62 protein-coding genes, 1 tRNA gene and 1 riboswitch (2 of these 64 running past the window's edge) are annotated in these 57,105 nt (G+C 46.7%); of the genes, 54 read left to right on the forward strand and 9 right to left on the reverse strand.

The window, feature by feature from the left end:
- The 4 genes from PO771_RS02205 to PO771_RS02220 form a co-directional block, all read left to right on the forward strand.
- A protein-coding gene (locus PO771_RS02205; RefSeq protein WP_272561672.1) for a COX15/CtaA family protein crosses the window boundary here: on the forward strand, nt 1-40 show its final stretch. Its footprint begins 896 nt before the window's first position; 40 of the gene's 936 nt are visible here — the last part of the coding sequence; the start codon falls outside the window, past its left edge; it ends in the stop codon at nt 38-40.
- 28 nt (nt 41-68) lie between these two features.
- Complete coding sequence (gene cyoE / locus PO771_RS02210) at nt 69-1,004, forward strand: heme o synthase (RefSeq protein WP_272561673.1); 936 nt, start codon at nt 69-71, stop codon at nt 1,002-1,004.
- Between the two features lie 20 nt (nt 1,005-1,024).
- Nucleotides 1,025-1,636 (forward strand): SCO family protein, encoded by a 612-nt coding sequence (locus PO771_RS02215; RefSeq protein ID WP_272561674.1) that lies wholly within the window; start codon nt 1,025-1,027, stop codon nt 1,634-1,636.
- A gap of 113 nt (nt 1,637-1,749) precedes the next feature.
- Nucleotides 1,750-2,664, forward strand: a complete 915-nt coding sequence (locus PO771_RS02220) for a 50S ribosomal protein L11 methyltransferase (RefSeq protein WP_272561675.1) — start codon at nt 1,750-1,752, stop codon at nt 2,662-2,664.
- Between the two features lie 62 nt (nt 2,665-2,726).
- On the opposite strand, the gene PO771_RS02225 is transcribed toward PO771_RS02220, so the two are convergent.
- Entirely contained in the window at nt 2,727-3,170 is a 444-nt protein-coding gene (locus PO771_RS02225; RefSeq protein ID WP_272561676.1) for a PilZ domain-containing protein, read from the reverse strand.
- A gap of 141 nt (nt 3,171-3,311) precedes the next feature.
- Between PO771_RS02225 and PO771_RS02230 the strand changes: the two genes are divergently transcribed.
- The 4 genes from PO771_RS02230 (at nt 3,312) to PO771_RS02245 (ending at nt 6,640) form a co-directional block, all read left to right on the forward strand.
- Nucleotides 3,312-3,398 (forward strand) — tRNA-Leu (locus tag PO771_RS02230).
- A gap of 82 nt (nt 3,399-3,480) precedes the next feature.
- On the forward strand, nt 3,481-4,719 hold the full coding sequence (locus tag PO771_RS02235; protein WP_272561677.1) for a PucR family transcriptional regulator: 1,239 nt from the start codon (nt 3,481-3,483) through the stop codon (nt 4,717-4,719).
- Between the two features lie 203 nt (nt 4,720-4,922).
- Nucleotides 4,923-6,053, forward strand: a complete 1,131-nt coding sequence (gene ald, locus PO771_RS02240) for an alanine dehydrogenase (RefSeq protein ID WP_272561678.1) — start codon at nt 4,923-4,925, stop codon at nt 6,051-6,053.
- Nucleotides 6,054-6,316: 263 nt separating this feature from the next.
- A complete protein-coding gene (locus PO771_RS02245) occupies nt 6,317-6,640 on the forward strand; it encodes a hypothetical protein (protein WP_272561679.1) in 324 nt (107 codons plus the stop codon).
- A 53-nt stretch (nt 6,641-6,693) separates the two neighbouring features.
- Here the strand turns inward: PO771_RS02245 and PO771_RS02250 are convergent, their stop codons facing one another.
- Complete coding sequence (locus PO771_RS02250; protein WP_272561680.1) at nt 6,694-7,011, reverse strand: hypothetical protein; 318 nt, start codon at nt 7,009-7,011, stop codon at nt 6,694-6,696.
- Between the two features lie 100 nt (nt 7,012-7,111).
- Between PO771_RS02250 and PO771_RS02255 the strand changes: the two genes are divergently transcribed.
- The 9 genes from PO771_RS02255 (at nt 7,112) to PO771_RS02295 (ending at nt 15,762) form a co-directional block, all read left to right on the forward strand.
- Nucleotides 7,112-7,402, forward strand: a complete 291-nt coding sequence (locus PO771_RS02255) for a hypothetical protein (protein WP_272561681.1) — start codon at nt 7,112-7,114, stop codon at nt 7,400-7,402.
- A gap of 172 nt (nt 7,403-7,574) precedes the next feature.
- On the forward strand, nt 7,575-7,796 hold the full coding sequence (locus tag PO771_RS02260) for a hypothetical protein (RefSeq protein ID WP_272561682.1): 222 nt from the start codon (nt 7,575-7,577) through the stop codon (nt 7,794-7,796).
- Between the two features lie 176 nt (nt 7,797-7,972).
- Entirely contained in the window at nt 7,973-9,028 is a 1,056-nt protein-coding gene (locus PO771_RS02265; protein ID WP_272561683.1) for an HD-GYP domain-containing protein, read from the forward strand.
- Nucleotides 9,029-9,153: 125 nt separating this feature from the next.
- The gene (locus tag PO771_RS02270) at nt 9,154-9,945 is read left to right on the forward strand and encodes an ABC transporter ATP-binding protein (RefSeq protein WP_272561684.1); all 792 of its coding nucleotides are present in this window, start codon (nt 9,154-9,156) and stop codon (nt 9,943-9,945) included.
- On the forward strand, nt 9,945-11,315 hold the full coding sequence (locus PO771_RS02275; RefSeq protein WP_272561685.1) for an FAD-binding oxidoreductase: 1,371 nt from the start codon (nt 9,945-9,947) through the stop codon (nt 11,313-11,315). The genes PO771_RS02270 and PO771_RS02275 overlap by 1 nt, the downstream gene beginning before the upstream one ends.
- A 71-nt stretch (nt 11,316-11,386) precedes the next feature.
- Nucleotides 11,387-12,430, forward strand: a complete 1,044-nt coding sequence (locus PO771_RS02280; protein ID WP_272561686.1) for an ABC transporter substrate-binding protein — start codon at nt 11,387-11,389, stop codon at nt 12,428-12,430.
- Between the two features lie 121 nt (nt 12,431-12,551).
- Nucleotides 12,552-13,055, forward strand: a complete 504-nt coding sequence (locus PO771_RS02285) for an NfeD family membrane protein (protein WP_272561687.1) — start codon at nt 12,552-12,554, stop codon at nt 13,053-13,055.
- Nucleotides 13,056-13,067: 12 nt separating this feature from the next.
- Entirely contained in the window at nt 13,068-14,573 is a 1,506-nt protein-coding gene (locus PO771_RS02290) for a flotillin lipid rafts scaffold protein FloT (protein WP_272561688.1), read from the forward strand.
- Between the two features lie 124 nt (nt 14,574-14,697).
- Nucleotides 14,698-15,762, forward strand: coding sequence for a DHH family phosphoesterase (locus tag PO771_RS02295; RefSeq protein WP_272561689.1), 1,065 nt, complete (start codon nt 14,698-14,700; stop codon nt 15,760-15,762).
- 69 nt (nt 15,763-15,831) lie between these two features.
- Here PO771_RS02295 and PO771_RS02300 read toward each other — a convergent pair whose 3' ends face one another.
- Nucleotides 15,832-16,482: a 3D domain-containing protein gene (locus tag PO771_RS02300; protein ID WP_272561690.1), complete on the reverse strand. Its 651-nt coding sequence runs from the start codon at nt 16,480-16,482 to the stop codon at nt 15,832-15,834.
- 237 nt (nt 16,483-16,719) lie between these two features.
- On the opposite strand from PO771_RS02300, the gene mnmA reads away from it, so the two are divergent.
- Complete coding sequence (gene mnmA / locus PO771_RS02305) at nt 16,720-17,826, forward strand: tRNA 2-thiouridine(34) synthase MnmA (protein ID WP_272561691.1); 1,107 nt, start codon at nt 16,720-16,722, stop codon at nt 17,824-17,826.
- Between the two features lie 67 nt (nt 17,827-17,893).
- Here the strand turns inward: mnmA and acnA are convergent, their stop codons facing one another.
- Entirely contained in the window at nt 17,894-20,632 is a 2,739-nt protein-coding gene (gene acnA, locus PO771_RS02310; RefSeq protein WP_272561692.1) for an aconitate hydratase AcnA, read from the reverse strand.
- 159 nt (nt 20,633-20,791) lie between these two features.
- Between acnA and PO771_RS02315 the strand changes: the two genes are divergently transcribed.
- From PO771_RS02315 to PO771_RS02460, 30 genes are all read left to right on the forward strand, one after another.
- Entirely contained in the window at nt 20,792-20,977 is a 186-nt protein-coding gene (locus PO771_RS02315; protein WP_272561693.1) for a hypothetical protein, read from the forward strand.
- A 110-nt stretch (nt 20,978-21,087) separates the two neighbouring features.
- Nucleotides 21,088-21,585 carry a CcdC family protein gene (locus PO771_RS02320; protein ID WP_272561694.1) on the forward strand — a complete coding sequence of 166 codons (498 nt, stop codon included), beginning with the start codon at nt 21,088-21,090 and terminating at the stop codon, nt 21,583-21,585.
- A 125-nt stretch (nt 21,586-21,710) separates the two neighbouring features.
- A complete protein-coding gene (locus tag PO771_RS02325) occupies nt 21,711-22,412 on the forward strand; it encodes a FadR/GntR family transcriptional regulator (protein WP_272561695.1) in 702 nt (233 codons plus the stop codon).
- A 122-nt stretch (nt 22,413-22,534) separates the two neighbouring features.
- Nucleotides 22,535-24,190: an L-lactate permease gene (gene lldP / locus PO771_RS02330; RefSeq protein ID WP_272561696.1), complete on the forward strand. Its 1,656-nt coding sequence runs from the start codon at nt 22,535-22,537 to the stop codon at nt 24,188-24,190.
- 111 nt (nt 24,191-24,301) lie between these two features.
- On the forward strand, nt 24,302-25,036 hold the full coding sequence (locus PO771_RS02335) for a (Fe-S)-binding protein (RefSeq protein WP_272561697.1): 735 nt from the start codon (nt 24,302-24,304) through the stop codon (nt 25,034-25,036).
- Nucleotides 25,033-26,532, forward strand: coding sequence for a LutB/LldF family L-lactate oxidation iron-sulfur protein (locus PO771_RS02340; protein WP_272561698.1), 1,500 nt, complete (start codon nt 25,033-25,035; stop codon nt 26,530-26,532). Before PO771_RS02335 ends, PO771_RS02340 begins: the two co-directional genes overlap by 4 nt.
- On the forward strand, nt 26,532-27,206 hold the full coding sequence (locus PO771_RS02345) for a LutC/YkgG family protein (protein WP_272561699.1): 675 nt from the start codon (nt 26,532-26,534) through the stop codon (nt 27,204-27,206). The genes PO771_RS02340 and PO771_RS02345 overlap by 1 nt, the downstream gene beginning before the upstream one ends.
- 152 nt (nt 27,207-27,358) lie before the next feature.
- Nucleotides 27,359-27,706, forward strand: coding sequence for a carboxymuconolactone decarboxylase family protein (locus PO771_RS02350; RefSeq protein ID WP_272561700.1), 348 nt, complete (start codon nt 27,359-27,361; stop codon nt 27,704-27,706).
- 22 nt (nt 27,707-27,728) lie between these two features.
- On the forward strand, nt 27,729-29,234 hold the full coding sequence (locus PO771_RS02355; RefSeq protein ID WP_272561701.1) for a spore germination protein: 1,506 nt from the start codon (nt 27,729-27,731) through the stop codon (nt 29,232-29,234).
- Nucleotides 29,235-29,258: 24 nt separating this feature from the next.
- Nucleotides 29,259-30,470, forward strand: coding sequence for a Ger(x)C family spore germination protein (locus PO771_RS02360; protein ID WP_272561702.1), 1,212 nt, complete (start codon nt 29,259-29,261; stop codon nt 30,468-30,470).
- An 18-nt stretch (nt 30,471-30,488) separates the two neighbouring features.
- On the forward strand, nt 30,489-30,725 hold the full coding sequence (locus PO771_RS02365) for a hypothetical protein (RefSeq protein ID WP_272561703.1): 237 nt from the start codon (nt 30,489-30,491) through the stop codon (nt 30,723-30,725).
- A 16-nt stretch (nt 30,726-30,741) separates the two neighbouring features.
- Nucleotides 30,742-31,830 carry a GerAB/ArcD/ProY family transporter gene (locus tag PO771_RS02370; RefSeq protein ID WP_272561704.1) on the forward strand — a complete coding sequence of 363 codons (1,089 nt, stop codon included), beginning with the start codon at nt 30,742-30,744 and terminating at the stop codon, nt 31,828-31,830.
- 73 nt (nt 31,831-31,903) lie between these two features.
- Nucleotides 31,904-32,068: a hypothetical protein gene (locus PO771_RS02375; protein ID WP_272561705.1), complete on the forward strand. Its 165-nt coding sequence runs from the start codon at nt 31,904-31,906 to the stop codon at nt 32,066-32,068.
- A gap of 150 nt (nt 32,069-32,218) precedes the next feature.
- Complete coding sequence (pruA, locus tag PO771_RS02380) at nt 32,219-33,769, forward strand: L-glutamate gamma-semialdehyde dehydrogenase (protein ID WP_272561706.1); 1,551 nt, start codon at nt 32,219-32,221, stop codon at nt 33,767-33,769.
- A 23-nt stretch (nt 33,770-33,792) separates the two neighbouring features.
- The gene (locus PO771_RS02385) at nt 33,793-34,995 is read left to right on the forward strand and encodes an ornithine--oxo-acid transaminase (protein ID WP_272561707.1); all 1,203 of its coding nucleotides are present in this window, start codon (nt 33,793-33,795) and stop codon (nt 34,993-34,995) included.
- 28 nt (nt 34,996-35,023) lie between these two features.
- A riboswitch (cobalamin riboswitch) is annotated at nt 35,024-35,195 on the forward strand.
- Between the two features lie 112 nt (nt 35,196-35,307).
- Nucleotides 35,308-36,375, forward strand: a complete 1,068-nt coding sequence (gene cobT / locus PO771_RS02390; protein ID WP_272561708.1) for a nicotinate-nucleotide--dimethylbenzimidazole phosphoribosyltransferase — start codon at nt 35,308-35,310, stop codon at nt 36,373-36,375.
- A gap of 134 nt (nt 36,376-36,509) precedes the next feature.
- On the forward strand, nt 36,510-38,009 hold the full coding sequence (locus PO771_RS02395; protein WP_272561709.1) for an MDR family MFS transporter: 1,500 nt from the start codon (nt 36,510-36,512) through the stop codon (nt 38,007-38,009).
- A 113-nt stretch (nt 38,010-38,122) separates the two neighbouring features.
- Nucleotides 38,123-39,637 (forward strand): cobyric acid synthase, encoded by a 1,515-nt coding sequence (locus PO771_RS02400; RefSeq protein WP_272561710.1) that lies wholly within the window; start codon nt 38,123-38,125, stop codon nt 39,635-39,637.
- A 13-nt stretch (nt 39,638-39,650) separates the two neighbouring features.
- On the forward strand, nt 39,651-40,298 hold the full coding sequence (locus PO771_RS02405; RefSeq protein ID WP_272561711.1) for a precorrin-2 dehydrogenase/sirohydrochlorin ferrochelatase family protein: 648 nt from the start codon (nt 39,651-39,653) through the stop codon (nt 40,296-40,298).
- Nucleotides 40,299-40,329: 31 nt separating this feature from the next.
- A complete protein-coding gene (gene bluB / locus PO771_RS02410; protein ID WP_272561712.1) occupies nt 40,330-40,971 on the forward strand; it encodes a 5,6-dimethylbenzimidazole synthase in 642 nt (213 codons plus the stop codon).
- A complete protein-coding gene (gene cobO, locus PO771_RS02415; RefSeq protein WP_272561713.1) occupies nt 40,971-41,519 on the forward strand; it encodes a cob(I)yrinic acid a,c-diamide adenosyltransferase in 549 nt (182 codons plus the stop codon). Before bluB ends, cobO begins: the two co-directional genes overlap by 1 nt.
- Nucleotides 41,519-42,622: a threonine-phosphate decarboxylase CobD gene (cobD, locus tag PO771_RS02420; RefSeq protein WP_272561714.1), complete on the forward strand. Its 1,104-nt coding sequence runs from the start codon at nt 41,519-41,521 to the stop codon at nt 42,620-42,622. Before cobO ends, cobD begins: the two co-directional genes overlap by 1 nt.
- Nucleotides 42,619-43,167, forward strand: a complete 549-nt coding sequence (gene cobU, locus PO771_RS02425) for a bifunctional adenosylcobinamide kinase/adenosylcobinamide-phosphate guanylyltransferase (protein ID WP_272561715.1) — start codon at nt 42,619-42,621, stop codon at nt 43,165-43,167. The genes cobD and cobU overlap by 4 nt, the downstream gene beginning before the upstream one ends.
- On the forward strand, nt 43,164-43,904 hold the full coding sequence (gene cobS, locus PO771_RS02430) for an adenosylcobinamide-GDP ribazoletransferase (protein WP_272561716.1): 741 nt from the start codon (nt 43,164-43,166) through the stop codon (nt 43,902-43,904). The genes cobU and cobS overlap by 4 nt, the downstream gene beginning before the upstream one ends.
- The gene (locus PO771_RS02435) at nt 43,901-44,488 is read left to right on the forward strand and encodes a histidine phosphatase family protein (protein WP_272561717.1); all 588 of its coding nucleotides are present in this window, start codon (nt 43,901-43,903) and stop codon (nt 44,486-44,488) included. Before cobS ends, PO771_RS02435 begins: the two co-directional genes overlap by 4 nt.
- 52 nt (nt 44,489-44,540) lie before the next feature.
- Entirely contained in the window at nt 44,541-45,410 is an 870-nt protein-coding gene (locus PO771_RS02440) for a GHMP family kinase ATP-binding protein (RefSeq protein ID WP_272561718.1), read from the forward strand.
- Nucleotides 45,407-46,114 (forward strand): adenosylcobinamide amidohydrolase, encoded by a 708-nt coding sequence (locus tag PO771_RS02445; protein WP_272561719.1) that lies wholly within the window; start codon nt 45,407-45,409, stop codon nt 46,112-46,114. The genes PO771_RS02440 and PO771_RS02445 overlap by 4 nt, the downstream gene beginning before the upstream one ends.
- A gap of 1 nt (nt 46,115) precedes the next feature.
- A complete protein-coding gene (gene cbiB / locus PO771_RS02450; protein ID WP_272561720.1) occupies nt 46,116-47,078 on the forward strand; it encodes an adenosylcobinamide-phosphate synthase CbiB in 963 nt (320 codons plus the stop codon).
- A gap of 108 nt (nt 47,079-47,186) precedes the next feature.
- Complete coding sequence (locus tag PO771_RS02455) at nt 47,187-47,951, forward strand: DUF4230 domain-containing protein (protein WP_272561721.1); 765 nt, start codon at nt 47,187-47,189, stop codon at nt 47,949-47,951.
- Between the two features lie 90 nt (nt 47,952-48,041).
- Nucleotides 48,042-48,311, forward strand: coding sequence for a helix-turn-helix domain-containing protein (locus PO771_RS02460; protein WP_272561722.1), 270 nt, complete (start codon nt 48,042-48,044; stop codon nt 48,309-48,311).
- 71 nt (nt 48,312-48,382) lie between these two features.
- On the opposite strand, the gene cls is transcribed toward PO771_RS02460, so the two are convergent.
- Complete coding sequence (gene cls, locus PO771_RS02465) at nt 48,383-49,897, reverse strand: cardiolipin synthase (protein WP_272561723.1); 1,515 nt, start codon at nt 49,895-49,897, stop codon at nt 48,383-48,385.
- Nucleotides 49,898-49,968: 71 nt separating this feature from the next.
- On the opposite strand from cls, the gene PO771_RS02470 reads away from it, so the two are divergent.
- The 6 genes from PO771_RS02470 to PO771_RS02495 all read left to right on the forward strand — a co-directional run bounded on the left by PO771_RS02470 (nt 49,969) and on the right by PO771_RS02495 (nt 54,438).
- Nucleotides 49,969-50,637, forward strand: coding sequence for a YigZ family protein (locus PO771_RS02470; protein ID WP_272561724.1), 669 nt, complete (start codon nt 49,969-49,971; stop codon nt 50,635-50,637).
- 99 nt (nt 50,638-50,736) lie between these two features.
- Nucleotides 50,737-51,009 (forward strand): YciI family protein, encoded by a 273-nt coding sequence (locus PO771_RS02475; protein ID WP_272561725.1) that lies wholly within the window; start codon nt 50,737-50,739, stop codon nt 51,007-51,009.
- A 37-nt stretch (nt 51,010-51,046) separates the two neighbouring features.
- On the forward strand, nt 51,047-51,985 hold the full coding sequence (locus tag PO771_RS02480; RefSeq protein WP_272561726.1) for a 4-hydroxy-3-methylbut-2-enyl diphosphate reductase: 939 nt from the start codon (nt 51,047-51,049) through the stop codon (nt 51,983-51,985).
- A 298-nt stretch (nt 51,986-52,283) separates the two neighbouring features.
- A complete protein-coding gene (locus tag PO771_RS02485; protein ID WP_272561727.1) occupies nt 52,284-53,609 on the forward strand; it encodes an Nramp family divalent metal transporter in 1,326 nt (441 codons plus the stop codon).
- Nucleotides 53,610-53,823: 214 nt separating this feature from the next.
- Nucleotides 53,824-54,027: a hypothetical protein gene (locus PO771_RS02490; RefSeq protein WP_272561728.1), complete on the forward strand. Its 204-nt coding sequence runs from the start codon at nt 53,824-53,826 to the stop codon at nt 54,025-54,027.
- 54 nt (nt 54,028-54,081) lie between these two features.
- Nucleotides 54,082-54,438 carry a hypothetical protein gene (locus PO771_RS02495; protein ID WP_272561729.1) on the forward strand — a complete coding sequence of 119 codons (357 nt, stop codon included), beginning with the start codon at nt 54,082-54,084 and terminating at the stop codon, nt 54,436-54,438.
- A gap of 47 nt (nt 54,439-54,485) precedes the next feature.
- On the opposite strand, the gene PO771_RS02500 is transcribed toward PO771_RS02495, so the two are convergent.
- The 4 genes from PO771_RS02500 to PO771_RS02515 all read right to left on the reverse strand — a co-directional run.
- Entirely contained in the window at nt 54,486-54,863 is a 378-nt protein-coding gene (locus tag PO771_RS02500; protein ID WP_272561730.1) for a cupredoxin domain-containing protein, read from the reverse strand.
- Entirely contained in the window at nt 54,863-55,492 is a 630-nt protein-coding gene (locus PO771_RS02505) for a hypothetical protein (RefSeq protein WP_272561731.1), read from the reverse strand. Before PO771_RS02505 ends, PO771_RS02500 begins: the two co-directional genes overlap by 1 nt.
- A gap of 14 nt (nt 55,493-55,506) precedes the next feature.
- Nucleotides 55,507-56,151, reverse strand: coding sequence for a SpoIID/LytB domain-containing protein (locus PO771_RS02510; protein ID WP_272561732.1), 645 nt, complete (start codon nt 56,149-56,151; stop codon nt 55,507-55,509).
- A gap of 156 nt (nt 56,152-56,307) precedes the next feature.
- A protein-coding gene (locus PO771_RS02515) for a methyl-accepting chemotaxis protein (protein ID WP_272561733.1) crosses the window boundary here: on the reverse strand, nt 56,308-57,105 show its 3' portion. The gene runs 1,317 nt beyond the window's last position; the window shows 798 of its 2,115 coding nt (coding positions 1,318-2,115); its start codon lies beyond the right edge, outside the window — the gene reads right to left on this strand; its stop codon occupies nt 56,308-56,310.

Consider the following 57,105-nt stretch of genomic DNA (forward strand, 5'->3'; position numbering starts at 1 on the left):
CGTGTCACAGCGTCGCCATTCCACGGGAAATATCGGCTAACGAGTAATTTATTGTAAGGAGGGGGATTATGGGAACTCCTATCTCAGAAATTGAAGCAGCAGAATATGAGAATACGACGGGGGCTGTACGGGGAGAACCAATGACTTTAAAAGAAACAATTCGTGAATATATCGGGGTGACAAAAGTCGGGATTACGGTCTCGAACTTAATGACACTGTTTACTGGCTTATGGCTGGCAGCGGATGGACCGCTACCGCTCTCGATCACGATTCTAGCCGCACTTGGCTCATCTTTTATCATTATGTCGGGGACGTCATTAAATAACTATCTTGACCGTGATCTGGATCGCCATATGGAGCGTACGAAAAGTCGTGCACTCGTAGAAGGACGCTTGAAACCACAAAATGTTATGCGTCTTGGATTGATTCTTGGTGTGCTCGGTTCTTTGATGCTTCTCGCCGTTAATACGCTTTGTGCAGTGCTTGGGCTTGTTGCACTGTTCTTCTATGTTGTTGTATATACGATGTGGACGAAGCGTACGACGACATTGAACACACTTGTCGGTGCAGTATCCGGCGCTATGCCGCCAGTCATGGGCTATACAGCAATTAGTGGAACACTTGATTTGACTGCCTGGATTTTATTTTTCTTCATGTTTATCTGGCAGTGTCCGCATTTCCTGGCGCTTGCTATGCGTCGGGCGAATGATTATCGCAGTGCTGGATTCCAGATGATGCCGGCTGTATACGGATTCCGTGTTACAAAAAATCATATTCTCAGTTATACGATTGCACTGGTTCCGATTTCTCTCATGCTATATGCAGTAGGAGAGGTTGGCAAAGTATATCTGGTAGCGATGAGTGTACTTGGTCTGGGCTATCTTGCATTAAACTTCTCGGGTCTGTTTGCAAAGGATGATATTAAGTTCGGTCGTCGTTCATTTACGTACTCGATTATTTATTTAATGATGTTCTGCTTGTTTATCTTCATTGACCGCTTATAAGAATAAGGGAGAGACGTCGTATGCTTTCGTCCGGGAAGCGGGAGTGGCTGACGCGGTTTACTGTCGTGTTGTTACTTGCTGTTTGTAGTCTGATCGGCTGGAAGTTATGGGGAGGAAGTGACAAGCTGCCTGTCGCAGGCCACGCCCCGAATTTTACACTGACAGATATGTATGGCCGTACGGTACCGCTACGTGAATCGGACGGCAAGGTACGTATTGTATCGTTTCACTATACGCGCTGCCCGGACATCTGCCAGGCAACGAACTTTAAGTTGCTACGTCTAGCTGAGAAGTTGCGTGAAGAGAAATCGCTTGGAGATCGTGTGCTATTAATGACTATATCATTTGATGCAAAGTATGATACGGAAGCTGTACTCAGGCAGTATACGGAACGGACCGGTATGAAGCAGGACGGCTGGTTGTTCCTACGCGGGAGTCAGGAACAAACCAAACAGGTACTCAAAGGATTTAAGGTACTGGCACAGGAACAAGATGGCGGATTGTTCATGCATTCGAATCAACTGTTCCTACTTGATGGCAGCGAGAACATTCGGGCCGTGTATCGAATGGGGAACGAGCTGGATACGGATGGGATGCTCGCAGATATTCATACGCTCGTAAAGAGTGAATAGGTAAAGGCTGCTCGAAGAAGAGCGGCCTTTTTTTCTATTTGTAACGATTTGAGGTTGCATCATTCTTGTAGGATTTGATAAGGTTAAAGGTTAGAAAGTAAAGGGGGATAACGATGAACTGGATTGAATACCAGCTCCGGTTTCCGTTCCAGACGGATGAGGAGTCAGTGATGTACAGTCTTGGAGAGATGGGGTTTGAGAATAGCTGGATTGACAGCCCGGTTGAAATTATTCAAATTCCAGATGGATATGATTATGCGGTTAAGGAAATCGATCATACAGTGATTACATATGAGTCGGTATCATGTGCGAAAGAAGAGTTGGCTAGTTATGCTGAGAAGTCGTTGGCACGTATTCGAGAAGAGTTTGTGTCATTTGGTTTGATTGAGGTCACATGGAAAGAGCCAGAATTGCAGCATGTGGATGATTGGAAGGAACACTTTGTAATTGAAGAAGTATCAGAGGAACTTGTATTGGTGCCGATCTGGTTACAGGAAGAGGCAGAGGAATATTCGCAGCATTATAAGCTGCTGATCGAGCCAGGTGGTGCATTTGGTACGGGCAAGCATGGCACAACGAAAAGCTGTCTCCGTGTGATTGAAGAGTTAGACGTGTCAAGTAAGGCGGTAGTAGATATCGGAGCTGGCTCGGGGATTCTTGGTGTATACTGCATCATGCGTGGAGCGGGGCACGTGCTGGCCATTGATATTAACCCATCCTCTCCATCAGAAATTCAGTATCTTGCGGAGTTGAATGGAGTATCTTCTCCTGAAGTATTCGTCGGAGATGGAAACTGTCTGGAAGGGGAGGGCATGTATGATATTCTGCTCATTAACATTGGGGGAGAAGAGGCGATTCGACAGGTTGCTACGTGTCGCCGTCTGCTGAAAGCGGGTGGAGTAGCTGTCGTTTCGGGTATCGTAAAATGGGCAGAAGCGGATGTTATACAGGAATACGAAGCTCATGGTTTTGTTTTGCGTGAGCGCAGGGTGGATGAGGAGTGGCTGACGCTTCGTTTTGACGCATAGAAATAAAATCCATGCAAAACATGAAAAAGCGAGCGAATAAGGGGCTCGCTTTTTCATGTTGTTCAAGAAGAAGGTGGAAAATCCTTTATAGAAATGATCTCCTCTTGTGTAGCAAAGCGGCAGCTTGGACTAAGTGGAGAACGACGTAGTCGAACTTCAAGTTGGTGAAGGATACTAGTTATGGTAGGAAATTGTTCGTTATCAATCGTAAACTGAACCCCATATTCTTGAATTCCAGTTTCACTGCTTTTTTTCCAGACAATATAACCAGGAAATTTAACTTGCTGGTTCAGAATGGTGGTCTCGAACTCAAGAATGACCTGGGGTGTAACTGGAAGTCGAACGTTAGAGGTGAAGCGAAGTCCGCCAGCACTAATATCCTCGATTAATACATTTGCGTTTCCTGTTTCCACTGCATTTTCTTTTATACGAATAATTGTTAAATCCGAGATAAGAGGATTTTTAAGTGTAAGACGGAAAAACTGTCGTTTTTCCTGATCTTTCATAACTCTCACTTCCTTGTTGTCGATGTTCTGCTTGACCATTATGATAAAGCTATGCTATGATTTTTTTGCAAATGGTTACTACATCTTACGTAGTACATTACTATATTACCATCATTATTGAAATTTTTGTGAATTTTTTATGCGAGTGTGGCGGAATTGGCAGACGCGCTAGATTCAGGTTCTAGTGGGGGCAACCCCGTGGAGGTTCAAGTCCTCTCATTCGCACCATACATTGCATATTACAGTCAAGTCGCCATTGTGCGGCTTTTTTTCGTATACACCACAAAACCTGGAAGAAAGGAGGAGTACGATGGAAGTATTTGGAGAATTTGCTGATTTGATGGAACTGGCAGATTTAATTGCGGAACGGCTAGAGAATCCGATTACAATTGAGGATATGAATCATCATGTAGTGGCTTATAGCATGCATGGTGATGCAACGGACCCGGTTCGCATTCAGACGATCATGAAACGTAGAGTTCCAGAAAGTGTACTGATCCGCTTCTGGAAAGAAGGGGTAATTCAAGCACTTATGCACAGCGATGAGCCAGTGCGAATTCCAGCAGCCCGTGATGTCGGTCTTGATAGCCGTGTTGCGGTCTCCATCCGGCGCGGAACAGAAGTATTCGGCTATATCTGGGTACAGGAAGCGAATCGTACCCTAGAGGATGGAGATTTGCTTGTGTTAAAGCAAGCAGCCCGTTTGGCATTGCCAAGGCTTCTGTATCGGAAGAGCCGATACGAAAAAAACGAAGAAAAACGGAAGCAGCTGCTCTGGCGCTTACTATCCCGCAGTGGGGAAGCGGACAATCGAACCATTGAGAAGGCAGCTCGTGAACTGGGAGTTTCGCTTTCGGGCGTATTGGAGGTACTTGTGTTCGAGGCTAGGTGCCCGGAGGCTGTCTGGGATTCCATGCAAAAAGAATTGGCGTACTTGCTTGAGCACCTTGGAGATTTTTTTGTATTCCGCGAGCTACCGCTCTGGACGTTTGATGATCGGCACCTTATTGTACTTGCAAGCATGCATGCAGATGAAGAAAAGCAAATGCACGAAGCAAGCCGTGTGTTTGTGAATGAGCTGCGGACGCGTCTGAACCGGAGATTCGGTGAGGAATACCTGGAAGTAGGGCATGGAAACCCAGTCGTACAATTCGGAGAAGTATGGCGCAGCTATCAGCAAGCGTTAGAAGTACTGCACCTTAAAAAATGTTTTCCAATGGAACTTGCTGGGGCAGCGGGCTATGGTGAACTGGGAATATATCGTTTGCTGCCACAAATAAAACGCTGGAATGAGGAACAGGGCTACCAGAATGATAAATTGGCACGGCTTGTAGCATATGATCAGCATAATCAGAGTAACTTAGTGGAAACGTTAGATGTATTTTTATGTGCAGCTGGTAAGGTAAATACAGCTGCACAGCAGCTTCATATTCATCCAAATACACTGACTTACCGATTGAGACGTATTTGTGAGGTCGGGGGCATTGACTTGCAAAATGCAAACGACAGGGCGACCTTATTTCTTGATTTGCAAGTTCGGAAGTACTGAATAGTAGAAGGCTATCTCAAGCGTCATATTCTGGCAAAGGGGATAGCCTTTTTTTGTATAAAGTAAGAGGGTTTGTGGAAATCTACAAATAAAGAGAAGCAATTTTTAGTTTTCTGATAAAGAAAAAGAACAGAAAAATCAATACAATGAATGTACATAAAGGATAGACATTTAATTCAGTCAACTATAGAGGGGGCTAAAAGATGATTATTGGAGTTCCAAAAGAAATCAAAAATAATGAAAACCGTGTAGCTATGACGCCGGCAGGTGTAGCCGCATTTGTACATGCGGGACATCAGGTCGTAATTGAGACGCAGGCAGGTGTCGGAAGCGGATTTACAGATGAACAGTACGTACAAGAAGGTGCTACAATTGTAGCGGCAGCAAAAGAAGCGTGGGCAGCTGACATGGTTATGAAAGTAAAGGAACCGATTGCAGAAGAATATACGCATTTCCGTGAAGGATTAGTATTATTCACCTACCTTCATCTAGCCCCTGAACCAGATCTGACCAAAGCACTAGTGGACAAGAAAGTAACCGCTATCGCATATGAAACCATCCAGCTTGACAATGGTGCGCTGCCGCTTTTGACACCGATGAGTGAGGTAGCAGGCCGAATGTCTGTTCAGATTGGTGCGCAATTCCTTGAGAAATCGAAAGGCGGAAAAGGTGTCCTGCTCGCTGGTGTACCAGGTGTGGAAGCTGGGCGCGTAACGGTTGTAGGCGGTGGGATCGTTGGTACAAATGCGGCCAAAATTGCACTTGGCATGGGTGCGAAAGTAACATTGCTTGACATCAATCCAGATCGCCTGCGTGAACTGGACGAACTCTTCCAAGGGCATGTTCAAACATTGATGTCGAATCGTTACAATATTGCTAAAGCGGTGAAAGAAGCAGACCTTCTAATCGGAGCTGTTCTTGTACCAGGGGCGCGTGCACCACGCCTTGTGAGTGAAGAGATGGTGAAAGAGATGGAGCCAGGATCTGTTATCGTTGATGTAGCGATCGATCAAGGTGGTTCGATTGAAACAATTGACCGCGTGACAACGCACAGTGATCCGACTTATGTAAAACACGGTGTCGTTCATTATGCAGTGGCGAACATGCCAGGAGCAGTAGCTCGTACATCAACACTGGCGCTTACAAATGTCACAATCCCATACGGTGTTCAGATTGCGACGAAAGGCTACAAAAAAGCCGCCCAGGAAAACCGGGCACTTGCTCGCGGCATTAATGTAGTGGATGGCAAAGTGACGTATAAAGCAGTTGCTGATGCGCTTGGCTACCCACATGTAGAGGTAGATACGATTTTAAATGGTGAAGTAAACGTATAGTATCATATAAAAAAGCAGACATACAAAGAAGCGTCGGGATAATCTGACGCTTTTTTCTTTTAAGGTGTGGAATAATATGTTATGTTTTTTTATAATATGATAATGGTATTTATTAGGATTTAGCTACGAAAGTCACTAGATATATAAGTTTAAAGTCCTTTGCTGAATATAAATAGTTAGTATAAAGTATATGTGATGGAATAAAAGTTTCTAATACAAATGGGTTGGAATTTGCTAAGCAAACACGAGGAGAATACAGACATATGATGGACTACATAGATAATACAGCTGTGTTTTTATGCTCACTGCTGATCTTGGGTATTTTTTATAAAAATACAAAGCGTAACGATGTTCGTTCCTTTTACTGCTGCTTTTTTGCATTCACGACATTTGTTGTGCTCTGTAATTTACGGTTTGATTTATCTATGAATGGATATTTCTGGTGTTTTTATACTGCTCAGAGTCTGTATGTTCTGCCACTCCTCCTAAAAATACAGCAGCAAAAACATCGTGTGAAAAAAGTTCGTGTGCGTGTGCCGGCCCGTAAGCATAAAGTAGAAATGGAACGGCAGTCTATTGCACAATAATAGACAAGAAACAAGGCGTCCTGTTTGGGACGCTTTTTGTTTTATCTACAACATTATAAAACAGCGAGTACGAGGGAAGTACAGAGAAGCCAGGGCAGACACAAAACGGAAAGCATGAGCGCAGCGTAGGCAGCCTGTGTTAGGGTGGAAGGATCAAGCGTTTTTTTTCTGAGGATGTTGACAGTGTTGAAGGCAAGTGCAAGCGCAGCAAAACCGGTTCCCCATTTTAATGCGATGATTACATAATAAAATCCAGTGAACGTCAGAAAAAAAGATGTGATAGAGAAAATAAGTGCGCTAAATACAAGACCGAAGCTGAGTAGGGTGCGATTGGAGAGCGTTTTTTCCTGATAATCGATGGTATTTGTCATAACAGGACCTCCTTTTTTGAGGGCATACATATGCTATACAAAATCTAGGGAAACATGGGAGAATAAAAGAATAGAGCAGGAGACAAAGGGGGATGTACAAATGAGCGGGTTAGCTCGGTTCGGACTTATAACGTTGTTCTGTACAGCGCTGCGATTCAGTCTGGGTGAACATACGATCAGCTTTTTATGGTTTTTCGTATTGTACTTTCCATTTATTAATTGGAGCGTATACTGGACGATGCTTGCGATTCGGACAGGAATCAATTGCTTAGCCCGGTATGAGAAAGTTACCCTTCCAAAGCTGCGGGCATTCTATACGTGGTATTTGAATGTGCCGGGAGCATGTGCATTCGCTGAAGTAGTTTATCAAGGCTATTTATACAATCGTTGATTCGTGGCATACAATACACTTTTTTTGGCTTGCTTACATATACTGAGGCAAATACGTGCATAGGTAAGATGATTCATTTTAACAAAACGTTAACGCTGCTTTATTATATGTATTCACATTCGTTCGTTATGATGAAAAAATGTGGAGTTGGCAAACAAAGGGAGTGTACAGTGTGAACAGAACATGTGAGAACTGCTGGTGGGTATGCCCGGATCGGAAAGCGTGTGTATTTCCGGCAGAGTTAAAGAGACTAGGAACAGAAGTAGATGCTGGGTCTGTCTGTTGGGGATGGAGACCCGTAGAGAAAGACGAAAAACATGATTATATGGATAAGTATGGAAGGGAAATTGACCGCATCGGGATTTTTCCTACTGTAAGCCTATTCTCAATGTAGGAAGACTAGTAGGAACATCGCTCAGATTTTTAGGGCTACATTAACTTTTCAACCGGGTTGACTGGTGAATCTTCTATATACAATCCTGTACAACTAGATAAAATAAGACATCACGTAGGAAAGTTGTTGCGATATAATAGCAATAATAACCTAGTAGGGTAAAGGGGAGAAAGAGGATGCGCCAAGTCAGTCTAGAAAGCGTAGAGGCAGGACAGGTACTTGCCAAAAGCATCTATACAAGTGATGGACGAACATTGTTAAATCAAGGCGTGCTGCTAACACCTGGGATGATTAACAAGTTATATCGAATTGGTGTTACCATGGTATATATTCAAGACGAGCGCTTTGATGATATCAAAATGGAAGATGTCGTATCGGAAGAAACACGCCGCGAAGCGATCTCTAATGTTGCAAATGTGCTTCAGTGTGTTCAGACTGGTAAGGATTTTGACACGCGTGCGGTTTCAAAAACGATGGGTACGATCGTAGATGAGATCTTCCAACAAAAAAATGTACTGTTGAACCTAAATGACATTCGGACACAGGACAATCATCTGTTTATTCATTCTATGAATGTATGCATTATGTCTTGTGTGATAGGAATGCAGCTCGGCTACAATACAACAAAGCTTAAGGAACTCGCCCTTGGTGCTTTGCTCCATGATGTAGGCAAAGTTGTGATGCCAGATGATCCGCTCCGTAAGACAAAAGAAGGGGACCATCATGCGTGGATTGGATTTAATGTGCTCCGTAAAAAGCATGAAGTAAGTCTGGCGACGGCGCATATCGCGCTGCAGCATCATGAGCATGTAGATGGACAAGGTGAGCCGCGTGCGATTGCAGGTGCAGATATTCATGATTATGCGAAAATCGTAGCGATAACGAATTTCTACGATAATCTGCTCTCTGAATTTTCAACAGATCAGCCGAATATGACGCCGTATGAAGCGGCAGAATTTATTATGGGACTGGCAGGTAAACGGTTTGACCATGAGATGGTCATTCAGTTTCTACGCTCAATTGCCTTGTATCCGACAGGAGCATCTGTGCTTCTGAGTACGGAAGAGGTTGGGGTTGTCGTTGGACAACACAAAGGCTTGCCATCCCGTCCAATCGTGCGTGTTTTTAAAGAGAGTAGGCGCGGGGGGAAATATGATTACGATGATACAGAAGTAAGAGAAGTAGATCTGGGTCAGGAGACAACGGTTTTTATCGAGTCTATCTTAAAATAATCGCGACCTGTGACATGGGAGAAAATACGAGAACGATTACAAGGTTGGGACAGGCGAATGCCTTTTCCATTTTCTAATCGCTCTTTTGTTTTCTTCTGGATTTTTTTACAAGAAAGGAGAGCAACATGATCATTGATCTTCAGGGCGTAACGTGGAAGCGAGAACAAAAAAATATTCTAAATAATGTGACATGGAAAGTGAATCCGGGTGAGCACTGGGCTGTCATGGGGCTCAATGGGTCTGGAAAAACATCGCTGCTCAATATTATTAACGGATATATGTGGCCATCCAAAGGAAGTGTCAGTGTGCTGGGGAAAAAATTTGGCACGTATGATTTGCGAAAGTTGCGCCATTCCATCGGCTGGGTCAGTACATCCATGCAGGAGAAGCTGTATAGGACGGAAACGGTCGAACATATCGTACTGAGTGGAATTGATGCCTCTATGGGGCTTCTGTATGAGAAGCCCGGGGCAGAAGCGTACGACCGAGCGCATGTATTGCTTGAAGAGCTTGGATGTGCTGCGATGGCGCAGCGACCGTATGAGACACTTTCACAGGGAGAGAAACAGCGGGTGCTCATTGCGCGGGCGCTGATGGCTCAACCGAAACTGCTCATTCTTGATGAACCGGCTACCGGGCTTGATGTATTCGCCAGGGAGCAGTTGCTGCAGACGGTGGAGCGCATGGGTCAGCGTACGGATGGGCCGACTTTGATCTATGTAACACATCATCCAGAAGAAATTATGCCTATATTCAGTCACGTATTGCTGCTGAAAAAGGGGGAAGTATTCCGAGCTGGGCAGACAGCGGATATTCTGACGTCTGAGACAATGTCGGAATTTTTTGATACATCAGTTGAGATTGCATGGCGCGGTGGTCGGCCGTGGCTTACGATTTGCCAGAAGGAGAGAGAGTAATGAATGAGAGAATGATAGAAGAATTGCGGGAGTTGCTGTCGTCGGAACAAGTTAGTGTGAACCCAACTGTGCTTGAACAGCATGCAAAAGATGAATCCCATCACCCTGCCCATCTACCGGATGTAGTGATATTTCCGGCCTGTACGGAAGATGTAAGTCGGGTGCTGGCATGGGCGAATGAGAATCGTGTACCGGTTGTACCGTTCGGGGTAGGGTCCGGGCTGGAAGGACAAGCGATTCCGTATCAGGGTGGCATCTCGCTTGACTTTCAGCAGATGAATCGCATTCTTGAGATTTGTGCAGAAGATATGCTGGTGCGAGTGCAGCCGGGCGTAACTCGAATGCAGCTTAATCGAGAGTTAAAGAAATACGGCTTGTTTTTCTCGGTTGATCCAGGGGCAGATGCAACGCTTGGAGGAATGGCGGCTACGAATGCGAGCGGCACCACATCGGTGCGTTACGGTATTATGCGTGATCAAGTGCGGGACCTGGAAGTTGTGTTAGCAGACGGTCGTGTAATCCGAACGGGCGGCAAGTCGACCAAGTCATCATCAGGGTATCATCTGACCGGTCTGTTTGTTGGCTCGGAAGGCACGTTCGGTGTGTTTACAGAGCTAACCTTGCGTTTGTACGGCATTCCAGAAGCCACGATGTCAGCGCGTGCGAGTTTTCCTGCGATCGATGATGCGGTCAATACGGCGTATGCAATCATGGCGTCTGGTATTCCAGTAGCTCGTCTGGAACTTGTAGATGCACGTTCCATTCGACAGGTCAATGCATATAAAGGCACCGCGTATCCTGAATCTGCCACATTGTTCCTTGAATTTCACGGCAATGAAGCCGGTCTTAACCAGGATGTAGCGTTTGCCCGTGAATTGGCAGATGAGCAGCATTGTACCGCTTTTGTATTTGAGTCGGAATCACTTGGACAGGCAGCGCTGTGGGAAGCGCGTCATCATATGGCATATGCGTTCATGCATGGCTATCCAGGGCGCGGCATGCTCACAACAGACGTATGTGTCCCGTTGTCTGAATTGACAGGTGCCATCGCCTTTGCAGAAGAACAGCTCGCTTCTACGGGTATGATCGGCGCGATTGTTGGACATGTAGGAGACGGAAATTTTCATACATTATTGATGATCGATAAATCAAATCTGCAGGAAGTCGAACAAGCTGAGAATGTGAATGGCTGCATTGTAGACTACGCGCTTGCACGTGGTGGTACATGTACAGGTGAGCACGGAGTTGGTATTGGAAAAATAAAGTATCAAGAAAAAGAGCATGGTGCCGCATTAGGTGTAATGAGGAGTATGAAGGAAATGTTTGATCCGCAAAATATTCTGAATCCAGGAAAAATTTTGCCCCTTTAAATCATGAAAGAGTGTGCGTATAATTACTTATCAGAAAAATAAAATAATACATACAAAGGGGAAGTTCTACTATGATGAGAGCAAAAAAATCACTTGTCAGTATGCTGTTGATGCTTATGCTCGTGTTTCTTGCTGCCTGTGGTGGTGGGGACAAGCAGGTATCTGGAGAGAAGAAGACAGATGCGAACAAAAAGCCTGTGAACATTGGGATTACCCAAATTATTGAACATCCAGCTCTTGATGCTACGCGCGAAGGCTTCATTCAGGCCTTAAAAGAAAATGGATATGCGGATGCTAACATTGATTATCAATCTGCACAGGGGGATCAAAGTACAGTAGCATCAATCGCTCAAAAGTTCGCAGCCGATAAGAAGGATGCGATCCTAGCAATTTCTACACCGAGTGCGCAATCGATGATAAAAGCGACAAAAGGAACGGATATTCCGGTATTCTTCGGGGCGATTACCGATCCGATTTCAGCTAAGTTGGTAGATAACAAAGATAAGCCGGGACACAATGTCACAGGTGCTTCTGACACACATCCAGAAGCAATCGGTAAGATGTTCGAATTAATTAAGGGATTATATCCGAATACGAAAACTGTAGGTGTGATTTATAACTCTGGGGAAGCAAATTCTGTTGTGAATGTGAAGAAAGCTAAAGAGTCCATGAACGGAATGGGCATGAAGACAATAGAAGCAAATGCTAGCAACACATCTGAAGTGAAGCAGGCAGTGGATTCTCTTGTTGGTAAGGTTGATGTGATTTATGTACCGAAAGATAACACAGCAGTAGCTGCGATCAAAACGATTGTACAAGTAAGTGAGAAAAATAAAATTCCGTTGTTTGTTGGTGAAACAGATTCCGTTCGTGCAGGTGGATTTGCTGGCTTCGGTATCGACTATAAAGACCACGGCTACCAGTTAGGCTTAATGGCGATTAAAGTTCTGAAAGGCGAAGCAAAACCTGGTGATATGCCGGTTGAGTACCCGAAAGAGTTGAAGCTTGTTGTTAATAAAGAAGCGGCAGCGAACGAAGGAATCGATCTAGCGAAATTTAAACCAATTCTTGATAAATACAACGCAACGTATGTAGAAAAAACAGAAAAGAAATAAGTAGATAAAAAGAGGACGGGTACCATAACTCGTTCTCTTTTTTTGAATAAAAGTTAAATTTTTGAAACAAAAAGGCGTTGTAGAGCGTAAAAGAAGTAGCGAGGAGAAGAGGAGGAGCTTTATGATCACGCTGTATATGGGATGTCTGATAGCGGGGGTCCTGCTTGCGGTTGTCATGCTTTTGTTTGGGGACTGGCTGGGTGGAGTCGCGCACAGTTTGCATGTTATACAGCCCACTTCGTTGATTGTTGGACTGACCGTATTTGGCGGCGCTGGTGTGATGTTGCTTCGCTATACGGAGTTGGCAGACGGAGCTGTATGTATAGCTTCTATTATCTCCGCTATTTTTTCAGCATTTTTCATGTATTTTTTGTATGTGCGACCGATGCGGAACGCAGAGAATTCGACTGGATTCTCGATCCAGGACTTGAATGGGCGTGTCGGAGAGGTTTTGACTTCTATTCCTGCTCATGGTTATGGGGAAGTTCTGGTTCGTTTTGGTGCAGGGAATGTCGCACATACGGCAGCCGGATTGAATGGGGAAGCCATTGGGGAAGGGGCGCGCGTGTTAGTAATCGAAGCAAGAGAAGGAACATTGTATGTAATCCACTATGATGACATCTAAGGGGGAGAAGCTATGCCAGAGTTTTTGGTAATACCCGCAATTATTGTTGTTGTGATTCTTCTGGTTGGTCTTGCATTTTGGGCACGGTACAAGACGGTAAGCCCGGATGAAGGGATGATTGTTACCGGTTCATTTCTTGGCAGTAAGAATGTTATGACTGATGAATCGGGGCGCAGCATTAAGATTGTACGTGGTGGGGGAGCATTTATTCTGCCGATTTTTCAGCAAGCTGAGTTTATTTCCCTGTTGTCGCATAAGCTCGATATTTCAACGCCGGAAGTATATACGGAGCAGGGGGTTCCAGTGATGGCTGATGGGGTAGCCATTATCAAAATTGGCGGTTCAATTGAGGATATCTCCACAGCAGCGGAACAGTTCCTTGGTAAACCGATCGAGGCATTAAAAGGGGAAGCGCAGGAGGTTCTCGAGGGGCATCTGCGGTCTATCTTAGGTTCGATGACCGTGGAAGAAGTATACCGCAATCGTGATCGCTTCGCCCAGGAAGTACAGGGAGTGGCGGCGAAAGATTTGCGTAAGATGGGTCTGCAAATTGTTTCCTTCACAATTAAAGATGTACGAGATAAACACGGCTATCTCGATGCGCTTGGTAAACCGCGAATTGCGGCAGTCAAGCGGGATGCGGATATTGCAGAAGCTGAAGCGGTGCGGGATTCACGGATCAAAAAAGCATTAGCTGAAGAAGAGGGACAAAAGGCAGAGCTTCTGCGGGATACGAATATCGCTGAAGCTGAGAAGGCCAAGGAACTGAAAGTAGCGGCATTCAAGCGCGAACAGGATACGGCACGCGCCGAAGCTGATCAAGCGTATTCCATTCAGGAGGCACGTGCGAAGCAGCAGGTTGTAGAAGAACAGATGCAGGTGGAGATCGTGCGTAAAGAGCGGGAAATTGACCTGGAGGAAAAAGAGATTGTCCGCCGGGAAAAGCAGTACGATTCAGAAGTGAAGAAAAAAGCGGATGCAGACCGATATGCAGTCGAACAAGCGGCAGAAGCAGAAAAAGCCAAGCAGATGCGGGAAGCTGATGCGCATAAGTATCGGATTGAAGCGGAGGCAGCGGCGCTTGCTGAGCAGAAGCGATTAGAAGGGCAGGCGTTAGCCGATGCGGAACGAGCGCGTGGGACGGCAGAAGCAGAAGTTATTCGGTTACGTGGTCTGGCGGAAGCGGAAGCGAAAGAAAAGCTTGCCGAAGCATTCCAGAAGTTTGGCGAAGCGGCTGTACTTGATATTATTGTGAAGATGTTGCCTGAATTAGCCGGTAAAGTAGCAGAGCCAATGAAAGGAATCGACAAGCTGACGGTAGTCGATACCGGGAACGGGGCCGGGGCGACACGGGTGAGTAATTATGTAACGTCTCTTATGGCGACAGCGCCGCAGATGGTCAAAGACGTATCGGGACTGGATCTGGGCGAGTTGATTCAGAATTTAACACGCAAAGTCCCTGTTCAGAGTGAATCAAGCGAGCTTCCAAAACCATCGGATTCATTGAATGAAGGGTAAAAATATAAAAGCGATGCACACTATCAGCGTGTACATCGCTTTTTTTGCATAGAAAAGGGTATTTTGCTGATATAATGAAAGACACGGGATATATGACTGGATAGAGAGACGAAGGAGCAAAATGATGAAACAAAAATCAACAACGAGCATGCAGGATTTTCTGGCGAAAGCACAGAGCAGAGGGATTAAAGTACAAATTAGTTCGGATGATGCGGATAAGCTGTTTACAGCGGCGCAGACAGAAAAGCGCCCTCTTCGCCGCGATAAGCCGCGTGCTGTGAAGTTGTTTACCCACAATGATACGGATGGCGTAAGCTGTGGCATTCTGGCCCGGATGGCGTTTGGCGATACGGTGCATATCGACTATTCCAATTACGATGATATTAACAACAAAGTCTCTCGTTTTTTGGATTTTCATCTGAGCAAGTATGATCTTGTTTTTATTACCGATATTTCGGTGAATGAAGAAGTCGCTGATGTTATTGAGAAAATGAGTGCATACGCCCGGGAGAAAGTTATGCTGTTGGATCATCATCAGACCGCAGAGGGACTGAATCAATATGAGTGGGCCCAGGTTACCGTAGAGCAGAACGGGGTGCGCGAAAGTGGCACTACGCTTTTCTACCGGCATTTGATTACAGAAGGCTGGCTGGCAGATAGCCCGGAGCTTGCCCGCTATGTTGAGATGGTACGTCAGTATGATACATGGGACTGGAAAGAAAATAACAACCTGCATGCTAAACAGCTGAATGATCTGTTTTATATTCTGGGGCGAGATCGTTTTGTCGCTCGATTCACAGCAGATTGCTCCCCGGATTTTACAGATTCTGAACAAATGTTGCTCGAGATCGAGCAGGAAAAAATCGAGAAGTACATCAAAGGGAAATCAAAAGATGTGCAGATTCGGGATGTGAACGGCTATACTGCGGGTGTCGTATTTGCGGAGCAGTACATTTCTGAGCTGGGTAATGCGCTGGCAGAAGCGAACCCGGAAGTCGATTTTGTAGCGATCATTAATATGTCGCGTGTGATTAGCTATCGAACCGTTAAAGATGAGATCAACGTTGGTGATATTGCTGCCTTTTTCGGTGGCGGTGGTCATGCAAAAGCAGCGGGTAGCCCCGTGTCGAAAGAAATGAAGCAGGCTGCTGCCAGCCTGCTATTTGAACAGATACAATCCCAAAAATAATCGTATGGTCTGCAATAGAAAATCCCGGCTGCTATATAGGCAAAGCCGGGATTTTTTCTGTGTATGCACTTAGTCTGGGAGTTTCATCACACGTACTTGCACTTCTTTACGTCCCCAGGCATTCGCATCTTCTTCTGTCGCGAAGACGAGATCAATCGCATTGCCTTTAATCGCACCGCCCGTATCTTCAGCACGACATGTACCATAACCCTCTACCCACAGAACGGTGCCAAGCGGGATGTAATCCGGGTCAACGGCTACGATACCAGGGCGAATTTTCGTTCCAAGTTTTGTTTTGCCCGGTCCGGTGTAGCCAGATGCATTGGCTGTAAATACCATACCTTCACGAGCTTGGCGCATTTCGCTGCGAGACGTATTCTTTTTCTTCTGAGAGAGCGCTCGTTCTTTTGCTTTCTTAGATTGGGCGATGGTGATAACGTCAGACGGTGTACCATAAGCTAGACCAGGTGAAACTAATTCTTTTGCTGAGGCTTCTCCGTTTTGCAGCGGTGTCAGAAGAAATGATGTTTCGCTCTGGGGCTGCAAGTTGGCAGAAAGACTTTTTTCGGTAGATTGAGGAGCTTCAGCAAGAGAATTAACCAGATGGATAAGCAAGAACAACGTGATGACAGGGATTCCGATACGTAAAGACCACCTATTTGCCTTATGACTATTGGGTTTCCTAAATATGGACAGCGACATGTTTTTTATTTTTTGCATGCAAGCCTCCTCTTGTAAATAGTAATGTTTTCTTATTTGGTTGATTATATCACATAACGTGAAATTTGTCACATTTTTTCAGAAAATTTTAATTAATGATGAAGAATGGTAGGGAAAGCTACAGGTGCATGCGGATGACTCAGCTAAATAAATTTGGTTGTACAGAAGCGGATTTGCTATAATGAGTGAACGAAGCAGACTTGCTTCCGAATTATGCAAATAAGGAAGTTGATATAGATGAATAAAGCACCAGAAAATACAAGAGTCGTAGTAGGAATGTCTGGCGGCGTGGATTCTTCGGTCGCGGCCCTTTTGCTCAAACAGCAGGGATACGATGTGATCGGCATCTTTATGAAAAACTGGGATGACACGGATGAGTTCGGCCACTGCACAGCCGAAGAAGATTACGAAGATGTGCGCCGGGTATGCGGTCAGATTGGGATTCCATACTATACAGTGAATTTCGAGAAAGAATATTGGGATAAGGTATTCACGTATTTCCTGGATGAATACAAAAAAGGGCGGACGCCAAATCCAGACGTGATGTGCAATAAGGAAATTAAGTTCAAAGCCTTCCTTGAGCGTGCACTTGATCTGGGTGCTGATTATCTGGCTACGGGTCATTATGCGCAGGTGGATTTCCATGACGGTGAGTACCGCATGCTGCGTGGTGCGGATGCGCGTAAGGATCAGACGTATTTCCTTAATCAGCTCGGTCAGGAACAGTTATCGAAGACGATGTTCCCATTGGGCCATCTGCCGAAAACAGAAGTACGTGCCATTGCTGAAAAAGCTGGACTAGCGACGGCGAAGAAGAAAGACAGCACAGGTATTTGCTTCATTGGGGAGCGTAATTTCAAAGAATTCTTAAGCTCGTATCTTCCAGCAAATCCAGGTGAGATTCGCAGTGTCAACGGTGAAGTCAAAGGCCGACATGATGGGCTTATGTACTACACACTTGGTCAGCGTCAAGGGCTTGGAATTGGTGGTGGCGGCACTGGAACAGGGGAACCGTGGTTTGTTGTCGGCAAAGACCTCGCGCAAAATGTTTTATACGTAGCGCAAGGTGACCATGATCGCCTGTATACAGACTGGCTGGAAGCAAGCGACTTGCATTGGGTAAGCGACCGGGCGAAGCCTGCTACATTCCGCTGTACAGCGAAATTCCGCTATCGCCAGCCGGATCAGGGGGTAACCGTACATGTGGAAGAGGGGAATCGCTGCCGGGTCGTGTTCGATGAACCACAGCGTGCGATTACACCAGGACAAGCGGTTGTGTTCTATGATGGAGAAGTATGTCTTGGCGGTGCCACGATTGATCGAACGGAGAAAAATCAAGCGTAACATCAACTTTATGAAAAAAGCTGTACGCCTGCCTTCTGGCAGATGTACAGCTTTTTTTCTGTGAAGATTAGGAAGGGGATGGAATTGATTCAGGCGGTTCCTGAACCAGATTGCGGAGCACCATCTGGAGAATTCCACCGTTTCGGTAATAATCAATCTCGACATCGGTATCAAGTCGAACGATACAAACGAAAGAGAAAGTTGAACCATCCGGTCGTGTCGCTTGAACAGTAACGTTCTGACGCGGCTGTACATTATCTCCGAAATCAACAATTGAAAAAGTTTCATTTCCTTGGATGCCAACGCTTTCTGCATTTTCACCTTCCTGGAATTGAAGCGGAAGTACACCCATACCGACCAGATTGCTGCGATGAATTCGCTCGTAGCTTTCAGCGATGACGGCCTTAACTCCAAGTAACAGCGTTCCTTTGGCTGCCCAGTCACGAGAGCTTCCGGTTCCATATTCTTTACCAGCGATAATCATGAGCGGTGTGTCGGATTCCTGATATTTCATGGCCGCATCATAAATGGATATGACTTCTCCAGTTGGTAAGTATGTCGTGACACCTCCTTCTGTTCCAGGAGCAAGCAGGTTACGGATCCGGATGTTAGCGAATGTGCCGCGCATCATGACCTCGTGATTTCCTCGACGTGAGCCGAAGGAGTTAAAGTCGCGTATCTCGACGCCTTTAGATTGCAAATACAGACCTGCTGGACCGTCTGGCTTAATCGCACCCGCCGGGGAGATGTGATCAGTTGTAACGGAATTGCCGAGTAAGGCGAGCAATTTGGCATTCTGAATCGGTTTGATCGGATGAACATCGAGCGAGAAGTCCGTAAAGAAAGGTGGCGACTGAATATATGTGGATTGCTCATCCCACGTATAAATTTGCTCTTTTGGAATCTCGATTTCATTCCAGCGTTTGTTAAAGGCATGGACATTGTTATATTTTTCACGATACATTTCCGGTGTAATAACAGAATCAATCACAGCCTGGACTTCGGCAGGCGATGGCCAAATATCTTTCAGATAAACCGGGTTATTGTTGTCATCATGTCCGATAGGGTCGTTGAACAGGTCAATATCCATTGTTCCGGCAAGCGCATACGCAACCACAAGCAGAGGGGAAGCCAGATAGTTAGCTTTGACAAGTGGGTGAATACGACCCTCAAAGTTACGGTTTCCGCTTAACACAGCCGCTACAGTCAAATCATTTTCTTGAATGGAACGAGACACTTCCGGGGTGAGCGGGCCGCTGTTACCGATACATGTTGTACAGCCGTAGCCAACGGTTTGAAATCCAAGCTGGTCCAAATATTGTGTCAGCTTAGCATCATCAAGATACTGCGTAACGACACGGGAGCCAGGGGCAAGGCTGGATTTTACATTCGGATTGCGGCGAAGCCCTTTCTCGACAGCTTTTTTGGCGAGGAGTCCCGCGCCGAGCATAACAGATGGATTGGATGTATTCGTACAGCTTGTAATCGCTGCGATGACAACGGAGCCATTATGTAATGAGGCCGTGTTACCATCTGGATACGTAACCGTTACTTCCTGATTGATTTTTTCATCTGACAGGCCGAAGCCGCCTTCTTTGATTGGTTTGCGAATCGTTTTCTCAAAGTCTTCCTTCATGTGCGTCAGTTCAATCCGATCCTGCGGGCGCTTCGGTCCGGCAAGTGATGGTACGACAGAAGATAGATCAAGTGTGAGCACTTCTGAGTACGTTAGTGATGTCGTATCATCTCGGAACATGCCTTGTGTTTTTGCATATTCTTCTACAAGCTTGATGTGCTCTTCAGAGCGTCCGGTTGTGCGTAAATAGCGCAGTGTCTGCTCGTCAATTGGGAAGAAGCCGACGGTAGCTCCATATTCTGGTGCCATATTGGCAACAGTTGCTCGGTCTTCAAGCGGCATAGTGGACAGTCCTGATCCGAAGAACTCCACGAACTTTCCAACCACACCTTTTTTACGCAAAATATTCGTAACCGTAAGTGCAAGGTCGGTCGCAGTTGATCCTTCCGGGAGTTCGCCAGTTAACTCGAAGCCGACGACGCGCGGAAGCAGAAAATACATAGGTTGACCAAGCATAGCTGCCTCTGCTTCGATCCCCCCAACACCCCAGCCAAGTACGCCAAGTCCGTTTGCCATTGTTGTATGGGAATCCGTACCGACAAGTGAATCAGGAAATACAGTCATGCCTTCTCCCATTTTTCGTTCGGTTACAACGGATGCGAGATACTCGATGTTAACCTGATGCACGATGCCGACAGCTGGCGGGACTGCGCGGAAGTTCGAGAACGCTTGAGTTGCCCAGCGCAGGAACTCATAGCGTTCCAGATTGCGCTCGAACTCGCGCTCCATATTGTGGCTGAGCGCTGTTTCCGAACCGGCCTCATCGACCTGTACAGAGTGATCAATGACAAGATCAACAGGAATGAGCGGATTGATTTTTTCAGCGGGTATGCCGAGTTTAGCTACTGCCTGACGCATCGCAGCAAGATCGACGACAGCCGGAACACCTGTGAAATCTTGCAGAATTACGCGGGCAGGCAGAAACGGAACTTCATGCATGTCTTCCCGTGCGGGATTTGGATTCCAGGATGCAACTCGTTTTACATGTTCCTCTGTAATCGCCCGCCCATCCATATTACGCAGGACGGCTTCAAGTAAAATTTTGATTGAAACAGGCAGGTGGGCGATTGGCCCAAGGCCGTTTTCTTCGAGTGCTTGTAGACGATAATACGTCTGCCCACTCGGAAGCTGTGCACGGCATATATCACGTAAAGATTGTTTATTGATCATACAAGTACCTCCGTGTATCCAGATTTGTGCTGTTTTAGTATGTACGGTTTTATACGAACTATAAGTGTGGAAAAGGAAGGATGTATGAAGTATTCTTGCTTACTTCATGCTAAGTAATGTACTTCTTACACTTCACGATTTCAAAGGAGGACATGTTTTATGACGCATACCCAATATGATCCGAATGAGCGCGAACATATGGCGTTTATTGAGGATGTGTCAGAAGGAATGGACCGCATGATGGATGAAGGGGGCGGTGTGGTAGATGAAGTGATCGCATACGAAACCCCGACTATGCGTAATGATCTGGTTGAGAATGCGGCTGATTACCAGCAAACAGAGTAGCATACGTAGGAGAGAAAAAGTGCCATCCTGATCCAGATACGGATGGCACTTCTTTTTGACGAATAAAAAAGCTGATGTATAATGAAATTGTATAGAAAGGAGAATGTCTCATGAATGTAGCTGTACTAAGTACGTTTGTAGTACTTTTCATGGCTGTAACGGTTTTTTTTATACGAATGCGTGCGGCCAAAAAGCCAGTTTCGGTTAAAAAGATTGTGCTCCCACCCTTTTTTATGAGTACGGGATTTACGATGTTTCTTTATCCGCCTACGCATGTACCGGTCTCGTATGCGGTTGCTGCATTTGTCTTTGGAATGGTGCTGTCGTATCCGTTGATTGTAACATCACGTTTTGAAGTAGTTGGCGATCATATATACATGAAGCGCTCGAAAGCCTTTGTATTTATTTTGCTTGGTCTGATTGCAATTCGGACGACTTTGAAATCGTACATTGGCATGTATATCAACCCAATGGAAACAGCCGGGATCTTCTTTATCCTTGCATTCGGGATGATTGTGACATGGCGAATTGCGATGTACTTTACGTATATGCGTTTTCAGCGTGACCTAAAAAATGACTATAATCTTACGATGGATCCAGGCCGCTAGTGAGCGGCTTTTTGTATGTTTAAAATATATTGTCTGTGAATATTGACAAAAGACTGAAAAGTTATTATTATGATTTCATTCGAGTAACATCAGATGATCTGATTACACAGGAAGGTGACGTTTACGTGAAAACGGTACCAATGATACGGACGCGAAAAACATATGAAGAGGTAACCGAGTATTTACGTGAGCTAATTGTGTCAGGGGGATATATGCCTGGTGAGCAATTACCTTCATTACGCGAACTTAAGGACATGCTTGGTGTGAGCCAATCAACCATTCGGGAAGCATTAAGTTCACTCAAAACGATGGGTCTGATCATAATCAAGCAGGGAGAAGGTACATTTGTGACGCAGTATAACCCGGAAGAACTGCTGTCGGCATTTGAAGCGATTCGTCCGGTTACTCGACAGGATATCATTTCTCTTCTTGAAGTTCGTAAAATCATTGAAAGTGGAACGGCCAAACTGGCTGCTGAACGTAGAACAGACGGTGAATTACTGGAAATAGAGAAAGCGCTTTCTTGTATGAAGCAGGCACTTGAGAATGGTGAACTTGGACATGAGGCTGATTGGAAGTTTCATTACGCAGTAGCCCGTGCTTCTCATAACCATGTGCTTGAATCTGTCATGCTGTCCATTTCAGAAACAATGGAGACAGCCCTGCGTACGAGTCGAATGAAACTGTATACGCGCCGTGGAAATCCGGAAGCACTGTACCAGGAGCATGTAGGTATCTATGAGGCCATTCGTGCGCAAAACGTAAACAAGGCAGAAGAGGCCATGTTGTATCATCTAGTAGGAGTGGAGAAAAAGATGCTGTCTTAGCATTTTTTTATCACATAACATCGGATGACCTGACTTCAGATGACCTAAAAATATAAAAGAGGGTATACGCCGCAAGGCTTGCCATATAAAAAACAGTTACAGAGAAAAAAGAGGTGGATATCATGCAAACGTGGACACAAATATACAGTCCGCTAGGAAGCCTAGGGTTGTCAGCTGTTGTTGCACTTATTCCAATTGTTTTCTTCTTCCTGGCACTTACTGTGTTTCGAATGAAGGGACATACTGCAGGCTTGATTACAGTTCTGCTGTCGCTTGTGATTGCCATACTTGTATACAAAATGCCAGTCTCGATGGCACTTGCAGCTACAGGGTATGGATTTATGTATGGGTTATGGCCGATTGCCTGGATCATTGTAACCGCTGTCTTTTTGTATAAAATCACAGTGAAAACCGGGCAATTCGAAATCATTCGTTCGTCTGTAGTATCGATTACGGAAGATCAGCGTCTCCAAATGCTGCTTGTTGGCTTTGCGTTTGGTGCGTTTCTCGAAGGGGCAGCTGGCTTTGGTGCACCAGTAGCCATTACAGCGGCACTGCTCGTTGGCCTTGGATTTAATCCGCTGTATGCGGCAGGTTTGTGTTTGATTGCCAACACAGCGCCGGTAGCATTCGGGGCGATGGGAGTTCCGATTATAACCGCTGGACAGGTTACTGGAATTGAGGCACTTCATATTGGACAGATGGCGGGCCGCCAATTGCCGCTGCTTTCGTTGTTCGTACCGTTCTGGCTTATCATAATTATGGATGGGATTCGCGGTGTGCGTGAGACATGGCCGGCTATTTTAGTGGCAGGTGGATCATTTGCGATTACACAGTATTTTACAGCTAATTTCATCGGACCGGAGTTGCCGGATATTACATCTGCGCTCGTCAGCCTGATTGCGTTAGCTGGATTCCTTAAAGTATGGAAACCAAAGCGAATCTTCCGTTTTGAAAACGGTGGCTCTGCAAGTGTAGAGAAAGTAAACACGGAAGTAAAATATACGGGTGGACAGATTTTTAAAGCGTGGTCTCCGTTTATTATTCTGACCTTGATGGTAACGATTTGGAGTTTACAGCCGTTTAAAGATTTGTTCGGGAAGACAGGCCCATTAAAAGCGCTCGTCTTTAAAATTCCGGTGCCGTATCTTGATAAGCTTGTCATTAAAGCACAGCCAATTGTAACGAAGCCAACGCCGTATGATGCGGTGTTTAAGTTCGATATTTTATCGGCAACCGGTACAGCGATTTTACTAGCTGCGATTATTACGATGGTTGTTTTGAAGCTTAAGCCGAGTGAAGGAGTCAAATTGTTTGGCGAGACGTTAGCAGAATTGAAAAAGCCAATTCTGTCAATCGGCCTGGTGCTTGCGTTTGCGATGATAGCCAACTATTCGGGTCTATCTTCTACACTGGCACTTGTACTGGCAGGGGCAGGCGGATTGTTCCCGTTCTTCTCGCCATTCCTTGGCTGGCTGGGGGTATTCCTCACCGGTTCCGATACGTCAAGCAATGCGCTGTTCTGTAACTTGCAGAGTGTAACGGCGCAGCAAATTGGTGTAAAAGAGACGCTGCTTGTAGCGGCAAATACAACAGGTGGAGTTACCGGTAAGATGATTTCGCCGCAGTCGATTGCGGTAGCCTGTGCGGCGGTAGGGCTGGTTGGTAAAGAGTCTGATCTGTTCCGCTTCACGCTAAAGCACAGCTTGTTCTTTGCCACGATCGTTGGGGTGATCACATACATCCAGGCATATATGCTGCCATGGATGATTCCGTAAGATAGAGAAATACGGGAAGAGATATTGAAAGAAAAAGTAGATGGGAGAGGTCGCTGGGAAGTCTGATGGCGGTTCTCCCTCTTGTTGTTTAGATGAATGGAGGAATCAATCATGAAAGTGTCGATTTTTATTACGTGCCTGTCAGACGCAATTTATCCGCGTGTAGGCGAAGCGATGGCACGTTTATTGGCAAGACAAGGTGTAAAGTTGCATTTTCCTGAGACGCAGACGTGCTGTGGACAGCCAGCGTTTAACAGCGGCTATTGGGACGAAGCGCGGGCGAGCGCGAAAACATTGCTGGATGCATTTGAAGACAGTGATTTTGTTGTTTCGCCATCCGGGTCTTGTACGGGGATGATTCATCATTATTACCCGCAGTTGTTTAAAGATGATCCAGTTATGCTGAAGCGTGCGGAAGCCTTTGTCGAGAAGACGTATGAGTTCTCTCAGTTTCTCGTTGGCGTACTTGGTGTAACAGATATCGGGGCATATTTTCCGCATAAAGTAACGTATCATCCATCCTGCCACGGCAGTCGTCTGCTTGGCATTAAAGAGGAGCCGCGTACGCTGCTTGAAAACGTCAAAGGAATGGAGTTCGTTCCGCTACCGTTTGCCGAAGATTGCTGTGGTTTCGGAGGGACATTCGCAATCAAAATGTCGGAGATTTCCGGTGCGATGGTCGAAGAGAAAGCTAATCATGTACTGGAAACGGATGCTGAGGTGTTGGTTGGCATGGATATGGGCTGTCTGATGAATATTTCAGGTCGTCTAAGTCGGGAAGGGAAGCCGATACGAGTGATGCATATCGCAGAATTGCTGTACGAAGGGGTGAAACAACAGTCATGAGTTCATTAGATCCAAAGTTAAAACTAAAAGAACGTGCTCACGTATCCTTAAATGACGAGTTCCTTCGTAATGCAGTTAAATATACGACAGAAAAGCTGCGCTCTGGTAAGAAGCTTGCGTCAGAAGAACTGGGCAACTGGGAAGAGTGGCGAGAACGTGCCCGTCAGATTCGCCTGCACACGATTGCGAATCTTGATTATTATCTTGGGCAATTTGTGCAAAATGCACGCGAGGCGGGGATACACGTTCACTTCGCCCACACGGCTCAGGATGCGGTAGACATTACGATGCAGATTGCCAAAGAGAAGCAAGCGCGTTCGGTCGTGAAATCCAAGTCCATGGTATCGGAGGAGCTTCATATTAATCACCGCCTCGAAGAGATCGGGGTTGAAGCGATTGAGACGGATCTTGGTGAATATATCATTCAACTCGCGGGTGAAACGCCGTCTCATATCATCATTCCGGCCATTCACAAAAACAAACAACAAGTAGCCGACCTGTTTTCAGAGGAGGCGGGCGAAACGCTTCCAGCCGATACACCGGTGCTGGCTGGTTTTGCGCGGGCGAAACTGCGAGAGAAGTTTCTTGAAGCGGATATCGGCATGACTGGCTGTAACTTTGCGATTGCGGAAACGGGCTCGATCTCATTGTTTTCAAATGAAGGAAACGCTCGGATGGTAAGTACGGTGCCGAAGACGCAGATTACGTATATGGGAATGGAGCGCATCATTCCATCGCTTGACGATCTGGAAGTGATGGCGACGATGCTGCCGCGTTCGGCAACGGGTCAGAAGCTGACTGTTTATATGTCGGTAATTACAGGACCGCGCCGCCGCGAGGATTCGGACGGGCCGGAAGAGATGCACCTTATCATTTTGGATAATGGTCGTTCTCAGCAGCTAGGTGACCCGGAGTTTCAGGAAGTGTTGAACTGTATTCGTTGCGGAGCCTGCTTAAATGCGTGTCCGGTATATCGTCATGTCGGCGGCCATACGTATGGCTGGGTGTACAGTGGTCCGATTGGGGCTGTATTAACCCCGCGTCTGAATGAGGATAAGCAGAAATGGGGCGAGGTTGCTTACGCATCCAGTCTATGTGGAGCATGCTACGAGGCATGTCCGGTTAAAATTCCGCTGCACGATATGCTCGTCTACATTCGTCGTCAGAACGTGGAGAGCGAGTTGACCCCAGGAGCGGAGCGAAGCGCGTTTAAAGGCTTTAAATATGTCATGTCTGATCATAAGAGATTCCGTCGGGCCTTAAAGCTTGGTAAGCTTGGTCAGAAGTTCGTTGCTCAGGATGGAGTTATCAAATCAAAGTTGGGTCCTTTGAAAGCATGGAATGAATACCGTTATGCGCCAACGCTGGCGAATGAGTCGTTCCGCGATTCGTGGAAAGCCTTGGACCACGATTTGCAGCGGGAAGTAGCCGAGATGGACCCGGCTGTGCTGAAACGCCTGAAAGAAGCGAAACGGAAGCAGGAGGGGAGAGAATAATGGCAATAAGTGAACAGGAATTTTTAAATCATATTGCGCAGCGTTTGAACCGTCCGCGTGTAACGGAGAAGCCACAGCACCCGTTTCGTGGGGCACCGGACTTCTGGCTGCAATATGAGCTGACACCGGATGAGCGAATCCAACTATTCATGACGAACTGGCGTGCAAACGGTGGGGCAGCAGAACGTGTGGAAAGTATGGAAGACGTACGGAATTATATCGTAAAGATGGCGCAGACGATGAAGGCAAAATATATGATCCGCTTTGATCATCCAGCTTTGAACGAGCTGAAGATCGAATCGGAGCTGCCGGATGTTGAGATGACTGTCTGGAATGAAAACGGGGATAACTTGCTGGCGAAAGCTGCTGGGGCTGACATTGGCATTGCTGTGATGGATTATGCGATTGGGCATACAGGAACGACGGTGGCAGTATCGTCTTCCACCCAGGGACGTTCGGTTAGTTTGCTGCCGACTGTGTTTGTCGCGATTATCCGGGCGGAAGATGTGAAGACGCGAATGGGTGAAGTGATGAAAGACTTAACTCGTCGTTTTGGTACGAAGCTGCCGGCAGGGATTCATTTTATCAGTGGTCCAAGTCGGTCAGCAGATATTGAAAATGATTTGACAATCGGAGTGCATGGACCAGGAATTGTGCATGCGCTTATTGTGTAAGGAGCAAAAGGACCATACGTGCTGCGGTGCGTATGGTCTTTTTATGTGTTGAGTCTAGGGTAGCAATCAAGTGGGATAAAAAAGAAAATAGGTATTTTTTTCTTTCCCCCAGACATACTACAAAGGAACTTACACTGACCGAGGTGACCCATATGAACGAATATACAAAAGCCATTCATGAGTACAAAGAAAGTGTCAAGATGTTTCAGCAAACAAGTTCGGATTTTACGAATGCCTATCATGCATTCACCGGAGCAGCGTTTGCGGATGGAGCGGTGTCACAGAAAGATAAGCATCTGATTGCGCTTGGCGTAAGTCTGGGGACGCAGGATGAGTATTGTATTTTGTATCACACAATGGAAGCGCTCCATAAAGGGGCAAGTGAGCAGGAAGTTTACGAAGCGTTCCAGGTATCAGCTGCGCTACGCGGTGGTTCAGCTTTTTCCCAGCTTTCGCTTGTGCAGCATGCACTGTCCGAATTCCGAGGGCAAATCCAGTAATCAGCAGGGGAATGGTAAAACCATGATGAGAGAGGAGCAAAAAAGTTTACTAAGCACTAGCTTTGAAAAAAATATGCAGCAGATAAAGCAGCAAACCGGAAAGAGTACAGACTTGATTAGTAGGGAGTTTTGTTTTGGTAAAGAAGGGATCAAGGCTGGATTTATTTATATCGATGGCATGACAGACAAGGAGATGGTATTCCGTCTTATTGAGTCCATTATGATACACATGGAAGCGGCAGATCTTACGACAGAGCAGGTTCAGCAGCAAGATGTAGTAACCGTATGTAAGCAAATCGCCATTACAGTAGGGGATATTCAATCTGTTCCTGATTTCCAAGCTGTATATAAAGCTATTTTGTCTGGTGACACGGTTATTCTGATTGAGGGTTGTACACAAGGTGTAGCCGTCAGCACAAGAGGATGGGAAGCACGGGGAGTTGGGGAACCGACAGCGCAAACAGTCGTCAGAGGACCGCAGGAAGGTTTTACGGAAACGTTGCGTACGAACACGGCTATGGTAAGGCGAAAAATCAAAAATCCGAATCTCTGGTTGGAAACAAAGCAGATTGGACAGGTTACCCAAACGGACGTCGCCATGATGTACGTTAAAGGGATTGTAGCTGATGAAGTAGTGGATGAGGTGCACCGTCGGCTTGATCAAATTGATATCGATGGCATCCTTGAAAGTGCGTATATTGAGGAACTGATTCAGGATAGGACGTACACGCCTTTTCCAACTGTACTGAATACAGAACGACCCGATATTGTTGCCGCTGCGCTTCTGGAAGGACGCGTGGCCATTTTTGTTGATGGAACGCCGTTTGTCTTACTAGTCCCCGCGTTGTTTACACAGTTCTTGCAGTCGGCTGAAGATTATTATCATCGCTCTGATTTTGGTCTGCTTCGTTTTCTACGCTACCTTTCCTTGCTTATCTCCATGATGGCACCCTCTCTCTATATTGCGATTACAACGTTTCATCAGGAAATGCTGCCAACCACTCTTTTGATTAGTTTGGCGTCTCAGCGGGAAGGGATTCCGTTTCCGGCTTTTGTGGAGGCCCTGATGATGGAAATTACGTTTGAGCTTTTGCGTGAGGCAGGGATTCGAATGCCGCGAGCCGTTGGCACCTCGATCTCGATTGTAGGAGCTCTCGTACTTGGACAAGCTGCCGTACAAGCAGGCCTGATATCGCCGGCTATGGTCATTGTTGTGTCTATCACAGCTATTTCTAGTTTTATATTTCCGAGTTTCGATATAGGGATTTCTGTAAGGATGCTGCGTTTTATTTTGATGGGGCTTGCTGCATCGTTTGGTTTATATGGGATGATTGTCGGGATCATTGCGATCATTCTTCATTTATGCAGCCTGCGTTCTTTTGGGGTTCCTTATATGAAGCCTTTTTCGCCATTTGTGTTAGCGGATCAGAAGGACAATCTGCTTCGTGTACCCTGGCAGAAAATGCGTACTCGCCCCCACTTATTGAATCAAAAAAACATTGTTCGGCAGAAAAAAAGAAATCCATAACGAAAATTAAAAGGGGAGTATGGCATGAAGCGAACGATTATCGTTTTAGCAAGCCTCCTCATCATTGTGACGGTAATAACGGGATGTTGGAATCGAAGAGAATTAAATGAGATTGCAATTGGGGTAGCAATCGGAGTAGATAAACGAAAAGATAACTATGTTTTGTTTGTGCAAGTTGTGAATCCAGGGGTTATTGCTCAGAAAGGAGGAGGAGGGGGGCCTATGTATACTCCGGTCACAACGTATGAGATGCAAGGGAAAAGTATATTTGAGGCGTTCCGTCGGATGACAACCGTAGTTCCGCGTAAGATTTACTTTTCTCATCTGAGGATCGTAGTGATCAGTGAACAGGTAGCACGTGGCGGAATACGAAATGTATTGGACTTTTTTTCCCGTGATCATGAAATGCGCAGCGATTTTTACGTCGCTGTGGCAAAAAATACGAAGGTGAAGCAAGTCCTTAGTTCCTTTACAGCGATTGAAAAGCTTCCGGCGGCTAAATTGTTTAGTTCTCTTCAGGTGTCAGAAAAGGCCTGGGCACCTACTGTTGGTGTGCATTTGGATGAATTGTTATCTAGTTTAGTAAGTCCGGGCAAAGCGGCCGTGTTACAAGCGGTTGAACTGAAAGGGGAAAAGCCGGTGGCAAGAACCATGGAGAATATAGGGCGAATTTATACACCCGCCTATTTGCGGTACACATCCGTTGGCGTATTTAAAAAAGATAAGCTGGTCGGCTGGTTAAATGAGAATGAAAGCAAAGGCTACAATTATATTATGGGAAAAGTAAAAAGTACGGTTGGATATGTACCATGCGCCAAAGGAGGGAAGGTGACGGTTGAAGTAATTCGCACAAAGACAGATATGAAAGCAAAGGTGAAAAACGGAAAACCTGAGATCAATATTAAGGTTTTTATGGAAGAAAACATAGGGGAAGTACAGTGTAACATTGATTTATCAAAGCTAAAGACGATTCGTGACATCGAGAAAAAAGGCGAGAAAAAGACAAAAGAACTTATGGAGTCGGCGATAAAGGCTGCACAACAAAAATATAAATCAGATATTTTTGGATTTGGAGAGGCCATTCATCGAGCTGATCCAAAAATATGGAAACAACTGGAGAAAAATTGGGGTGAGGAATTTTCAAATCTTGCAGTGCATGTCAACGTGGATGTCAAAGTTCGACGTACCGGTACTACAGGAAATTCTTTTATCAATGAATTAGAAAAGCATAAATGATGAAAGGGACACAGCGGTATGTGGGGGATTGTTCTTGTAATCGTGCTTATAGCAGTTGTAAAGGCGCTTATCGAAGTCCCTGCTCTTGTGCGAAAGAAACAGAAAAAGGAATTGTGGGTATTTTTTCTGTTTTTAATCCTGGGAACAGGACTTAGCATCGCGCAGTTCTCACATATGCGGATTCCGAATCCGTTAGATTTGCTTACAAGTATGTATAAGCCGCTTAGTAACGTCATTCGTAATGTCTTAAAGTAAAAAGGGCGGTGAGACGATGCGTGGAGAAGGGAAAATTAGAGCGAGTTCATTTGCTTTGTTAGTTATGTTATACACAATTGGCAGTTCGATTTTACTTTCCCCTTCTAGTCTTGCCTTCGAAGCAAAGCAAGATGCCTGGATGGGTGCAATTTTAGGGATAGGAGTGGGAGTGGCAGCTACAAGTTTGTACAGCCGGTTAGGAAAGTATTTCCCAAATATGACGTTAGTGGAATATAGCGAAACGATTCTCGGTAAGTGGTTGGGGAAAGTAATTTCTTTTTTATTTATTTGCTTTTTCTTTATTATTGCCTCCCTTATTTTACGAAACCTTGGAGATTTTTTAACCACGCAAATTATGCCAGAAACCCCGATTCAATTCGCCGAGATTTTGTTTGTTGTCATTGTGATTATGGGTGTCCGTCTCGGATTGGAAACGTTAGCGGGAGCGGCGGAGATTTTTTTTCCATGGTTCATTTTACTTTTGCTGATCCTTATTTTGTTTCTAATTCCTGAGGTAGATATAAAAAAAATACAGCCCGTATTTGAAGAAGGAATAAAGCCGATCATACGTGCTTCTCTTCCGCTTATGGGGTTCCCGTTTTTTGAGTTGGTAGTTTTTTCGATGTTTATTCCGTATGTTGATAAGCAAGACAAGGTTGGAAAAGCACTTGTTATCGGGGCAGGTGCAGGAGGATTTGTGTTATTCATTCTTACATTTTTATCAGTGCTTGTACTTGGCCCTACTGCTACCGCAGGAAATGCGTATCCTAGCTATCTGTTGGCGAAAAAAATCAATATCGCGAATTTTATTACGCGCATCGAAGCGATTATGGCGATTATGTGGTTTATTACCATTTTCTTTAAGCTGTCCCTTGCCTTTTATGCATCTATCTTAGGACTTGCTCAATTGGTAAAGCTAAAAGAGTACCGTATCTTGACGCTACCTTTCAGTATGATTTTGATTGTAGCTTCTCTCGTGCTTGTGCCGAATACGCCCTACCTTATAGAGTTTAATGAATCCATTTGGTGGCTATATTCTGCTACCTATGGACTGGTTTTCCCAACTTTATTATTGGTGGTAGCTATGTTGCGAAAAAAAGTGTAAAGCGTTATCTCCATATTCTTCGCGATATTCAGCCATACTACGAGTGAAATCGTATCACGAAGGAGGATAATAAGTGGAAGATAAAAAACTGAATTCAAAAGAAATCAAAGAATGGGATCCACTCGATACACCGCAAATCGCTAACGCGGAAGAAGAGAAAACGATTGACGAGCGGCTTGCTGCTGTTAATGAGAACATTGACAGGATCAGGCATGGTGTAAGGATAGAATCAGAATAAAGTAGTAAGGGATTGTCTCGCGAGCTGTTTTGGAGCTTTTGAGACAATTTTTTTTGCGTTAAAACATCTTTCCCGATACGGACAAGGAAAGTTGGCACATTCCATACATACGTTTAAATATAGGAAAATGAAATTTTAGGAGGGAATCCGATGATTCCATACCGTCCTGAACCATTCACCAACTTCCTCGAAGAACAAAATATGAAAAAAATAAATGAAGCGCTCGAAAAAGTACAGACGGAACTTGGCCGTGATTATCCATTGGTCATTGGTGGCGAAAAAATCATGACTGAGAAGAAAATGATCTCGATCAACCCATCTGCAAAAAACGAAGTCATTGGACGTACAGCGAGTGCGAGTCAGGAGCTTGCCGAAAAAGCGCTGCAAAATGCGGCCCAAACGTTTCAAACATGGTCCCGTGTTCCGGCTCACCAACGTTCGCGCTATCTAGTAAAAGCGGCGGCCATCATGCGTCGACGTAAGCATGAGTTTTCCGCCTGGTTAATGCTTGAAGCAGGCAAGAACCGTGTGGAAGCGGATGCGGACACAGCGGAAGCTATCGACTTTATGGAGTATTACGCACGCCAGATGACTGAGCTGGCTGATCGTGGACGACAGACACTTGTGCCCATGGAGGGCGAAGATAACGATCTAACATATATACCGCTTGGCGTGGGTGTTATTATCCCGCCGTGGAATTTTGCACTTGCAATCGTTGTCGGGATGACAACAGCCGCAATTGTCACCGGGAATACCGTGATTTTGAAGCCGGCAAGTCAGACGCCGGTGATCGCATACAAATTTTATGAACTGCTTGTAGAAGCGGGCGTTCCAGCAGGTGTCGTGAATTTTCTGCCAGGTGATCCGACAGAAATCGGTGACTTCCTGGTGGACCACCGCCTGACACGCTTCATTAGCTTCACCGGTTCCCGTGCAATCGGCCTGCGTATTCATGAGCGTTCGTCCAAAGTTGCTTCAGGCCAGATCTGGATGAAGCGTCTGATCGCAGAGATGGGCGGCAAGGATGCGATTGTCGTGGATAAGGATGCAGACCTTGAACTAGCGGTACAGGGCATTGTAGCATCGGCATTCAGCTTCTCGGGCCAGAAATGTTCAGCATGTTCCCGCGCGATCATTCATGAGGATGTATATGAAGATGTGCTAAATCGTTGTGTGGAGCTGACGAAAAATCTGAAAGTCGGCGACGTGCGCGACGCGTCTAACTACACGGGGCCGGTGATTGACGAGAAAGCGTTCAATAAGATCATGGAGTACATCAAGATTGGTCATCAGGAAGGACGCCTCGTAGCAGGTGGTAAACCAGCGGGTGACACCGGATTTTTTATCGAACCGACGATTTTTGCGGATGTAAACCCGAATGCACGCATCATGCAGGAAGAAATATTTGGACCATTCGTGGCGTTTACAAAAGTACGTGATTTTGATCATGCGATGGAAGTGGCGAACAATACCGGCTATGGATTAACAGGCTCCTTTTATTCACGCAACCGGGAACTGATCGAGCGGGCACGTGTGGAGTTTCATGTCGGCAATTTGTATATGAATCGCAAATGCACCGGTGCCATTGTCGGGGTGCATCCGTTTGGTGGCTTCAATATGTCTGGTACAGATTCGAAAGCAGGCGGCCCGGATTACTTGCTACAGTTTACGCAGCCGAAGCTGATCTCGGAAGCGCTGTAGAAGGGAGAAGGGGGACATATATCATGCCAGCGGAAAGCAGAAGTGATTCGATCATTAAGCAGACAGAACAATACGGAGCGCATAACTATCATCCGTTGCCGATTGTTATTGCCCGGGCAAAAGGCGTCTGGGTGGAAGATGCGGAAGGGACAACATATCTGGATATGTTGAGCGCTTATTCTGCGCTTAACTATGGTCACTGTCACCCGAAAATCATTCAGGCACTGAAAGACCAGGCAGATAAAGTTACGCTTACATCACGGGCATTCTACCATGATCGGCTGGGCGAATTTTATGAAAAAGTAGCAAAGCTAACCGGAAAAAACATGGTGATTCCGATGAACACAGGTGCGGAGGCAGTCGAAACGGCGATTAAGGCGGCTCGTCGCTGGGCGTATGATGTGAAAGGAGTGGAAGCAAACCAGGCGAATATTATCGTGTGCGAAGGAAATTTCCACGGGCGCACGACAACGATCACCTCGTTCTCGTCAGAAGAAAGCTACCGACGCGGCTTCGGGCCGTTTACACCGGGCTTTACGCTAATTCCATATGGGGACATTCAGGCACTGCAGGATGCGATCACACCGCATACGGCTGCTTTTTTGGTGGAGCCGATTCAGGGGGAAGCAGGGATTATCATTCCACCAGCGGGATTCCTCAAGCAGGCGAGCGAAATTTGTAAGCAGAGTAATATCTTGCTTATCGCCGACGAAATTCAGACCGGATTAGGTCGCACAGGGAAGCAGTTTGCGACAGATTGGGATGGCATTCAGCCGGACATCTATATCATAGGTAAGGCATTGGGTGGAGGGGTATATCCGATCTCTGCGGTAGTGGCAGATGCGGAGATTCTTGGTGTATTCGAGCCAGGTTCGCATGGCTCAACGTTCGGGGGTAATCCGCTTGGTTGTGCGGTAGCAATTGCTGCGCTTGATGTACTAGAAGAGGAGCAGCTCATACAGCGTTCCCGTACGTTTGGTGATTACTTTAGGCAGCAGCTGCTTACGATTAAGAGTCCGCTTATTAAGGAAGTGCGTGGCCGTGGTTTGTTCATCGGTGTGGAGCTGACCGAAAAAGCACGCCCGTACTGTGAACGTCTTAAAGATCATGGGCTTTTGTGCAAAGAAACGCATGACACAACCATTCGTTTTGCGCCGCCCCTTATCATTTCTCAACCGGAGCTGGACTGGGCGATTATGCGGATTCGTCAGGTCTTGCAAAAATAATCCTATCGCGGTATGCTTACCATAACATGACGTATACAACGCAATAGGTGCCCCGATCCGGGGAGAATAGGGAAGAAAACACGCGGGCCCGCCACTGTAACCGAGGAGCCGTTCATAGTCACTGGAGCAATTCCGGGAAGGCTGTGAACAGATGGCTATGATCCGGCAGCCAGGAGACCTGCCTATTGCAAGCATTGCCGTTCACGTGGAACGAACGGATACGAACCGGATATGGCACGTCCAGGTCTTCTTTGACCTGGGCGTTTTTTGCGTTGTCGCGCATGAACATACATAAATGGAGGAGAGCATACGATGAGTACAGCGACTACAACTAAAATTACGAACACCCTACAGGGAATTCAAGTCCTTGATCAGAATGCGATGGCTGCGGCCCGCGCACGTGTTGATTTTTTAACGAAGCCGCCAGGAAGTTTGGGTGAGCTAGAGGAAATGGTCATTCGTTTGGCAGGCGTTCAGCGTACGGCGCAGCCGACACTGGATAAAAAAGCAGTTACGGTGATGTGTGGTGATCATGGGGTAACGGAAGAAGGAGTCAGTGCATTTGGGTCCGAATTGACAGGCATGATGATGGGGAATTTTACGCGCAAGGGAGCGGCGATCAATGTGTTCTCCCGCCAGATGGGTGCTGACGTTATTGTAGTGGACGTCGGAAGTGCATGTGAGACACCGGCAGATGTGCGGAATGAGAAAGTGAAGAACGGTACCGATAATATGGCCAAAGGTCCGGCAATGAGTCGGGAAGAGGCAATGGCTGCGATCGAAGTTGGTATTCGTCTAGCAGAGGAGCTGGCCTCACAAGGTTATCAAGCAGTGGCACTCGGTGACATGGGAATCGGCAATACAACGCCGAGTGCAGCACTTGTAGCCGCTGTGACAGGTAAAGCGGTGGTGGAGATTACAGGATGCGGTACAGGGATTGATGAGGAGAAGCGTCAGGCGAAAGCAGGAGTGATTGAACGATCACTCCAGATTAACGACATCGATAGCAGCTGGCGTGAACGAATGGATGCAGTTGATGTGCTTGCTCGTGTTGGTGGACTGGAAATCGCAGGACTAGTTGGGGTGACACTTGGGGCGGCTGCACAAGGGATAGCTGTGATCGTCGATGGTGTCATTGCGGGTGCGGCTGCGATCATGGCATTTGAGATGTGTGAGAACGTGCAGGGATACTTGTTTGCGTCTCATCTCTCTCAGGAACCGGCACATAAGGCAGCTCTGACGCATATGTCACTTACTCCTGTCCTCCATTTACGGATGCGTCTGGGTGAAGGATCGGGTGCGGTGCTTTTGTATCCGCTGCTTGAAGCATCTCTGCGTATGATGTATGAGATGGCGACATTCTCTGATCTTGGATTATAGTAGAAAGAAATAAAAACCTGTTTGCCCTACTTGTGAGGCAGACAGGTTTTTTGTATCATGATATACTGCGAAAATGATCCAAAGTGGCATGATAAGGATACATACGGAAAGTGTAATAGAAGGGGTGTGGAAAGATGGCAGAAAAGCATATGAACCGTCGAAATGTCACCATCGCCATGATGGTCGCCACGTTTCTAGCTGCGATCGAAGTGACGATTGTGAGTACTGCGATGCCGCGCATTGCGAGTGACCTTGGCGGACTTGAGTTGATTAGCTGGGTGTATGCCGTATACTTGCTGACGACAGCGGTTACAACGCCGATCTATGGCAAGCTGGCTGATTTATTCGGTCGTAAAATTATTTTTACCATTGGGGCGATTGTGTTCCTGATCGGGTCCATGCTGTGTGGGCTAGCGAACTCGATGGAACAGCTGATCTTGTTCCGTGCGCTACAGGGGATCGGGGCAGGTGCGGTGCTTCCGGTAACGTTTACGATTATTGGCGATATTTATACATTTGAGGAGCGGGCCAAAATTCAAGGCTGGTTCAGTTCAATCTGGGGCATATCGGGCATTGTCGGCCCGCTTGTTGGTGGTTTTTTTGTCGATCAATTGTCCTGGCACTGGATTTTCTTCATTAATGTACCGTTTGGCATCATTTCGATTATTATGCTGTGGATGTATCTGGAGGAATCATTCGAGAAGAAGAAAAAGCATATTGATTATGCGGGGGTTATCACATTCACAATTGGGGTAACAGCGCTTCTGTATGCGTTTCTAACAGGAGGCCAGCAGTACGCTTGGAATTCATCGGCTATTATTGGATTGTTTGTTGTAGCAGTCGTATTTCTAGCAATCTTTATTCGAGTGGAGCTGGCATCACCGGAGCCGATGCTTCCGCTTAGCCTGTTCAAAATCCGGACGATTTCTGTATCGAATACAGCATCGTTGCTGCTGAGTGCGTTATTGATTGCGATGAATGCATACTTGCCGATGTGGGTGCAGGGCGTGTACGGCAAAGGAGCGACGAGTGCCGGGTTGATTCTGACGCCAATGTCGATCGGATGGCCACTTGGCGCGATATTGTGTGGGCGGTTCATTATAAGCATTGGGGCACGCAGGACATCGTTGATCGGGATTACGATTTTACTTGCGGCATCCCTCTGGCTTGCTACCGTGTCGATTGCAACACCACAGCTTGTATTAACGCTTATTATGTTTGTGGCTGGACTTGGTTTTGGTCTATCGATTACGGTGTTTACTGTTGTGGTGCAGTCGTCTGTCGATTGGAATCTGCGCGGGGCGGCGACAGCGTCGAACTCCTTCCTGCGCACGCTTGGGCAGACATGCGGAATTGCGATATTTGGGACACTGTTTAATTCTGCGCTTGCTGGTTATATGAGTGGGCATCGTGTTCCAACGGGTGATATGAATCAATTGTTGAACCCGGCTACGGCAAAACTGCTTCCACCAGAGATTGTCGCGGTTATGCGTGAGGGACTGGCTAGTAGTTTGCATCAAGTATTTTTGACCTTGTTCTTCCTTGCGGGGGCGGCACTTCTGATTACGCTTTTCTTGCCTCGGAAAAACCCAGAGGCAGCAGGGGCTGGAAAGGCTGCTGCTGAGCAGAAATAAAAATAGAGACAAAGGCGGAGCCATGTGTGGCCTCCGTCTTTTTTCTGTTTCGGATAGGCGGCTTTCTATTGTATGCTAGATAAATAAAATAGAGAGAGAAGGGCGGTTGGAGAATGAGAGCAATTATGCTGCAGGGAACATCGTCAGACGTGGGGAAAAGCGTGCTTTGTACGGCGCTGTGCCGCATCTTTTATGAAGATGGCTGGAAGGTTGCGCCGTTCAAGTCGCAAAATATGGCACTGAATTCATACATAACACGCGATGGTAAGGAAATTGGGCGAGCGCAGGGCGTGCAGGCGGAGGCATGCCGCATTGACGCGACGGCTGATATGAACCCGATCTTGTTGAAGCCAAAAAAAGATATGATTGCAGAAGTGATTGTACGAGGCGAGCATTATGCAGATATGGGAGCAGGTGCGTATCGAGAAGATTATGTGCCGAAAGCATTGCCCGTGCTACAAGAGTCGCTTGACCGGCTGGCAGAAGAATATGAAGTGCTTGTGATGGAAGGGGCGGGAAGTCCGGCAGAGATTAATTTGAAAGATCGTGACATCGCCAATATGAAGGCGGCCGAGCTTGCAGATGCTCCTGTTATTCTCGTAGCTGATATTGACCGAGGGGGAGTGTTCGCCTCGCTTGTTGGAACACTGGCACTGCTCGATGAATCAGAGCGGGCTCGTGTGAAAGGGTTTATTATTAATAAATTTCGCGGAAAATTCTCGCTTCTTAAATCCGGACTTGACTGGCTGGAAGAACATACAGGCCTTCCCGTATTGGGCGTTATCCCATATGCGGATACAGGGGTGGAAGCGGAGGATTCGCTCGCGCTATCGAAACTGCGGCTCAAAAAACAAGATGAAACCGGGGACGCACTTAAAGTAGCGGTCATTCGTCTGCCGCGTATTTCGAATTTTACCGACATTGATCCGCTGTATGATGAGCCGGGTGTAACGGTGCGCTTACTGGCGTCTGTGGCCGAATGGAACAATCCAGATATCATCATTATTCCAGGAACGAAGAACACGACGGATGATTTTTTATGGCTTACGGAAACCGGGCTGGCGGCTAAAATTCAGGAAGCGGCACAGGCTGGTGCGCACGTTGTTGGGATATGCGGGGGCTATCAAATGCTTGGAACGACACTTCTGGACCCGGACGGTGTAGAGTCGGTACATGCAGAAGTAGAAGGTCTCAGCTTGCTTCCGCTTGTGACAACCTTTCAGGCGGGGAAACGCACGGTGCGCACGATGGGGCATGTAAATGGAGCTGCCTTTGCAGTCGGACAGGAAGTGCAAGGATACGAGATTCATCTCGGTCGTACAGATCGGGGAGCGGGCGGCGTTCCGTTGTTTACGCTTGAGGATGGCCATACGGACGGTACGCTGAATGAAGCGGGGACGGTATGGGGGACGTATCTGCATGGTGTATTTCATAATCGTTCCTTCACCCGTGCCTGGTTAAATGACATTCGGCATAAGCGAGGATTGGAGCAAGTAGAAGTTGATGTGAAGACTGAGGCGGAGATGCGGGAAGCAAGTTACACCGAGCTGGCCGCACTCGTTCGACACCATCTTGATATGGATAAAGTATATGAGATTGTCGGCCTCACGCAGCCGACACGCATCTGAATGAGGAGGGCGTATGGCAGAGCGATCGTATCCGGCACTGCTTCGTATTGAAGGAATGAATTGTGCTGTTGTCGGTGGTGGACATGTGGCTTTTCGCAAAGTAAATAGCCTACTTGACGCCGGGGCGTGTGTAACGGTGATTAGCCCGTTGCTTACAGATGAGCTGGCTGAGTATGCATCGAACAATACAGTTATATGGAAGAAAAAACGATTTGAGGCCGATGATTTGATCGATGCTGTACTTGTCATTGCAGCGACTGATCAGCCCGATGTGAATGTAGCAGTACGGGAAGCCATTCGGCCTGGGCAGTGGATTGCGGTAGCAGATCGCCCGGATTTGAGTACTTTTATTGTACCGGCGCAAGTGCGGCGCGGGCGCCTTCTGCTTACCGTATCAACAGAAGGGGCGAGTCCTGGACTGTCCCGACGCATTGCTCGTGAATTAGCTGCACAGTACGATGAAACGTATGACATATACACGGAATGGCTGGCGGATAGCCGGAAGATTGTGCTGGAACAGATTGATCATCCTGCAGCACGACGGAGTATATTCGCTGGGCTTTTGACGGATGAATTCTGGACGATTGCGTCTAACAATGATCGTTCGACATGGGATGTGGAACTGAAAAAGCTTATGCGTAAGGCGGAGCGTATCGAGTAGGCGTATTAAGAAATGAGGAGAGTGTGGATAGATGTTTACAGAGAAAGAGCGGGACGCGATTTATAAGGTCATTCAGACACGCAGGGACGTGCGAACATTTCGCCCAGACCCACTGCCAGCCGATGCGGTGGAACGTATTCTGGAAGCAGCGCATCACGGTCCGTCAGTCGGGTTTATGCAGCCGTGGAATTTTATTCTCGTGACAGCGGATGAGATAAAAGCAAAGCTGGCATGGGCAGCCGATAAGGAACGACGGGCGCTTGCGATTCATTATGAAGGAGAGCGGTCGGAAAAATTCATGAGTTTAAAAATCGAGGGCTTAAAAGAAGCGCCGCTTACGATTTGTGTGACGTGTGACCCGACACGGGGTGGTTCACATGTGCTCGGTCGTAATTCCATTCCGGAAACGGATATTATGTCTGCTTCGTGTGCAATTCAGAACATGTGGCTTGCTTCCTGTGCAGAAGGAATTGCCCTGGGCTGGGTCAGCTTCTATAAGAAAAATGATGTACGGGACATCCTCGGTATTCCGCCACATATCGAGCCAATTGCCCTGTTGTCACTCGGATACACCGATCATTACCCAACAGCTCCGATTTTAGAGACAGAGAAGTGGGAGCGGCGGCGGGCGCTGGATGACTTAATTTATCGTGAGAAATGGGGCGGGAAATAATGGAGAAGCCAGACCAAAAACGTGGACTGACACTTGTATATACAGGTGATGGAAAAGGGAAAACAACCGCAGCGTTAGGGCTTGCCGTCCGGGCTGCTGGGCGTGGGAAGCGTGTGCTGGTTATTCAGTTCATCAAGTCTCCTGAGCGGACATATGGAGAGAAAATCGTATTCGATAAAATCGGAATTGAAATTCACCAGAAAGGTAGTGGGTTCACGTGGCTGAAAACGCCAGAAGAACATCGCAGTGCGTTGACAGAAGCGTGGGCGTTTACCAAAGAGAAGGTGATGAGTGGCGAGTACGATGTGGTCATTCTCGACGAGTTAAATAACGCGCTTGCGATTCAGACATTTCCCATTGATGATGTGCTGCCACTCGGTGAAGTACTGGAGCTGGTTGCGAATCGTCCGTACGGCATGCATCTCATTATTACTGGTAGAAGCGCACAACCGGAGATCGTGGAAGCAGCCGATCTTGTTACAGAGATGAAGCCGGTGAAGCATTATTATGAAGAAGGTATTCCGGCTGTGCTAGGGATTGAGTTTTAATGGCGCATATTGAAACATTCGGACATGGCGGTGATCTACGAACTGCGGCGGCTGTATTTGGCGTGCCGGAAGATCAGCTGCTTGACTTTAGCGCGAATATTAATCCATTAGGACCGCCCGCTGATTTGATGAAAAAACTTGTCAGAGATATGGGGCGCCTCGTGCATTATCCGGATCCGGCACATCGTGGATTAATCAAAGCACTGGCGAAAAAATATGGGGTGAGCGAGCGCATGCTGGCGGTGGGCAATGGTGCAGCCGAGTGTATGGCGCTTGTCCTGCTGGCACTTGCGCCGCGAACTGTCGGGGTGATTTATCCTTCATTTGTCGAATACACACAGCTTGCCCGCCAGTTTGGAGCACGTGTCATAAGCTGTACGGGCAGGGCGGAAGATGGATTTTTGCCGACGCTTCCTGAGTTGCACACGTTGATTAAGCAGGTTGATCTAATCTTTGTTGGACATCCGAACAATCCAACCGGCTTAATGTATGATGTTCAGATTTTACGCAAGCTGGCTGCCTGGGCAGATGAATTCAGCACGTATGTAGTGATTGATGAGGCGTTTCTTGATTTTTTGCCGGAAAACGAGCAGCCGACTCTTATGAAAGAACTGGGGCGATATCCGCGCGTTATACTCATCCGGTCGATGACCAAATTTTATGCGATTCCGGGCTTGCGACTTGGATTTGCAGTAGCTGACCCGGCACTAATTCGCAAGATGAAAGGAAAGCAAGTACCGTGGAGTGTAAATGCGCTTGCACTTGCAGCCGGTGAGGTGTGCTGTGAGCAGAACGAATATGAGGAAGCGACGCGACTGTTAGTTGATACAGAGCGTGCTTACTTGATTCAGCGGATTCGGGAATGGTTCGGCTGGCGCGTCTGGTCGGGCAAAGCCAATTTTCTGCTGATTCGTCTGCATAAAGAAATGACGGCGGATATGATGCAGCTTGCACTTGGCAAACGGGGCATTATGATTCGTAGCTGTGCGATGTATCCAGGGCTGACACCGCATGATATTCGGATTGCGGTGCGTCTGCGCGAAGAAAATGACCGACTGCTAGAAGCATTCGGTGCGGTACTGATTGAGGGAGGACAGCTATGAGCATCATCATGGTAACCGGTGGGGTGCGCTCTGGCAAGAGTGCGTTTGCGGAACAACTGGCAGGTGAGAATGGTACATCCGTACTCTATATTGCCACGGGCGTAAATACCGATATAGAAATGGAAGAGCGGATTGCTCTACATCGTGCACGCCGCCCGGAAGCGTGGGGGCTGCTGGAAACACCGCTGGATATTGTAGGTCCAGCAGGGGAGTATGAGAATTACGAGACCGTTTTATTTGATTGCGTATCGACGTGGATAACGAATCAACTGCTGGCTGTTCCAGAAGAAGAATGGCGAGCTGAGGTGCATACACGCAATATTATCGCACAGGCAGACGCATGGCTTGAGAGGCTGCGTACTTATAAGGGATGCGCCATCATTGTATCAAGTGAAACGGGACTTGGCGGGGTGGCGATGTCGCGACTTGGACGTTGGTTTCAAGATGTACTTGGCACAGTGAATCAACGAATTGCGACTCAAGCAGACGAGGTATATGCTGTGCTGTCTGGCATTCCGCTTTGCCTTAAGGGGGAGCGGAGATGAATGCATTGTTTCATGCGATCGCGTTTTTGACCCGGTTGCCAGTTCCACGCTTGAGTGCGGAGACGAAGGACTGGGAACGAAGCCCGGCCTTTTATCCGGTGGTCGGCTTGCTGCTTGGTCTTCTGCTAGCAGCTTGGAGCTGGTTGATGCAGCAGGTTTTCCCTGCCTCTCTTGCAGCTGTCTTGACCCTTACCTTCTGGGTTTTTATCACAGGGGGGCTGCATTTGGATGGCTGGATGGACTTAGCGGATGGGCTTGGTAGCTGGCGTGACCGGGAAAAAATATTTGCGATTATGAAAGATAGCCGGGTTGGTGCGATGGGTGTGATTGCTGCCATTTTGCTATTTATGGTGAAGGGGGTAGCATTGTATGAGATTGCTTCATCCGGCTGGATTACGATGCTTGTGCTGCCGCCACTTCTTGCCCGGACGATGCTTGTTGCGGCGATTTGGTTCTGGCCATATGTAACGGAGAAGGGATTGGGGAGCGGACTTCGTAGCGGGCTTACCCGAACGATTGTGGCAGTAGGACTGTGTGGAACGGCAGCGGCTATCATTAGTGTATATCAACTGCGTGGTCTGTTTGTTGTAGGTTTGTCTGTTGTACTGGCGGTACTATTCACACAGCGTATTCATCGGAGGCTAGGTGGATTAACAGGAGATTGTTATGGAGCACTCGTGGAGTGGACAGAAGCGTGTGCCCTTATTGCGATCGTCGCTGCAGGGAGGTTCGTATGAGGTGGATCTGGATGCGGCACGGTGAGACCAAGGAGAATCGCGAGCGCTGTTATCTCGGGCATTACGATGCGCCCCTTTCTGCTCGTGGCCGACAGCAGGTGGAAGCAGCGGCGGAACTTCTTGCTGGACAAACCATCACTCGTATATATACAAGTGATTTGCTGCGCTGTGTAGAGACGGCAGTGGGTATAGCTGCTGCCAGGGGAGTTGTTCCTATCCATACAAGCGGGCTGCGTGAGTTGGACTTTGGCGAGTGGGATTGTAAGACATACGACGAAATTATGAACGATGACCCTGAACGAGTAAAAAGCTGGTATAATAACCCGTACATAACAGCTCCTCCTAATGGTGAGACACTCTTGATGCTTGGTGATCGTGTCGATCGCTTTCTGTGTACGCTGTCGCTAGATATGCAAGCAGATGAGACGGCTTTACTTGTTAGTCACGGCGGTCCCATTCGCTGGTTTCAGGCAACATGGATGACGGATCAGGCTGCACCATTCTGGCAGATGCCGGGTGTTGAGCCAGCCGGTTTTTTCGCCGTGAGCTATAACGGAGAGCGTTGGATAGTAGAGAACCTATAGATAAAGATAAAAAATAGAAACACCCATATGAGGATAGAAAAAGGAGAGAATCATGAAAGCTGCAACAGGGACTGCTTGCCATACATTTGGCGAATTACTGCAGGGGCAGTATGATGGCGTGCCGTTCCTCGTTTCCCTGCCGATTCAAAGCTATGTCAGGGCGACGTTTTATCCCGGAGGAGCGGGGGAACTCATCACATCCCCTCGCAAAATTAAAGTGCGCCGCATTCTGCGGCGGCTGATGAATGAATATGAGATTCCATTCGAAGGGACATTGCTGCTCGAGCAGTCGCTTCCTGAAGGAAAAGGATTTGCCACGAGTACAGCAGATATGGTTGCGGCTTGCCGTGCTGTATCAAAGGCGTATCGGCTTCATCTGCTGCCGCATCATATTTCGTCGCTTCTTGTACAGGTCGAGCCGACAGATGGCATTATGTATGATGAGATTGTGGCGTACCGCCATCATCAAGGAGAGGTAATCGCTTCGCTCGGTCAATTGCCACCGCTTCGGATCATTGGCGCAGATCGGGGAGGAAGAATTGACACCGTGTCATTCAATCGACAGGCACAGCCTTATACGGTACAAGAAGAAAAGGAGTATGAAAAACTGCTTGTAATGCTTCAGGAAGCATGTCGTTCGGGAGACAGCGAGCTGATTGGTTATGTGGCAACCAAAAGTGCAGATCTGCATCAGAAGCGATTGTCACACCCTGATTTTGAGCGGATGAAAGAGATGTGCCGCGAAATTGGGGGGCTTGGTGTGACGATTGCTCACAGTGGAACACTGGCCGGAATCTTACTTGATGCGTCTTCATCTGATTACATCGAGCAGGAGAAAAAATTGTGCGAGCGAATGAAGGGATGGCATCGGCCTCTGTATAAGTTTTCCGTCGCAAGAAGTCAGAAAGGGATACACGTATGAGTCAACCGTTTCTAAATCACACGTTTTATCGGTCTTCCATCTGGCCGGATCTTACCATTACGAATACAGATGAACATGTACTGATACGCACAGTAGACCCGATGACTGTGTTTAGCAATGCGCTTTGGCAGGGGGGGCTTACGCATGCGTCCCATTTTGTCAATTGGAAAGTCCCGCTTGATTACCGCTGTGCCGACCCGGTGGAGCTTATGCGTACCCAGATTAGGGTTTGGGGATATCCTGTAGGTCGCACGGTCGGACTGCAAACAGCGGCCAAACTGACCCATGCGTCGATCCAGGAAGAAGCGGGCGATAAATATCGCCTCATTTGCTGTGTGACAGCAGGAACAGGCAATGCAGCAAGGGCTGGGAGGGAACGAACTACCTTCTCAGCGTATGCGTGCGGAACGATTAACACGTTTGTACTCATTGACGCCAGCATGACAACATCTGCCATGATTAATGCCATTATAACGGCGACAGAGGCGAAAGCAGCGGCTCTTCAAGATCTTGGGATTACGGAAGAAGCCGGGGAGATTGCAACGGGTACGACAACGGACGCAGTCGTGCTTGCGTCAAGCCAGAATAAACAATATGGTGATCCGCACCAGTTTGCCGGAGTGGCGACGACGATTGGCAATGCGATTGGCCGGCTTGTGTATCAAGCTGTGTATGAGGCAGTTGCCACACAGAAGGAGGGCTAGTATGGAGCGGGCTTTTGTGTTACTAGCCGCTTATATCATTGACCTTGTAGTCGGTGATCCGCGTTGGCTCACGCATCCAGTTGTCTATATGGGACGTGCGATCAAGTGGTTAGAGAACAACATCCGGCATGCTTTTCCAAAGGAGGAGCAATTGAGGCGGGCGGGAATCTTTTTGCCGATCCTGCTTGTTGGGGGAAGCTTTCTCTTCGTATGGTTGTTGTTGAAAGCGTTGGCACTCATTCATCCATGGCTGGCATTCGTAGTAGAAGCCTGGCTCATCTCAACGACCATTGCGACAAAAGGGCTGGCGCAGGCGGGCAGAGAGATTTACCAGCTATTGCAGCAGGGAGATCTGGAAGGTGCGCGTCGGGCACTTTCGATGGTTGTCGGACGAGACACGCAGTTTTTGAATGAGCGGGAAGTATCGCGTGGTGCAGTGGAGACAGTAGCAGAGAATATCGTCGATGCGATTCTGTCGCCGTTATTTTATGCAGCACTTGGCGGTGCTCCACTCGCGATGGCATATCGCGCTGCTAATACGCTTGATTCGATGGTCGGCTACAAAAATGATAAATATCGGAACCTTGGTTGGGCGTCAGCCCGGTTTGATGACTTAGCCAACTACATTCCGGCCCGGCTGGCGGCGATTGTGCTGACTGGGGTCAGTTGGATCATGCGGTATAATTCGCGCGGCTGCCGGGATATGATTCGGCGTGATGCACGTCTGCACCCGAGCCCGAACAGCGGATTTACGGAGGCGGGCGTAGCCGGGGCGCTGGAGATTCAGCTTGGTGGCTTGAATTATTATCAGGGCATTCCCTCTAAGCGAGCGAAGCTTGGTGATCCAGTACGACCAATCGAGCCAGAGGATATTCGGCGTACGATTAGCCTGATGCACGGCACTGCATTTTTCTTTCTACTATTTAGTCTGCTTGCTGTACTGTTTGTTTCACTTCTTACATAAGTAGTATGATCCGGAATTTATGGTTAAAAAGTCGCTTCCGTGGAGCGACTTTTTTTTATGGACAGCGTCCAATAGGATAGAGAGCACAAGAGCGAGGGGGAGACGAACGTGAACAGCAAAGAAGAAATCATTCGCCAGGTGAGAGAAATGGGGAGCGAGAATAGGAAGGCAACAGTCTATCACTTGCCATACGGGGAGGTCGAATCAGAATCTGTCCAAGAGCCAGTTCCTCCAAAGTCAAAAAAGAAAATGTGGCTGCTGCGTGTTCCAGGGATGCGCATGTGGAAAAAAGTACGCGGCTTTCTAGTAGCAATGGTAGTCGGAGGATTGTTTGTGGCAGGCGGTATGGTGATGGGTGATAAATGGTTTAGTACGCCTATGAACAGTCAGACCGTGGTCGAAGAGGTACGAGAGCTTTCGTATTTGACGACGGCAGAAGCAGTGGTCACCACTACTCTTACAGGTGAAGATGCCTACAAGTTTTATAATATGGAGCTTCCAGGCACAAAGCGGGTCGTACATATGGATGTTCCAGCTAAATTGCTTGCTGGCATTAACATGAAGCAGGTAACAGAAAATAATATATCCATTGATCAGGCAAGCAAGCAGATTACCATCCTTCTGCCGCATGCCAGTTTTTTGCAGGAGCCAAACATCGACATGGATAAAGTAAAGCTGTTTTCAGAATCAGGCATGTTCCGCCGAGATTTATCACCTGAGGAGCAGCAAGAATTGCTTGTAGAGGCACGCAGTAAGCTGGAGCAGGAAGCAGCTGAAAGTGGTGTGCTTCAGACAGCGGAAGATCGGGCGGTGCGGGTATTACAGCAGATTTATAAGCCGGTTGGTTATCGTGTGAACGTGGCCTTTCAGTAATAAACTCTTGAAATTCAGCTAGTAGATACGGAATAATAGAAGCAGAGAGAAACCGGAGTTTTGTAAGTGAAGTGAAGTGAGGTGAAACGTATGGATATGAACGATCTGTTTACGCTTGGGCTTGATCCGTTTGAATTTATGATTTATATGTTCCTCATTCAATTTGGTTCCAAGCGAGATTGTGGAATCTTTCCGTCAATCCGAAAAATTGCAGCTGTGTGCAACATGAATAAGAATACAGTAGAGCGAAAGATAAAAAGCCTCGAGGAAAAACAGCTCATTAAAGTACACAAATATCAGAATAAAAATTGCTATGAGTTTTTACCAGTAGCACAGCCATTAGTATTGCAGGAAAGCTAATCGGCAAAGAAAAACAAGGCCAGGGAAAATACCGGCGGCTGACCGGGATCTTCTCGGGCCTTGTTGTCTTTTTATAGCAGAGGGGAGAGCAGACGAGCGATGGACTCAAGTACTCGATGATGCCATGGTCGTCTTTGATAGTCGGCTAAGGTCAACTCTTTGCTATCTTTGAGATCGTCGAAGAAGTCGGCTTCTAGCTTGGCAACAGAATTGCTGTTATATAAAATAGCATTCACTTCAAAATTATGCTGAAAGCTGCGAATGTCCATGTTAGCTGTGCCAATCGATGCAACCAGCCCGTCAACCAGTAAAATTTTGGCGTGGACAAATCCAGGTTGATACAGATAAAAGCGCACCCCTGCTTCAAGAAGTTCCTGAAAATACGAGCGAGACGCCCAGAAAACCGTATGATGGTCAGGGCGGCTCGGGAGCAGAATCCGTACATCAAGGCCGCTTAACGCCGCTGTTTTAAGCGCCATTGTAATGGAATCGTCAGGCACGAAGTACGGAGAAGTAATATAGATTTTCTCCTGAGCAGTAGCGATGATCGAAAAATACATCTGCCAGATCAGCTCCCAGTCTGAATCTGGACCGCTTGCAGCGATCTGGATGATCTCCTCTTCTTCGATCTCGCCAAGCGGTGGGAAATAGCGGTCATTATTCACATTTTGGCCGGTTACGAAAAACCAGTCTTTCAAAAAGATATTCTGAAGAAGATATACCGCTTCCCCCTTAAGTTGGACATGGGAGTCTCGCCAGAAGCCAAAACGTGTGTCCTTACCCAAATATTCATCCCCGATGTTTAGCCCGCCGACAAAGCCAATTTTACCGTCTACGACGACAATTTTGCGGTGATTGCGGTAGTTGAGCTTATTATTTAAAAACGGAAGAATTACCGGGAAAAAGGTTGCAACCTCCACCCCTGCCTCCCGCAGTTCAGCAATATAGGCTCGATCAAGCCCCACACTTCCGACCCCATCATAAATAACCCGTACCTTTACACCTTGTCGTGCTTTATCGATCAATACCTGCTTGAATTGCTGACCAGTAGCATCATGACGAATGATGTAGAATTGGAAATGAATGTGATCCTTCGCCTCAGACATGTCGGCAATCATCTGTCGGAATGTCTCATCCCCGTTCGTCAGAATACGGGAGGCATTGTGAACGGTAAAAGGTGACTGGGATACATTCGTCATCAAATTCAGCAAACGGCGCTTGGAGGCCAGGTGCGGATACATCCAGAAATCGCTTTCTTTTAGCAGAGGGCGTGGACGAGTCTCAAGCTTTTTTAAGACGTCCGCGTTGCTAATAAATTTATGACGAAATAGTTTTCGCTTACGTACATTGCGCCCGATCAAGACATATAAAATAAAGCCAACAATAGGGAGGAAATTCAAGACAATGAGCCAGGCGACTGTACGTGATGGATTGCGGTTCTCCAGCACAATGAGAAAGGCAATCAAAAACACGGACAGGGAAAAAAGAAAGGTAAAATACGGCTCAATGATTCCCCAGAAAGAAGTAGCCGGGTGGCCAGAGGCAGTTGCTAGCTCAAGAACCGGGCTAGAAAAGTTCCATATCATCGTACACCAACCTTGTATGTTATTATGGTTTATTATATATAGAAAGTTATCGGGAAGAAAGGAAGTTAACGATGCTTAAACGTTATTTGACAGTTCGACCTGAAGGGGAGACAGAAATTGACATCAAACGTTCACGGTTTATTAGTTATGTGAAGCGGGTGGAGACACCGGAAGAGGCTGTGACGTTCATTCAAGGAATTAAGAAAAAACATTGGGATGCCACACATAACTGTTCAGCGTATATCGTAGGTGAGCACGATCAGCATCAGAAAATGGATGACGACGGTGAGCCGAGTGGTACCGCAGGCAAGCCGATTCTGGAAGTGATAAAGAAAAAAGGGCTAAAGGATACAGCAATTGTCGTGACCCGTTATTTTGGCGGCATCAAGCTTGGGGCAGGCGGTTTAATCCGCGCTTACGGCAAATCGGCCAGCGCAGGAGTTCGAGCAACCGGCGTAGTGGAGCGAATTCTTACACGCGGCCATCATTTTGCCTTTGATTATACGCATTGGGGTAAGGTGGAGAATGAATTAAATGCGCATGGCTATCAAGTTTTGAACGTTGAATACCTGGATCGGGTGACGGTGACAGTAGGGGAAGAAGAGGGCAAGGAAGAGCCGCTTACGAGCTTGATGATCAATCTGACAAGCGGGCAGGTCGAGTGGACACCGGGAGACCTGGCATATATCGAGCGTTTGCAGGAAGCAGAAGATGATATTGATCTGGAAGAGGATGAATAACAGCAGGGTGAACTAGCTAGCGGAACAATACTCGCATTCGTTACGGTGGTTGGTATAATAGACGAGGACATATACTTTATAGCGAAAGGACGAAGCGATATGCATTATGCAGCATTTTTACCGATTATCGACCAGGAGAAAAACAAAGAGCATCGCCCGGCCCATCTTGCACACATTAACGAACTGTTTAAGCAAGGAAAAGTAATGGCAGCAGGCCCTTTCACAGATGGAAAAGGTGGTCTTGTCATTTACATCGCCGATACGTATGAAGAAGCGCTGGAGATGGCTGAGAAAGATCCGGCTGTAACATCAGGTGCCCGCACACTGGAGTTACGGGAATGGGGCGCACTGAATTTGCCGCTTGAAGGATAAGGAACGGCACACTACTTTGGTGTGAGGAGGAATACAAATGGAAGTAATCAAAATTTCACCGCGCGGTTACTGCTATGGGGTTGTTGATGCGATGGTGCTTGCGCAGCAGACAGCTAAAAACTTTGATCTGCCGCGTCCGATTTATATTCTCGGCATGATCGTACACAATCGCCACGTTGTAGAGGCGTTTGAAGATATGGACGTGATCACGCTTGATGGTCCAGATCGCATGGAGATGCTGGAGCGAGTGGAGAAGGGAACGGTCATTTTTACGGCACACGGCGTGTCTCCGCAAGTGAAGGAGCGTGCTCGTGAGAGAGGGCTGACAGTAGTCGATGCGACCTGCCCGGACGTTACGAAAACGCACGACTTAATCCGTGAGAAAACTGCGGAAGGCTACCATGTGATCTACATCGGCAAGAAAGGACATCCAGAGCCGGAGGGAGCGTTCGGTGTAGCACCGGGGCGGGTGCACCTTATTGAGAAAGAAGAAGATGTGGACAGGTTGCAACTTCATGATGAGAAGCTGATTGTGACGAATCAGACAACGATGAGTCAGTGGGATATTCGTCATATTATGAATAAGGTGATTGCATGTTACCCAGCGTGTGAAGTGCATAATGAGATCTGCCTGGCGACGCAGGTGCGTCAGGAAGCGGTTGCTGAGCAGGCAGGAGAAGCAGACTTGCTTATTGTAGTCGGTGATCCGCGCAGTAATAACTCTAACCGTCTGGCACAGGTGTCGATGGACATCGCAGGCACACAGGCATATCGGATTGGAGACCTAAGCGAACTCGATATTGAATGGTTGAAGGGTAAGCAAAAAGTTGCCGTGACGGCCGGAGCTTCTACGCCAACACCGTTGACGAAAGAAGTGATCAGATTTCTAGAGCAGTTCGATGAAACGAAACCGGAGACATGGGAGAAGAAGCGAACTGTGAATCCACAAAAAATGCTTCCTACTTATAAGGGGTAGCAATTAAAAAGCAGACAGACCATAAAGGACTGTCTGCTTTTTTGTTGCCGAATTATTGGGCATTATAGTTGTATTTTGTTTCCCTTGAACATATAATTTGCATGAGGGAAACTTTTTGATTGAAAAACTAGGTGGCTTCTTTCCGCCATAAAAGTTTCTTTCGGGAAAAATATTGTGATACAAGCAACTTTTAGGCACCGAGGTAATAGTATAAATCATTGAAAAATCAATTTTGCATGAGGGAAAATTAATTTGTCTAAAGAAAGATGACGTATGAAAATAGGAGGGGAAGGCGAAGGTGAATTCTCTAGATACTTCTAACCCGGAAGTTTACGCTAATCCATCATATAAAGCGGATAAGACACTAGAAGCTGCCCGTGCTTCGATTTCTGGACAACGCAAGGGAATACGGGCGTTACTGCCATTCCTAGGACCAGCATTTGTTGCATCAATTGCCTATATTGATCCGGGCAATTTCGCCACAAATATTCAAAGCGGATCTCAGTTTGGATATAAAATGCTCTGGGTAGTAGTAGTAGCAAATTTAATGGCGATGTTATTACAAAACATGTCCGCAAAGTTGGGAATTGCAACGGGAAAAAATCTATCAGAATTGTGTCGGGACCATTTTCCGAAATGGCTTTCCTATACGATGTGGGTAGTATCAGAATTTGCAGCGATGGCAACTGATTTAGCCGAATTTTTAGGTGCAACTCTCGGTTTAAATTTGTTGTTTGGGATACCGATGCTGTACGCAACATTTCTCACAGGTATTGCCACATATCTTATACTCATGTTGGACCGCTATGGATTTCGACCACTTGAAAAATTTATTGCCGGGTTTGCCCTCATGATCGGGGGGTGTTATATTGTCGAAACCTTCTTATCCAAACCAGACTTCGGTCAAGTAGTATACCATAGTGTTGTACCATGGCTAGGAAACGCCGATAGTATAATGTTAGCTGTAGGAGTTATAGGCGCAACGGTAATGCCTCATGCGATCTATCTTCATTCTAGCTTGACGCAAAACAGGATTGTACCACGTAATGATGAAGAAAAAATCAAGATTTACAAATTTAATACAAAAGAAGTCATTATTGCGCTATCGTTTGCAGGCTTTGTTAACCTTGCGATGATGTATATGGCTGCTTCCGTTTTTAACGACAAGGGTCATACCGATATTGCAGATATTCAGTCTGCTTACCACACACTTACTCCATTATTGGGATCTGCAGCAGCGAGTGTTTTCCTAGTTTCTCTACTTTGTTCTGGAATTTCAAGTTCTGTTGTAGGAACGATGGCAGGGCAAGTCATCATGCAAGGATTTGTAGGATTTTCTATTCCTATTTGGCTTCGACGAGTTATTACCATGTTACCGACTGTTATCGTTGTTGCTTTAGGCGTTGATCCAACGCAAACTCTTATAGTCAGTCAAGTGATATTAAGCATTGTACTTCCCGCCCCGATCATTGCGTTGATTTACTTTACTAGGAAGAAAGAGATCATGGGAGTTCTTGTGAATTCTAAAAAAGTAACCGTATTATCCATCATTTCAGCTACATTGATTTTAGGGTTAAATTTGTTCTTAATTTATCAAACCTTTGCAGATTTTCTTCACCTGTAGACATAGCATTAGAGATCACGTCAAAACAAAAATAAATTTCCCTAGAGTATTTTGAGCAAATGAAAAGCCTGGCATGTCCTTTATAGGATAGTATGCCAGGCTTTTGCTTGTATGTGATTTTTTTGTTTTAATAATTTTCAAAAAATACTTGCTGTACTAAGACAGAGGTGTTATGATACAGATAACAAGAAAACGGATATGGAGGGATTTTGTTATGATACAGAATCATGTAGGTCGCCAATATTGCCTGTCGCGTGAAATGAGATCATTTGTTGTCGAGGAGATGGATCGTCTATTCTTCGCCTGTCGTTATGAAGGTTCGAATGAAGGCTTTGTGATTGAGAAAGATGCATTCCATCGTCAGGTACAGCGCGGCCGCATTGTAGCAGGTCCAGTTGACACGGCACTCGCTATTTAAGTAGGAACCAGGCGTCAGTCCACCGCATAGGATACAGAGAAAAAGGTGATGCGGATGAGACGACGGGCATATAGGAGACAACAGAGCTCCTGTAATGAAGTGAAACAGGGGCACGTAGCGGTTCCAGAAAACTTTTTGATGATTCAGCAGTTCGTGGATAAAGGGGGAAATCCATGGCGGCTGAATCCGGTTGAGACAGCAGAACGAGTCGGAATCGCCAATTTAGGCTTTAGTCCGGGGGACAAATTTGTCTTCCGTAGCTACTATGTAGATTACGGTTCCGGTTTAAATCATGCACTGGTTGATGCGCAGCATGGAATTTGTAAGTTCCTTGTTGAGTTGTATCAACCGGTACGCCAAGGAGGCTCAGGTATCTGGGCCGTACAGAGAGTTACATTATTAGGTGTATAGTTGATCGATAGGAAAAGAGCAGGCTGCTAACAAGCAGCCTGCTCTTTTTATTTTACTTCAAGCGTTCCGCTGAATCCGACTTCAGGATGTCCGGGTGTATCCGAGATAAATGTGAATATGCCTTTTTTGACTGCCTGGAATTCAATGGTACTCAGCTCATCTTTTTTAAGGTCCCGTGAGAAAATATGATAATCAGGGAGTGTGAAATTGTGGACCTGATTATCAGCGTTGCGAATTACGAGCGATACGGTATCCCCCTGCTTGCATATTAGATGTTTGGGAGAGAATCCGTTTTTTGTGATCATAATCGTTTGGGACACTCGGGTTGTAAGTGTAAAAACACGGCCATGTTGCTGATTCCAGGCAAATACGGCTATATTGATCGCAAGCAGTAGCAGGACCCATCCAATACGAGTGCGACGCATTAACGTTGAGGACTTTCGGGGCCGGCACCCGGCTGTGTTTTGCTGCGGAACTGTTCAGCTAGATTAACTGTGAACAGATGGTGTGTCGGATAGAAATATACATACGGCTCAATGCGACGGTTTTCTGGTGTGATTTGGAACATCCACATTTCGGGAGTTGTCATTGTACCTTCGTTCATGCGGACATTGTAATAAACAGTATCCCAGTATCCATTTTTATAAGAGAGTAACGTTAATTGACCGTGCAGACGAGCAAGTGCATCGCTCGCAAAGCGCGGATCACGAATGACGGGAGCGGGGAAGACAGGTGTAAGTCCATTTTTATCTGTTTTGGTTCGGTATCCGTTCTCAGCTACTACGACTTCTGCATCTGCGAGCGGTTTCTGAGTAGTCGAATCAATGACTCTGACTTGAAGCGGAGCCCACCTGTCCCATTTGTTTGCACCTGGGATGTCAGGTCCTGGCTTTATAGGTGGCTGTAAGGTCAGGGGATCGCTGCTTTGACGCTGAACGGTCTTATATTTAAACTCTGGAAGAGGCTTGTGTTCGGGCTGTGGCGCCGCCTTAGTCTGGAGAGGCAAAGCGCTAAGCAGTGCAGACAGCAGAAGAGGGGGCAACCACTTTTTCATATGTTTTCCTCCAATCATGGGATTTTCACCAGCTTTTTGCCTTCGTAATAGAATTGCAGGATTTCGAGCATATTTTTGCTTTGTTTGTCTGCTAAGTATTGACTTCCATTTTGAGACATTTTTTGAGCGTTACGGTATTGATAGTTCGGGTCATTTGGATAGCCTGCACGATAGTTCAGCTCAAAAATTGTATCATCTTGTTTTACATAAGCAAGGTCCATGACTTCATCGAATGCAGCATTGGTACGCGGCATGCTAGTACCTTCCCGATACACCTGGAAGTTGGTCGTGTTATCAACCGCGAACTTCTGATTATCAATCGTTACCGTATTGAGCGCGTGGTACCAGGCGAACATTTTGATGGCCATTGCGCCAGCTTTCAGAGATTCGGGCTCCCAGGTTGGCAGCCATTCGTTCGGCAGTACATTACGGATATACGTTTCAAATGGCAGGGACATTACATACAAAATACGGCCGCGTGGATTCGGTTCACCACCTGGCTTACTCTCACGTACGGCCACAAGCAGACTGCCTGGAACGGGAGTTTGTCCAATCTTAGCTTCAGTTTGCGCGTTTGCTGCTGGTACGGTTCCAAATAGTTGGATCGCTAGACAAACGAGTAGAACCGCACACAGCGTGTAAAAAGAATAACGGCGCATGCATATTCCTCCTTTACTATGTAAGCATCTTTCTTGCTATGACTTAGTATGGGAAGAAACGGTTATTTTGTTCGTTGAAATAATTGGAAATTAGGATATAGGAAAAAGCCTGCATATTCTCTATAGGAGAGTATGTCAGGCTTCTTTATCGAATGTCTATGAGATTTTAAACTGTTTCATTAACTGCTCAAGATTTTCAGCTGTTTTGAACAAGGAAGAAGCCGATTCTTGAATGTTATTCATAATAGCCAATTGATCTTCAGCGGATTCTACAATTTGATTTGTATTATCAGCAGATTGTTTCGCTACATGGTTCATAGATTCTACAGAAGCAGTGACCTCTTCTGTGCTTGCAGACATTTGTTCCGACACAGCAGACATTTCCTGAATTTGATCGGAAGCATTTTCGACAACATGCATAATTGTGCTAAACATTTCATTTACCTGGTGAATGACAGAAATACCGGATTGTACATTTTGTTTGTTTTCATCCATGGATTGAACAGCTTGGTCGGTATTGATTTGAACCTTCGTAATCAATTTACTAATTTTATCTGCGGATGCTCCGGTTTGGTCAGCCAGCTTCCGAATTTCATCGGCGACAACAGCAAACCCTTTGCCAGCTTCGCCAGCTCGCGCGGCTTCGATAGCGGCATTTAATGCAAGTAAGTTGGTTTGTGCTGCTACTTCAGTAATCAGTTGAAGGATTTGTCCAATTTCTTTTGAGTCATCGTTAAGTGTTTGCACAATAGATGCTGTCTTTTGTGTGGCATCTTGTATTGATTTCATTTGTTGAATCGATTGTTGAATCGATGAGTTCCCTTGATGGACTTGATTTATGATTTCGGTAGAGCCTTCTGCGATAGTAGAAGCTGTTTCGGCTACACGTTGAATACCGATGGCCATTTCTTCGATTGCTTGTACACTTTCTTCCGCACTTTTTTCTTGTATGAT

This window comes from Aneurinibacillus uraniidurans, from assembly GCF_028471905.1.
In the GTDB taxonomy this organism is placed as follows: domain Bacteria; phylum Bacillota; class Bacilli; order Aneurinibacillales; family Aneurinibacillaceae; genus Aneurinibacillus; species Aneurinibacillus uraniidurans.

Excerpts from the sequence above, each read along its gene's own strand:
- cyoE (WP_272561673.1), top strand. The coding sequence starts at position 69 with ATGGGAACTCCTATCTCAGAAATTGAAGCAGCAGAATATGAGAATACG.
- PO771_RS02215 (WP_272561674.1), top strand. The coding sequence starts at position 1,025 with ATGCTTTCGTCCGGGAAGCGGGAGTGGCTGACGCGGTTTACTGTCGTG.
- PO771_RS02220 (WP_272561675.1), top strand. The coding sequence starts at position 1,750 with ATGAACTGGATTGAATACCAGCTCCGGTTTCCGTTCCAGACGGATGAG.
- PO771_RS02225 (WP_272561676.1), bottom strand. The coding sequence starts at position 3,170 with ATGAAAGATCAGGAAAAACGACAGTTTTTCCGTCTTACACTTAAAAAT.
- PO771_RS02235 (WP_272561677.1), top strand. The coding sequence starts at position 3,481 with ATGGAAGTATTTGGAGAATTTGCTGATTTGATGGAACTGGCAGATTTA.
- ald (WP_272561678.1), top strand. The coding sequence starts at position 4,923 with ATGATTATTGGAGTTCCAAAAGAAATCAAAAATAATGAAAACCGTGTA.
- PO771_RS02245 (WP_272561679.1), top strand. The coding sequence starts at position 6,317 with ATGATGGACTACATAGATAATACAGCTGTGTTTTTATGCTCACTGCTG.
- PO771_RS02250 (WP_272561680.1), bottom strand. The coding sequence starts at position 7,011 with ATGACAAATACCATCGATTATCAGGAAAAAACGCTCTCCAATCGCACC.
- PO771_RS02255 (WP_272561681.1), top strand. The coding sequence starts at position 7,112 with ATGAGCGGGTTAGCTCGGTTCGGACTTATAACGTTGTTCTGTACAGCG.
- PO771_RS02265 (WP_272561683.1), top strand. The coding sequence starts at position 7,973 with ATGCGCCAAGTCAGTCTAGAAAGCGTAGAGGCAGGACAGGTACTTGCC.
- PO771_RS02270 (WP_272561684.1), top strand. The coding sequence starts at position 9,154 with ATGATCATTGATCTTCAGGGCGTAACGTGGAAGCGAGAACAAAAAAAT.
- PO771_RS02275 (WP_272561685.1), top strand. The coding sequence starts at position 9,945 with ATGAATGAGAGAATGATAGAAGAATTGCGGGAGTTGCTGTCGTCGGAA.
- PO771_RS02280 (WP_272561686.1), top strand. The coding sequence starts at position 11,387 with ATGATGAGAGCAAAAAAATCACTTGTCAGTATGCTGTTGATGCTTATG.
- PO771_RS02285 (WP_272561687.1), top strand. The coding sequence starts at position 12,552 with ATGATCACGCTGTATATGGGATGTCTGATAGCGGGGGTCCTGCTTGCG.
- PO771_RS02290 (WP_272561688.1), top strand. The coding sequence starts at position 13,068 with ATGCCAGAGTTTTTGGTAATACCCGCAATTATTGTTGTTGTGATTCTT.
- PO771_RS02295 (WP_272561689.1), top strand. The coding sequence starts at position 14,698 with ATGAAACAAAAATCAACAACGAGCATGCAGGATTTTCTGGCGAAAGCA.
- PO771_RS02300 (WP_272561690.1), bottom strand. The coding sequence starts at position 16,482 with ATGCAAAAAATAAAAAACATGTCGCTGTCCATATTTAGGAAACCCAAT.
- mnmA (WP_272561691.1), top strand. The coding sequence starts at position 16,720 with ATGAATAAAGCACCAGAAAATACAAGAGTCGTAGTAGGAATGTCTGGC.
- acnA (WP_272561692.1), bottom strand. The coding sequence starts at position 20,632 with ATGATCAATAAACAATCTTTACGTGATATATGCCGTGCACAGCTTCCG.
- PO771_RS02315 (WP_272561693.1), top strand. The coding sequence starts at position 20,792 with ATGACGCATACCCAATATGATCCGAATGAGCGCGAACATATGGCGTTT.
- PO771_RS02320 (WP_272561694.1), top strand. The coding sequence starts at position 21,088 with ATGAATGTAGCTGTACTAAGTACGTTTGTAGTACTTTTCATGGCTGTA.
- lldP (WP_272561696.1), top strand. The coding sequence starts at position 22,535 with ATGCAAACGTGGACACAAATATACAGTCCGCTAGGAAGCCTAGGGTTG.
- PO771_RS02335 (WP_272561697.1), top strand. The coding sequence starts at position 24,302 with ATGAAAGTGTCGATTTTTATTACGTGCCTGTCAGACGCAATTTATCCG.
- PO771_RS02340 (WP_272561698.1), top strand. The coding sequence starts at position 25,033 with ATGAGTTCATTAGATCCAAAGTTAAAACTAAAAGAACGTGCTCACGTA.
- PO771_RS02345 (WP_272561699.1), top strand. The coding sequence starts at position 26,532 with ATGGCAATAAGTGAACAGGAATTTTTAAATCATATTGCGCAGCGTTTG.
- PO771_RS02350 (WP_272561700.1), top strand. The coding sequence starts at position 27,359 with ATGAACGAATATACAAAAGCCATTCATGAGTACAAAGAAAGTGTCAAG.
- PO771_RS02355 (WP_272561701.1), top strand. The coding sequence starts at position 27,729 with ATGATGAGAGAGGAGCAAAAAAGTTTACTAAGCACTAGCTTTGAAAAA.
- PO771_RS02360 (WP_272561702.1), top strand. The coding sequence starts at position 29,259 with ATGAAGCGAACGATTATCGTTTTAGCAAGCCTCCTCATCATTGTGACG.
- PO771_RS02365 (WP_272561703.1), top strand. The coding sequence starts at position 30,489 with ATGTGGGGGATTGTTCTTGTAATCGTGCTTATAGCAGTTGTAAAGGCG.
- PO771_RS02370 (WP_272561704.1), top strand. The coding sequence starts at position 30,742 with ATGCGTGGAGAAGGGAAAATTAGAGCGAGTTCATTTGCTTTGTTAGTT.
- pruA (WP_272561706.1), top strand. The coding sequence starts at position 32,219 with ATGATTCCATACCGTCCTGAACCATTCACCAACTTCCTCGAAGAACAA.
- PO771_RS02385 (WP_272561707.1), top strand. The coding sequence starts at position 33,793 with ATGCCAGCGGAAAGCAGAAGTGATTCGATCATTAAGCAGACAGAACAA.
- cobT (WP_272561708.1), top strand. The coding sequence starts at position 35,308 with ATGAGTACAGCGACTACAACTAAAATTACGAACACCCTACAGGGAATT.
- PO771_RS02395 (WP_272561709.1), top strand. The coding sequence starts at position 36,510 with ATGGCAGAAAAGCATATGAACCGTCGAAATGTCACCATCGCCATGATG.
- PO771_RS02400 (WP_272561710.1), top strand. The coding sequence starts at position 38,123 with ATGAGAGCAATTATGCTGCAGGGAACATCGTCAGACGTGGGGAAAAGC.
- PO771_RS02405 (WP_272561711.1), top strand. The coding sequence starts at position 39,651 with ATGGCAGAGCGATCGTATCCGGCACTGCTTCGTATTGAAGGAATGAAT.
- bluB (WP_272561712.1), top strand. The coding sequence starts at position 40,330 with ATGTTTACAGAGAAAGAGCGGGACGCGATTTATAAGGTCATTCAGACA.
- cobO (WP_272561713.1), top strand. The coding sequence starts at position 40,971 with ATGGAGAAGCCAGACCAAAAACGTGGACTGACACTTGTATATACAGGT.
- cobD (WP_272561714.1), top strand. The coding sequence starts at position 41,519 with ATGGCGCATATTGAAACATTCGGACATGGCGGTGATCTACGAACTGCG.
- cobU (WP_272561715.1), top strand. The coding sequence starts at position 42,619 with ATGAGCATCATCATGGTAACCGGTGGGGTGCGCTCTGGCAAGAGTGCG.
- cobS (WP_272561716.1), top strand. The coding sequence starts at position 43,164 with ATGAATGCATTGTTTCATGCGATCGCGTTTTTGACCCGGTTGCCAGTT.
- PO771_RS02435 (WP_272561717.1), top strand. The coding sequence starts at position 43,901 with ATGAGGTGGATCTGGATGCGGCACGGTGAGACCAAGGAGAATCGCGAG.
- PO771_RS02440 (WP_272561718.1), top strand. The coding sequence starts at position 44,541 with ATGAAAGCTGCAACAGGGACTGCTTGCCATACATTTGGCGAATTACTG.
- PO771_RS02445 (WP_272561719.1), top strand. The coding sequence starts at position 45,407 with ATGAGTCAACCGTTTCTAAATCACACGTTTTATCGGTCTTCCATCTGG.
- cbiB (WP_272561720.1), top strand. The coding sequence starts at position 46,116 with ATGGAGCGGGCTTTTGTGTTACTAGCCGCTTATATCATTGACCTTGTA.
- PO771_RS02460 (WP_272561722.1), top strand. The coding sequence starts at position 48,042 with ATGGATATGAACGATCTGTTTACGCTTGGGCTTGATCCGTTTGAATTT.
- cls (WP_272561723.1), bottom strand. The coding sequence starts at position 49,897 with ATGATATGGAACTTTTCTAGCCCGGTTCTTGAGCTAGCAACTGCCTCT.
- PO771_RS02470 (WP_272561724.1), top strand. The coding sequence starts at position 49,969 with ATGCTTAAACGTTATTTGACAGTTCGACCTGAAGGGGAGACAGAAATT.
- PO771_RS02475 (WP_272561725.1), top strand. The coding sequence starts at position 50,737 with ATGCATTATGCAGCATTTTTACCGATTATCGACCAGGAGAAAAACAAA.
- PO771_RS02480 (WP_272561726.1), top strand. The coding sequence starts at position 51,047 with ATGGAAGTAATCAAAATTTCACCGCGCGGTTACTGCTATGGGGTTGTT.
- PO771_RS02490 (WP_272561728.1), top strand. The coding sequence starts at position 53,824 with ATGATACAGAATCATGTAGGTCGCCAATATTGCCTGTCGCGTGAAATG.
- PO771_RS02495 (WP_272561729.1), top strand. The coding sequence starts at position 54,082 with ATGAGACGACGGGCATATAGGAGACAACAGAGCTCCTGTAATGAAGTG.
- PO771_RS02500 (WP_272561730.1), bottom strand. The coding sequence starts at position 54,863 with ATGCGTCGCACTCGTATTGGATGGGTCCTGCTACTGCTTGCGATCAAT.
- PO771_RS02505 (WP_272561731.1), bottom strand. The coding sequence starts at position 55,492 with ATGAAAAAGTGGTTGCCCCCTCTTCTGCTGTCTGCACTGCTTAGCGCT.
- PO771_RS02510 (WP_272561732.1), bottom strand. The coding sequence starts at position 56,151 with ATGCGCCGTTATTCTTTTTACACGCTGTGTGCGGTTCTACTCGTTTGT.